The 57,671-nt window shown below is 37.1% G+C and carries 60 protein-coding genes and 1 riboswitch (2 of these 61 cut by a window edge); of the genes, 26 read left to right on the top strand and 34 right to left on the bottom strand.

Annotation, left to right across the window (positions count from 1 at the left end):
- Window positions 1-520: the end of a thiol reductant ABC exporter subunit CydC gene (gene cydC / locus J2Z82_RS08095; RefSeq protein ID WP_209480296.1), read on the top strand. The gene continues 1,199 nt to the left of window position 1, outside the view; 520 of the gene's 1,719 nt are visible here — the last part of the coding sequence; the start codon falls outside the window, past its left edge; the stop codon is at window positions 518-520.
- A gap of 500 nt (window positions 521-1,020) precedes the next feature.
- Here the strand turns inward: cydC and J2Z82_RS08090 are convergent, their stop codons facing one another.
- The 4 genes from J2Z82_RS08090 to J2Z82_RS08075 form a co-directional block, all read right to left on the bottom strand.
- Window positions 1,021-2,862, bottom strand: coding sequence for an ABC transporter ATP-binding protein (locus J2Z82_RS08090; protein WP_209480295.1), 1,842 nt, complete (start codon window positions 2,860-2,862; stop codon window positions 1,021-1,023).
- Window positions 2,863-2,877: 15 nt separating this feature from the next.
- Window positions 2,878-4,626 (bottom strand): ABC transporter ATP-binding protein, encoded by a 1,749-nt coding sequence (locus J2Z82_RS08085; protein WP_209480294.1) that lies wholly within the window; start codon window positions 4,624-4,626, stop codon window positions 2,878-2,880.
- 399 nt (window positions 4,627-5,025) lie between these two features.
- The gene (locus tag J2Z82_RS08080; RefSeq protein ID WP_209480293.1) at window positions 5,026-5,478 is read right to left on the bottom strand and encodes a TlpA family protein disulfide reductase; all 453 of its coding nucleotides are present in this window, start codon (window positions 5,476-5,478) and stop codon (window positions 5,026-5,028) included.
- Between the two features lie 198 nt (window positions 5,479-5,676).
- Entirely contained in the window at window positions 5,677-6,219 is a 543-nt protein-coding gene (locus J2Z82_RS08075; RefSeq protein ID WP_209480292.1) for a peroxiredoxin, read from the bottom strand.
- A gap of 251 nt (window positions 6,220-6,470) precedes the next feature.
- On the opposite strand from J2Z82_RS08075, the gene J2Z82_RS08070 reads away from it, so the two are divergent.
- Window positions 6,471-7,289 carry a mechanosensitive ion channel family protein gene (locus J2Z82_RS08070; RefSeq protein ID WP_209480291.1) on the top strand — a complete coding sequence of 273 codons (819 nt, stop codon included), beginning with the start codon at window positions 6,471-6,473 and terminating at the stop codon, window positions 7,287-7,289.
- Between the two features lie 117 nt (window positions 7,290-7,406).
- Here the strand turns inward: J2Z82_RS08070 and J2Z82_RS08065 are convergent, their stop codons facing one another.
- The 5 genes from J2Z82_RS08065 to cbpB all read right to left on the bottom strand — a co-directional run bounded on the left by J2Z82_RS08065 (window position 7,407) and on the right by cbpB (window position 11,671).
- Window positions 7,407-7,658, bottom strand: coding sequence for a YkuS family protein (locus J2Z82_RS08065; RefSeq protein WP_209480290.1), 252 nt, complete (start codon window positions 7,656-7,658; stop codon window positions 7,407-7,409).
- Window positions 7,659-7,729: 71 nt separating this feature from the next.
- Complete coding sequence (locus tag J2Z82_RS08060) at window positions 7,730-8,845, bottom strand: N-acetyldiaminopimelate deacetylase (RefSeq protein ID WP_209480289.1); 1,116 nt, start codon at window positions 8,843-8,845, stop codon at window positions 7,730-7,732.
- A gap of 14 nt (window positions 8,846-8,859) precedes the next feature.
- Window positions 8,860-9,579: a 2,3,4,5-tetrahydropyridine-2,6-dicarboxylate N-acetyltransferase gene (gene dapD / locus J2Z82_RS08055; protein WP_209480288.1), complete on the bottom strand. Its 720-nt coding sequence runs from the start codon at window positions 9,577-9,579 to the stop codon at window positions 8,860-8,862.
- Between the two features lie 68 nt (window positions 9,580-9,647).
- Window positions 9,648-11,138, bottom strand: coding sequence for an MDR family MFS transporter (locus tag J2Z82_RS08050; protein WP_209480287.1), 1,491 nt, complete (start codon window positions 11,136-11,138; stop codon window positions 9,648-9,650).
- Window positions 11,139-11,224: 86 nt separating this feature from the next.
- Complete coding sequence (gene cbpB / locus J2Z82_RS08045; RefSeq protein WP_209480286.1) at window positions 11,225-11,671, bottom strand: cyclic-di-AMP-binding protein CbpB; 447 nt, start codon at window positions 11,669-11,671, stop codon at window positions 11,225-11,227.
- A gap of 298 nt (window positions 11,672-11,969) precedes the next feature.
- On the opposite strand from cbpB, the gene trhA reads away from it, so the two are divergent.
- Window positions 11,970-12,605, top strand: a complete 636-nt coding sequence (gene trhA, locus J2Z82_RS08040; RefSeq protein WP_209480285.1) for a PAQR family membrane homeostasis protein TrhA — start codon at window positions 11,970-11,972, stop codon at window positions 12,603-12,605.
- Window positions 12,606-12,651: 46 nt separating this feature from the next.
- On the opposite strand, the gene fadH is transcribed toward trhA, so the two are convergent.
- Entirely contained in the window at window positions 12,652-13,419 is a 768-nt protein-coding gene (gene fadH, locus J2Z82_RS08035; RefSeq protein ID WP_209480284.1) for a 2,4-dienoyl-CoA reductase, read from the bottom strand.
- A gap of 476 nt (window positions 13,420-13,895) precedes the next feature.
- On the opposite strand from fadH, the gene J2Z82_RS08030 reads away from it, so the two are divergent.
- The 5 genes from J2Z82_RS08030 to ric all read left to right on the top strand — a co-directional run bounded on the left by J2Z82_RS08030 (window position 13,896) and on the right by ric (window position 18,517).
- Entirely contained in the window at window positions 13,896-14,744 is an 849-nt protein-coding gene (locus J2Z82_RS08030) for a metallophosphoesterase (protein ID WP_209480283.1), read from the top strand.
- Window positions 14,745-14,863: 119 nt separating this feature from the next.
- Window positions 14,864-15,439, top strand: a complete 576-nt coding sequence (locus tag J2Z82_RS08025; RefSeq protein ID WP_209480282.1) for an SCO family protein — start codon at window positions 14,864-14,866, stop codon at window positions 15,437-15,439.
- Window positions 15,440-15,885: 446 nt separating this feature from the next.
- Window positions 15,886-16,371 (top strand): YkyB family protein, encoded by a 486-nt coding sequence (locus tag J2Z82_RS08020; RefSeq protein ID WP_209480281.1) that lies wholly within the window; start codon window positions 15,886-15,888, stop codon window positions 16,369-16,371.
- Window positions 16,372-16,855: 484 nt separating this feature from the next.
- Window positions 16,856-17,746 (top strand): DMT family transporter, encoded by an 891-nt coding sequence (locus J2Z82_RS08015; protein WP_209480280.1) that lies wholly within the window; start codon window positions 16,856-16,858, stop codon window positions 17,744-17,746.
- Between the two features lie 78 nt (window positions 17,747-17,824).
- Window positions 17,825-18,517 carry an iron-sulfur cluster repair di-iron protein gene (gene ric, locus J2Z82_RS08010; RefSeq protein ID WP_209480279.1) on the top strand — a complete coding sequence of 231 codons (693 nt, stop codon included), beginning with the start codon at window positions 17,825-17,827 and terminating at the stop codon, window positions 18,515-18,517.
- A gap of 323 nt (window positions 18,518-18,840) precedes the next feature.
- On the opposite strand, the gene J2Z82_RS08005 is transcribed toward ric, so the two are convergent.
- On the bottom strand, window positions 18,841-19,005 hold the full coding sequence (locus tag J2Z82_RS08005) for an FbpB family small basic protein (protein ID WP_209480278.1): 165 nt from the start codon (window positions 19,003-19,005) through the stop codon (window positions 18,841-18,843).
- 111 nt (window positions 19,006-19,116) lie between these two features.
- Here J2Z82_RS08005 and J2Z82_RS08000 point away from each other — a divergent pair, with 111 nt between their 5' ends.
- Window positions 19,117-20,283, top strand: a complete 1,167-nt coding sequence (locus tag J2Z82_RS08000; protein ID WP_209480277.1) for an aminotransferase A — start codon at window positions 19,117-19,119, stop codon at window positions 20,281-20,283.
- A 12-nt stretch (window positions 20,284-20,295) separates the two neighbouring features.
- Here J2Z82_RS08000 and J2Z82_RS07995 read toward each other — a convergent pair whose 3' ends face one another.
- Entirely contained in the window at window positions 20,296-20,475 is a 180-nt protein-coding gene (locus J2Z82_RS07995) for an aspartyl-phosphate phosphatase Spo0E family protein (protein WP_209480276.1), read from the bottom strand.
- Window positions 20,476-20,630: 155 nt separating this feature from the next.
- Between J2Z82_RS07995 and J2Z82_RS07990 the strand changes: the two genes are divergently transcribed.
- From J2Z82_RS07990 to J2Z82_RS07970, 5 genes are all read left to right on the top strand, one after another.
- Window positions 20,631-20,984: a PilZ domain-containing protein gene (locus J2Z82_RS07990; protein WP_209480275.1), complete on the top strand. Its 354-nt coding sequence runs from the start codon at window positions 20,631-20,633 to the stop codon at window positions 20,982-20,984.
- A gap of 75 nt (window positions 20,985-21,059) precedes the next feature.
- On the top strand, window positions 21,060-21,584 hold the full coding sequence (lepB, locus tag J2Z82_RS07985; RefSeq protein ID WP_209480274.1) for a signal peptidase I: 525 nt from the start codon (window positions 21,060-21,062) through the stop codon (window positions 21,582-21,584).
- Window positions 21,585-21,864: 280 nt separating this feature from the next.
- On the top strand, window positions 21,865-23,046 hold the full coding sequence (locus J2Z82_RS07980) for a zinc ribbon domain-containing protein (protein ID WP_245251236.1): 1,182 nt from the start codon (window positions 21,865-21,867) through the stop codon (window positions 23,044-23,046).
- A 28-nt stretch (window positions 23,047-23,074) separates the two neighbouring features.
- Window positions 23,075-24,217 carry a S1C family serine protease gene (locus J2Z82_RS07975; RefSeq protein ID WP_209480273.1) on the top strand — a complete coding sequence of 381 codons (1,143 nt, stop codon included), beginning with the start codon at window positions 23,075-23,077 and terminating at the stop codon, window positions 24,215-24,217.
- Window positions 24,218-24,316: 99 nt separating this feature from the next.
- Window positions 24,317-24,418 (top strand): YjcZ family sporulation protein, encoded by a 102-nt coding sequence (locus J2Z82_RS07970; RefSeq protein ID WP_209480272.1) that lies wholly within the window; start codon window positions 24,317-24,319, stop codon window positions 24,416-24,418.
- A 45-nt stretch (window positions 24,419-24,463) separates the two neighbouring features.
- On the opposite strand, the gene J2Z82_RS07965 is transcribed toward J2Z82_RS07970, so the two are convergent.
- From J2Z82_RS07965 to J2Z82_RS07945, 5 genes are all read right to left on the bottom strand, one after another.
- A complete protein-coding gene (locus J2Z82_RS07965) occupies window positions 24,464-26,416 on the bottom strand; it encodes a sensor domain-containing protein (protein WP_209480270.1) in 1,953 nt (650 codons plus the stop codon).
- 30 nt (window positions 26,417-26,446) lie between these two features.
- Window positions 26,447-27,811, bottom strand: coding sequence for a TrkH family potassium uptake protein (locus J2Z82_RS07960; RefSeq protein ID WP_209480268.1), 1,365 nt, complete (start codon window positions 27,809-27,811; stop codon window positions 26,447-26,449).
- Between the two features lie 227 nt (window positions 27,812-28,038).
- Window positions 28,039-28,449 carry a YwpF-like family protein gene (locus tag J2Z82_RS07955; protein ID WP_209480266.1) on the bottom strand — a complete coding sequence of 137 codons (411 nt, stop codon included), beginning with the start codon at window positions 28,447-28,449 and terminating at the stop codon, window positions 28,039-28,041.
- 17 nt (window positions 28,450-28,466) lie between these two features.
- The gene (gene moaA, locus J2Z82_RS07950; protein WP_209480264.1) at window positions 28,467-29,489 is read right to left on the bottom strand and encodes a GTP 3',8-cyclase MoaA; all 1,023 of its coding nucleotides are present in this window, start codon (window positions 29,487-29,489) and stop codon (window positions 28,467-28,469) included.
- Window positions 29,490-29,511: 22 nt separating this feature from the next.
- Complete coding sequence (locus J2Z82_RS07945; RefSeq protein WP_209480262.1) at window positions 29,512-30,774, bottom strand: molybdopterin molybdotransferase MoeA; 1,263 nt, start codon at window positions 30,772-30,774, stop codon at window positions 29,512-29,514.
- A gap of 667 nt (window positions 30,775-31,441) precedes the next feature.
- Between J2Z82_RS07945 and J2Z82_RS07940 the strand changes: the two genes are divergently transcribed.
- The 3 genes from J2Z82_RS07940 (at window position 31,442) to nfsA (ending at window position 33,273) form a co-directional block, all read left to right on the top strand.
- A complete protein-coding gene (locus J2Z82_RS07940; protein ID WP_175476805.1) occupies window positions 31,442-31,594 on the top strand; it encodes a hypothetical protein in 153 nt (50 codons plus the stop codon).
- A gap of 193 nt (window positions 31,595-31,787) precedes the next feature.
- Entirely contained in the window at window positions 31,788-32,510 is a 723-nt protein-coding gene (locus J2Z82_RS07935) for a hypothetical protein (RefSeq protein ID WP_209480261.1), read from the top strand.
- 13 nt (window positions 32,511-32,523) lie between these two features.
- Complete coding sequence (gene nfsA / locus J2Z82_RS07930; RefSeq protein ID WP_209480259.1) at window positions 32,524-33,273, top strand: oxygen-insensitive NADPH nitroreductase; 750 nt, start codon at window positions 32,524-32,526, stop codon at window positions 33,271-33,273.
- 103 nt (window positions 33,274-33,376) lie between these two features.
- Here nfsA and J2Z82_RS07925 read toward each other — a convergent pair whose 3' ends face one another.
- Window positions 33,377-33,820, bottom strand: a complete 444-nt coding sequence (locus tag J2Z82_RS07925) for a hypothetical protein (protein ID WP_209480258.1) — start codon at window positions 33,818-33,820, stop codon at window positions 33,377-33,379.
- A 166-nt stretch (window positions 33,821-33,986) separates the two neighbouring features.
- On the opposite strand from J2Z82_RS07925, the gene J2Z82_RS07920 reads away from it, so the two are divergent.
- The 7 genes from J2Z82_RS07920 to J2Z82_RS07890 all read left to right on the top strand — a co-directional run bounded on the left by J2Z82_RS07920 (window position 33,987) and on the right by J2Z82_RS07890 (window position 37,663).
- The gene (locus tag J2Z82_RS07920) at window positions 33,987-34,193 is read left to right on the top strand and encodes a DUF1657 domain-containing protein (protein ID WP_092493144.1); all 207 of its coding nucleotides are present in this window, start codon (window positions 33,987-33,989) and stop codon (window positions 34,191-34,193) included.
- Between the two features lie 61 nt (window positions 34,194-34,254).
- Window positions 34,255-34,722 carry a YhcN/YlaJ family sporulation lipoprotein gene (locus J2Z82_RS07915; RefSeq protein ID WP_209480256.1) on the top strand — a complete coding sequence of 156 codons (468 nt, stop codon included), beginning with the start codon at window positions 34,255-34,257 and terminating at the stop codon, window positions 34,720-34,722.
- A 19-nt stretch (window positions 34,723-34,741) separates the two neighbouring features.
- The gene (gene spoVAC, locus J2Z82_RS07910) at window positions 34,742-35,221 is read left to right on the top strand and encodes a stage V sporulation protein AC (protein ID WP_209480254.1); all 480 of its coding nucleotides are present in this window, start codon (window positions 34,742-34,744) and stop codon (window positions 35,219-35,221) included.
- A complete protein-coding gene (gene spoVAD, locus J2Z82_RS07905) occupies window positions 35,221-36,237 on the top strand; it encodes a stage V sporulation protein AD (RefSeq protein ID WP_209480252.1) in 1,017 nt (338 codons plus the stop codon). The genes spoVAC and spoVAD overlap by 1 nt, the downstream gene beginning before the upstream one ends.
- Window positions 36,234-36,584 carry a stage V sporulation protein AE gene (spoVAE, locus tag J2Z82_RS07900; RefSeq protein WP_209480251.1) on the top strand — a complete coding sequence of 117 codons (351 nt, stop codon included), beginning with the start codon at window positions 36,234-36,236 and terminating at the stop codon, window positions 36,582-36,584. Before spoVAD ends, spoVAE begins: the two co-directional genes overlap by 4 nt.
- Before the next feature lie 8 nt (window positions 36,585-36,592).
- The gene (locus J2Z82_RS07895; protein ID WP_209480249.1) at window positions 36,593-36,796 is read left to right on the top strand and encodes a DUF1657 domain-containing protein; all 204 of its coding nucleotides are present in this window, start codon (window positions 36,593-36,595) and stop codon (window positions 36,794-36,796) included.
- A gap of 12 nt (window positions 36,797-36,808) precedes the next feature.
- Window positions 36,809-37,663, top strand: a complete 855-nt coding sequence (locus tag J2Z82_RS07890) for a DUF421 domain-containing protein (RefSeq protein ID WP_209480248.1) — start codon at window positions 36,809-36,811, stop codon at window positions 37,661-37,663.
- Between the two features lie 128 nt (window positions 37,664-37,791).
- Here J2Z82_RS07890 and J2Z82_RS07885 read toward each other — a convergent pair whose 3' ends face one another.
- The 15 genes from J2Z82_RS07885 to J2Z82_RS07820 all read right to left on the bottom strand — a co-directional run bounded on the left by J2Z82_RS07885 (window position 37,792) and on the right by J2Z82_RS07820 (window position 53,734).
- Window positions 37,792-38,775, bottom strand: coding sequence for a zinc-binding dehydrogenase (locus J2Z82_RS07885; RefSeq protein WP_209480246.1), 984 nt, complete (start codon window positions 38,773-38,775; stop codon window positions 37,792-37,794).
- Window positions 38,776-38,781: 6 nt separating this feature from the next.
- The gene (locus J2Z82_RS07880) at window positions 38,782-39,714 is read right to left on the bottom strand and encodes an ArsA family ATPase (protein WP_209480245.1); all 933 of its coding nucleotides are present in this window, start codon (window positions 39,712-39,714) and stop codon (window positions 38,782-38,784) included.
- 233 nt (window positions 39,715-39,947) lie between these two features.
- On the bottom strand, window positions 39,948-40,214 hold the full coding sequence (locus J2Z82_RS07875; RefSeq protein ID WP_483414665.1) for a cory-CC-star protein: 267 nt from the start codon (window positions 40,212-40,214) through the stop codon (window positions 39,948-39,950).
- A gap of 63 nt (window positions 40,215-40,277) precedes the next feature.
- Entirely contained in the window at window positions 40,278-42,026 is a 1,749-nt protein-coding gene (locus tag J2Z82_RS07870) for a carbon starvation CstA family protein (RefSeq protein ID WP_209480243.1), read from the bottom strand.
- A 237-nt stretch (window positions 42,027-42,263) separates the two neighbouring features.
- Window positions 42,264-42,731 carry a helical membrane plugin domain-containing protein gene (locus tag J2Z82_RS07865; RefSeq protein ID WP_209480241.1) on the bottom strand — a complete coding sequence of 156 codons (468 nt, stop codon included), beginning with the start codon at window positions 42,729-42,731 and terminating at the stop codon, window positions 42,264-42,266.
- Window positions 42,724-45,675, bottom strand: coding sequence for a formate dehydrogenase subunit alpha (gene fdhF, locus J2Z82_RS07860; RefSeq protein WP_209480239.1), 2,952 nt, complete (start codon window positions 45,673-45,675; stop codon window positions 42,724-42,726). Before fdhF ends, J2Z82_RS07865 begins: the two co-directional genes overlap by 8 nt.
- A 1-nt stretch (window position 45,676) precedes the next feature.
- The gene (fdhD, locus tag J2Z82_RS07855) at window positions 45,677-46,495 is read right to left on the bottom strand and encodes a formate dehydrogenase accessory sulfurtransferase FdhD (protein WP_209480238.1); all 819 of its coding nucleotides are present in this window, start codon (window positions 46,493-46,495) and stop codon (window positions 45,677-45,679) included.
- A gap of 466 nt (window positions 46,496-46,961) precedes the next feature.
- Window positions 46,962-48,341 carry a Glu/Leu/Phe/Val family dehydrogenase gene (locus J2Z82_RS07850; RefSeq protein ID WP_209480236.1) on the bottom strand — a complete coding sequence of 460 codons (1,380 nt, stop codon included), beginning with the start codon at window positions 48,339-48,341 and terminating at the stop codon, window positions 46,962-46,964.
- A gap of 129 nt (window positions 48,342-48,470) precedes the next feature.
- On the bottom strand, window positions 48,471-49,892 hold the full coding sequence (locus J2Z82_RS07845; protein ID WP_209480234.1) for a hypothetical protein: 1,422 nt from the start codon (window positions 49,890-49,892) through the stop codon (window positions 48,471-48,473).
- Between the two features lie 99 nt (window positions 49,893-49,991).
- Window positions 49,992-50,123 (bottom strand): hypothetical protein, encoded by a 132-nt coding sequence (locus J2Z82_RS19580; protein WP_280922981.1) that lies wholly within the window; start codon window positions 50,121-50,123, stop codon window positions 49,992-49,994.
- A gap of 75 nt (window positions 50,124-50,198) precedes the next feature.
- Window positions 50,199-50,777: an energy-coupled thiamine transporter ThiT gene (gene thiT, locus J2Z82_RS07840; RefSeq protein WP_209480233.1), complete on the bottom strand. Its 579-nt coding sequence runs from the start codon at window positions 50,775-50,777 to the stop codon at window positions 50,199-50,201.
- A 93-nt stretch (window positions 50,778-50,870) separates the two neighbouring features.
- Window positions 50,871-50,977, bottom strand: a riboswitch (TPP riboswitch).
- Between the two features lie 78 nt (window positions 50,978-51,055).
- The gene (locus J2Z82_RS07835; protein ID WP_209480231.1) at window positions 51,056-51,868 is read right to left on the bottom strand and encodes an N-acetylmuramoyl-L-alanine amidase family protein; all 813 of its coding nucleotides are present in this window, start codon (window positions 51,866-51,868) and stop codon (window positions 51,056-51,058) included.
- The gene (locus tag J2Z82_RS07830) at window positions 51,869-52,117 is read right to left on the bottom strand and encodes a phage holin (RefSeq protein WP_342453611.1); all 249 of its coding nucleotides are present in this window, start codon (window positions 52,115-52,117) and stop codon (window positions 51,869-51,871) included. It abuts the gene before it with no gap.
- A gap of 816 nt (window positions 52,118-52,933) precedes the next feature.
- Entirely contained in the window at window positions 52,934-53,257 is a 324-nt protein-coding gene (locus tag J2Z82_RS07825) for a hypothetical protein (protein WP_209480229.1), read from the bottom strand.
- 21 nt (window positions 53,258-53,278) lie between these two features.
- Window positions 53,279-53,734: a DUF6884 domain-containing protein gene (locus tag J2Z82_RS07820; protein ID WP_209480228.1), complete on the bottom strand. Its 456-nt coding sequence runs from the start codon at window positions 53,732-53,734 to the stop codon at window positions 53,279-53,281.
- Between the two features lie 190 nt (window positions 53,735-53,924).
- Here J2Z82_RS07820 and J2Z82_RS07815 point away from each other — a divergent pair, with 190 nt between their 5' ends.
- Both J2Z82_RS07815 and J2Z82_RS07810 read left to right on the top strand, forming a co-directional pair.
- Window positions 53,925-54,461 carry a YceI family protein gene (locus J2Z82_RS07815; protein WP_209480227.1) on the top strand — a complete coding sequence of 179 codons (537 nt, stop codon included), beginning with the start codon at window positions 53,925-53,927 and terminating at the stop codon, window positions 54,459-54,461.
- A 192-nt stretch (window positions 54,462-54,653) separates the two neighbouring features.
- Window positions 54,654-56,597, top strand: a complete 1,944-nt coding sequence (locus J2Z82_RS07810) for an aconitate hydratase (RefSeq protein WP_209480226.1) — start codon at window positions 54,654-54,656, stop codon at window positions 56,595-56,597.
- 80 nt (window positions 56,598-56,677) lie between these two features.
- Here the strand turns inward: J2Z82_RS07810 and J2Z82_RS07805 are convergent, their stop codons facing one another.
- A protein-coding gene (locus J2Z82_RS07805) for an iron ABC transporter permease (RefSeq protein WP_209480225.1) crosses the window boundary here: on the bottom strand, window positions 56,678-57,671 show its 3' end. 1,031 nt of this gene lie beyond the right edge of the window; 994 of the gene's 2,025 nt are visible here — the last part of the coding sequence; its start codon lies off the right edge, out of view — the gene reads right to left on this strand; the stop codon is at window positions 56,678-56,680.

Here is a 57,671-nt window from a genome sequence, read left to right as displayed (position 1 = left end):
TGTAGCAATAAATCAAATAAACCAAGAAGAAATTTGGAAAAATGCTAAAGTTGTTCTACAGGAAAACCATTTTTTCTTTGGTACAATACGTTCTAACTTGCGGCTTGCCAAAGATGGATTAACTGACACAGAAATGGAAGCTACCTTAGCAACTGTAATGCTTGATCACTTCTCCTTAGAAGACAAGGTAAATGAAAAGGGTGAAAATCTTTCTGGCGGAGAAAAGCAAAGACTTGCAATCGCCAGGGCAATGCTGAAAGAAGGGCATCTATGGTTACTGGATGAACCCACATCGTCTGTAGACGCAATAACAGAACAATCCATTTATGAAAATCTCTTCGAACAAGCTAAAAATGACACGCTTGTTCTTATCAGTCATCGCTTAACAAACTTGGAAAATATGGATCAAATTATTGTAATGGAACACGGGGCTATAATAGAATCCGGCACATTTAATGAATTAATGCAGCAAAAAGGCTACCTTTATAAAATGAAACAGATCGAGAAGGAATTACTTTAAATCAGGCACTTACCGTAAATTTTTTTGTGGTTTTTAAGCTTCACAGTTGATATAAAATGCGAACTAGGAGTTGTGTGCAGTAATACCGCTACGGAAATACACTTCGCTTTCCGGGGGCGGCTGTTGAGCCCTCTTCGTGCTGACGCACTCAGATGTCTCATCTAGGCCTATCCTCCCCCAGGAGTCTACGTGTATTTCCTGCGCTGGGATTTGCTCATTATAACTTGATAAAATAACAAAATATACATTGTGATGGATAGAGAGTAAAAATTTTTTAAACCATTTAAACCAGCAGCTGGAATATGCGAGACCCCGCAGGCGAGGTACGAGCTGAGGAGGCTCGGCACTTGCCCACGGAAAGGGAGCATATTCCAGCTGCGTGGTTAGAGAAACTTACAAATTTCACTAGTTCGCAGTATATATCCATTGTCACTGTCAACAACTCTTAGTAAAACAGCCGAAGTTAAAAAGCAACTTCTCAATTGAGAAGTTGCTTTTGTTTAGATTGCATCGAGCATTTGGAATTGTGACTTAACAAGATAGAAATATTCCCCTCGCTGTTCCATTAACTCATCATGACTGCCATTCTCAAGTACCTTTCCATTTTCCAGCACGAAAATGTTATCAGATTCTCTGATTGTCGATAAACGATGGGCAATAATGATTGCAGTTCTACCCTTCAATAATCGCTTGAGAGCTGCTTGAATTTTCATTTCTGTTTCAGTATCAATACTTGCTGTTGCTTCATCTAAAATTAATATTCTCGGATCAGCAAGAAGTGCCCTAGCAAATGACAACAATTGCCGCTCACCTGCTGATAATATATTTCCTCGCTCCTCTACTTCTGTTTCATATCCGTATGCAAGTCGCTGAATAAATTCATCAGCCCCAACAACCTTCGCAGCTTCGATCACCGCTTCATCTGTTGCATCAGGTTTACCAAACCTAATATTTTCCATAATCGTTCCTGAGAAGATGAAGGTATCCTGTAAGACTACACTGATTTGCTGGCGCAAGCTGTCTAGCTTCACGTCTCGTAAATCATGTCCATCAATTTTAACAGTTCCTTGCGTTGGGTCATAAAAACGGCTAATTAAATTGGATATAGTTGACTTACCGCTTCCAGTATGCCCCACTAGTGCAATATTTTGGCCCTGTTTAATATCTAATGAAATCTCATGCAGTGCGATACGGTCATTATCGTAAGAAAATTGAACCCGGTCAAATTCAATTCGGCCTTTCATATTCGTCAACTCAATACTATCTTCTTTTTCTTTAACATTCGGCTGTTCATCCAGAAATTCAAAGATACGTTCTGATGAAGACATAGCCATTAAAAGCTGATTATACATTTGACCTAATCTCGAGATTGGTTCCCAGAACATTCCTAAATAAAAGGCAAACGTTACAAATGTACCAATTTCAATTCCACCATTCGCTTCACCTAATAAGATTAGATGGGAACCGTAAGCAATTAGGATAATTGTTCCAACCGCATTGCTCATTTCAACAAAAGGGCGAAACATTGCACTCTTTTTCGTTGCCACACGCCAGCTCTCGAAGTTATCTGTATTTATACCTTCAAAGAATGCTTCATTTTCTTTTTCCTGTGAAAAAGATTGCGTAATACGAACACCTTGAATGCTTTCATTTAAGTGAGAATTTAATCGCGATTGCTGTATACGTACATCCTGCCACGAACGACGAATACTTCTCCTAAGTTTAGTCGAAATATAAAACATAATTGGCAAAATAATCATAACCGCAAGTGCCAGTTTAGGACTTAAAGCAACTAAGATTACAATCATACCTGTTAGTGTAACCACATCCATAAGCAGATTAATAATTCCATTTGTAAATAACTCCTGCAGCGAATTGATATCATTCATAATTCTAACTAATATCGAGCCTGCTGAGCGAGAATCGAAAAAACGGTGTGACAGCCGCTGAACGTGAGAGAATAAATGCTGTCGTATATCATAGATAACATTTTGCCCTAAAATATTAACCCACTTTATTCGATAAACATTTCCTACATAACTTATTAAATACAATATTCCAATACCTATAACAAGATAGGTGAGCATAGTTGGATCTTCATTGGCTATCGCTAAATCAATTGCAACCTTACCGATTAATATTGGTACTAGTAAGCGTACTGCGGTCGAAATCAGCATCGCTATCATAGCACCTGGTAAGTATGTTTTTGAATATGGTTTTAAATAAACAAGTAACCGCCACATTTGCTGCCAGTTAAACGGCTTCTCGACCGCCTGATCAACAGTATAATAAAATCGCTTCAAATGACGATTTTCTTTTGGTAAATTTTTTTCTTTTGCCATTTTATGTCCCCCCTTCTAGGTTACAGTATTCATTATTGCTTCACGATCCTGGTACTGAATATCATATACACGCTGGTATGGACCATGATTATTCACTAGTTTATCGTGAGTACCACGTTCAACTACTTCACCGTGCTCCAGAACTAGTATTTCATCAGAGTGTTTAAGAGACGAAATTCGATGTGCAATGATAAAGGTTGTTCTACCTTTCATAACTTCTTTAAGTGCTTTCTGTATTTTAAATTCAGTTTCCATATCTACAGCTGATGTTGCATCATCAAGAACAAGTATACTAGGGTTGATACAAATTGCCCGTGCAATTGCAATACGTTGTTTCTGACCACCTGATAAGCCCATGCCTCGTTCACCGAGCATCGTTTGATATCCTTTTGGCATTTCCATTATAAAATCATGTGCCTGTGCTCGTTTTGCTGCATCAATTACTTGTTCATCCGATACATCAGGTAAACCATAGGCAATATTCTCCCTAATCGAAGTTGAGAATAAAAAGGATTCTTGTAAAACGAATCCAATATGTTTTCGCAGCGTTTTTATCTTATATTTATCAACAGGCCGGTTATCTACAAGCACTTCACCTTTTTCTGGTTCATAAAAGCGTGTTATTAACTGTGTGATACTTGTTTTCCCTGATCCTGTTGAACCAACAAGGCCAACTACTTTTCCTGGAGGTGCATCAAACGTTATATTTTTGAGTGCTGTATCATCATCTTTTGTATATGTTAATGTAACATCATTAAATGTAACATGACCGCTGATTGGTGTATCTATCGCATCATCCTTCTCGACGATGTCTTCTTCTGCTTCTAATATCTCCAATAAACGTTCACCAGAAGCTTTAGCTTGAGAGAACTGATTAATGACAAATCCCAAGTTCATAAGTGGTCCTAGAATATACCAAACAAGGCTAAAAAATGCTACTAACTCTCCAAGTGCTAGTTGATTATTGATAACCAGATAACCACCAAAAGCTAACAATGCAACCGCACATACATTTCCAATGAATTCCATAAGCGGCATAAACTTTGCCCATATTTTTGCGGTAGTTAAAAAGTTCTGCTTATAGTTGTCATTACTGCTGGAAAATCTTCCTATTTCGAAGTTCTCCCTGGATAAAGATTTAACTGTATTCATACCACTAATATTTTCCTGGACGCGCGTATTCAAACGGCCGAACGATTTTCTAATACCCCTAAATGCCGGATGTACACGTTTATCAAATTGGAATACTACTATTGCCAAAAACGGCATAGCAGCCATCGTTACCAATGCAAGTGGAATAGAATAATAGAACATAACACTTAAACTGAACAGGATAAGCAATGTAATCCTAATTAATTCTGAAAAACCAAACGAAAGGAAAAAACGAAACATCTCAACATCTGCGGTTAACCGTGACATTAAGTCTCCTGTTTTTGCATTATCATAATATTTGAACGACAGTACCTGAAGCTTTTCATATAGTGCTTCCCTGATTACATAAACAGACCTGATACCAAAGAATTCTCCAAGATATTGATGATAGTAAGTTGAAAATCCTTTAAAAACCATTATTAGAAAAAATGCAACTGAAATATAAGGTATTAATGAATACCTGCCCGCTCTCATTACTTCATCAATCGTTATCTGCAATATTATTGGGTAAACAACAGTAATAGCAGCCACAAATAATAAGAAAATTAATGAAGTAAAGAAAAACTTTCTGTATGGCCAATAAAAATGCTTTAACTTTTTAAAAGTATCCAATATGTTCCCTCCCCCTGATGTTTATACGTAATATCTAATATAACGGGTTCCGAAATAAATTTCCACTCTTTTGTTTAATTTTTTTAACTTTTTTATTTATTACAAAGATAAGGTTTATTTAGATACGTTTGTTCTTACAAGTGTAAATAAAACAACCCCTACTTTAAAAAAGTAGGGGTTGTACATCTTAAAAACGGCTTATCGTTAAGCCTTATGGCGAAATCAGCATTGACCTTATTGTCCTGCCGATTCCTCATTCCGCTATCTCCAGTAAATTCCTGTTTTAGGGCTTAGTTAGGATCCTTGTTCCGTTATTCGTCATTTTAAACGTCATATTCCATCAAATCTGTGCTTTTGAACGGTACCAGGATCCTCTTCCACCCTCCTGGCTAACTAGATTTATTTGTCGGTTTTACCTAATACTCTATTCACACGCTTGCGAAGCATTTTCATCCCACTTCCACCAGCCTGGAAATGTCTTAACTTTCCATCAGAATCAAATACATAATAAGCAGGTACATATTTATTTTGAAAAGCATCTGTTAATGTATGATCGTTATCTACAAATATTGGCTGTGTAATATCATGTTCATTCGCAACCTTTTTAATCTGATCAAGATCCAAATCTTTTTCGGAACGTGGCATATGAACCGCAATTACGTTTAAATCACGTTTGTATTCGTCACGAAATTCATTTATTTTTGGCATTGCTTCTTTACAAGTTCCGCAGCTTACAGACCAGAAATGAATTAGTGTTGGTTTATTTCCGATTAAAGCTTCTTTTCGAATCGCTTTACTATTAAACCACTTTGTAGCACCTTCTAATTCGGGCATTTGATCTCTTAACCTCATAATGTCTACCTCCTGTTAATACGTTAGAAAACTTGGCTTATCGCCAAGCCCTAATGGCGAAAGCCTTAGTTGCACTTATGCAGTAAGAAAGGATTTATACTTTTTTAACTGCCAAAAAAGGCTGACTCCAATTTCCACATCGTATGCGATGAGCCAGCTCTAAAATATTATATACATTTATTATATATGATAATTTTTTTACAATGTTTCCTGGCCTGGTTTCCAGTTTGCCGGGCAAAGTCCACCTGTTTGAAGAGCTTGCAGAACACGCAGCGTTTCATCAACATCTCTGCCAATGTTATTGTGAAATACTGTCTGATATTGTAATTCACCTTCAGGATTAATGATAAATAGCCCGCGTAAAGCAACACCTTCTTCTTCAATTAATACCCCGTAATCCTTGGAAACAATATGATTTGTGTCTGCAGCTAATGGATAACCTAACTCTTCCAAACCATTATCATCACGGGACGTGTTAATCCAGGCTTTATGTGTATGAATTGTATCGGTTGATACCCCTATCACTTCTGCATCCAAATCTTCAAATTCATCATACCGATCTGACATTGCTGTTATTTCAGTTGGACATACGAATGTAAAGTCCATTGGATAGAAGAAAAGAACTGTCCACATATCATTTCTCATATTTTCTTCTAAACTCACTTTACCAAATTCCTTATCAGGCATTACAGCGTCCATTTCAAACCGTGGTGCCTGTTTTCCTACCATTCTTTCTGCCATATGTAATCCCTCCGATTAAATATTTTATCAATCTAATATTAATTATAGAATACTCTATAAACCAGTCAATATGGAACGCTAGTCTTTTTAAAATGTACATATAAAAGACATAATATGTTCTTATTATTGACAAAAACTTCTTCTGGTATAACCATTTTTATGTGTGTATATGGTTTATAAATAAATAAATTGTGGTAAATTAACAGAGTCTGTCGAGTTAGAGACACTAAAATACTGGAAGGAAGATACATATGGAGATTTTTGGAATCGAGGTAGATTTATCTAATCTGATAAATATTGGCTTAAAGATTGGTTTACTTATTTTAGCCTTTATTATTTTTATTCCAATTGGCAAAAAAATTATTGAGCGAACAATAAATAGAGCTGGCTCTAATCAAAAAATATCAGAGAGTCGTGTGAAGACGCTTGAAAAGTTATTAGTCAATCTGTTTTCTTACGTGATGATTTTTGTATTTATTGTTATGTTGTTTGCAATCTTTGCTATTCCAATTGGACCTCTACTTGCAGGTGCAGGAGTTGTTGGTTTAGCAATCGGGTTTGGTGCACAGGGACTTGTAAGTGATGTTGTTACAGGTTTTTTCCTATTACTTGAGCGGCAAGTAGAAGTTGACGATTATATAACAGCTGGTGGCTATGATGGGATTGTAGAGGAACTAGGTTTACGAACTACAAAAATCCGCAGTTTTAATGGAACATTAAATTTTATTCCGAACCGGGAAATCATTGGTGTTGCCAACCATTCACGTGGAAATATGCGTGCACTGGTTGATATCGGAATTAGCTATGATGAAAACATTGATGAAGCGATTAGTTTATTGGAAAAGGTCTGTGCTGAATTCCAGCAGGATGAACGTTTTAAGGATGGCCCTAATCCAATAGGTGTTCAAGGTTTGGGGTCTTCAGATGTTGTCCTACGTGTTGTGGGACAAACTGAAAATGGAGAACAGTTCGGATGCCAACGCGATATGCTTAAACGAATAAAAGAAGCATTTGATGAGGCAAATATTGAGATACCATTTCCACACCAGGTTAATATTCAAAAAGGTTAAATAAAATTAGGATACTTGGTATTCGTAGTTCCCGCTTATGCAGTAAGAAAGTATTTATACTTTCTTAACTGCCAAGCAAAAACCCCAGTTCAGCTAGATGAACTGGGGTTTTCCTATTTACTCGTTTTCACTTAATTTTTGATTTACCATCTGGCAGACATCTTCTGCACTATAACCTTCTGCATTTATAACAGGGCCAGCTATACTTGCAGTAGACATACCCATTACGTTTTTATCAAGTCCCGTAATTACACAGCAATCACAATATTCAGTGTCATCCTCGGAGTGCAGATCAACTACATCATGTCCCATTTCCATCAGACCATCCTTCACATCTGAAAGACTTTCTTCAACACCAATACGCGCCATTCATATACCTCCTCTAGATACAAAGCATTTACGCATCTAGTTTTTCCAGAAGATAAAATGATATACAGAAGTTAACGAGCAGATATTGCTTGTATTGTTTTTATAACAGCATTGACACCTGTCTCGAGTGCATCTTCATCGGGGGTTAGTTGAGAATTGTGTAAACCGAATGGAGAATCGACGCCAAGCCAGAACATGAATCCTGGAATATCTTTTAGCATATAGCCAAAGTCCTCTCCAGTCATAGCAGGGTTTGCCTCCTGGTAATTAATATTATTAGTTGTCATAGCTTCAGCAAATATATCAACATACTCCTGGTCATTGTATACCTGATAATAATTTGCACCATAGTCAATAGCAATCTTACATTCATGGGAAATTTCAAACCCTTGAATCAATCGTTCCAGCTTTTGCTTAATTACATTAATTGTAGCTGGTTCGAGTGTACGGATTGTCCCTTCCAACCTTGCTGATTCAGCAATTGCATTTTGCACAAACCCACTCTCCATCTTTCCTACTGTAACGACAGCACTTTCCAATGGATTAAGGTTTCTTGAGACAATTTGCTGTAGTTCCACAACAAATGAACTTGCTGCAACAGTCATATCCCTAGTTAAGTGCGGGTATGCAGCATGTCCCCCTTTGCCAGAAAAATCAAGGAACAATTCACTCGTATTTGCGAATAATAATCCTGGGCGACTGGATACTGTTCCAGTAGATAGCTCAGGAGCAATGTGCAAAGCAAAGATAACATCCGGCTTCCATTCCTTAAAGCTATCTGATTCCATCATTGGTAATGCTCCACCAGGTCCTTCTTCAGCTGGCTGAAAGAAGAACACAACATCATTTTCAATCGGATGATTAATAATGTGTTTTAGTGATCCTAACGCAATTGTCATGTGAAAGTCATGTCCACAAGCATGCATTCGACCTTCATGTGTGGATTGAAATGGATAATCTGTCTGTTCCGTAATCGGCAGACCATCCATATCGCAGCGAAATCCAATCGTTTTATTAGGGTTAGTTCCTGAAACACGGACGAGGATTCCAGTTCGCCACTTTTTCACTTCCACCCTATCCGTTTGCATTGCATTAATCTTATCCAGCAAATAACTTTGTGTTTTATATTCCTGAAAACCCAACTCGGGAATTTGGTGCAGTTCCCTTCTGATTTCTACTAAATTCATGCTAATCCCCTGCTTTAGTTATCTAATTTACGAAGCTCTTGTTTGATCTCTGTTTTTGATTTTGTACTATCATCGATTTCTTTTAATACTTTAGCAGGTGTTCCTGCAACCAATGTATTTGGTTCAACATCCTTCGTAACAATTGATCCGGCAGCTACAATTGACCCCTTGCCTACTGTTACTCCTTCCAGAATAACGGCATTGGCACCAATAACTACTTCATCTTCAATGACAACTGGTTTTGCAGAAGGCGGTTCGATAACACCTGCAAGCACTGTTCCAGCACCAATATGACAATTTTTACCAACGGTAGCACGACCGCCAAGAACTACATTCATATCAATCATGGTACCCTCACCAACAACTGAACCAATGTTAATGCTTGCGCCCATCATAATAACTGCTCCATCTCCAATCTCAACTTGGTCACGGATAATAGCTCCAGGCTCAATTCGTGCATTAACCTCTTTTAAATCAAGTAATGGAATGGCAGAATTCCTGCGATCATTTTCCACTGCATAATCTTCAATTTGCTCTTTATTATTTTCCAAAAAGGATTGAATGTCCTTCCATTGCCCAAATAAGACACCACTATTTTTCTCAACAAATGACTGAATTGACTCACCGTAGTTTAATTCATTCAGTTGTTCACCTTTAATAAATACTTTCACAGGTGTACTCTTTTTACTATTTGAAATAAAGCTGATAATCTCGTTTGCATCCATCATTTTCATTATTTGTTCCTCCAATTTTATGTATTTATTTTACTTTAGCAGACCACACAATCACTCGCAAGAACAAGCTATTCCTGTCCTTTTTTTGGCAAAAAATAAATTAGGAAACAACTTATTCCTGCCAAAACTAATAACCCCGTATAAACGAGATGTAATCCTGAAGTTAGACCTTCCTGCAATACAAATTTAACCTCCTGTGAGAGTGAAGCATTTTGCTGTGGATCCAATAAACTGTTTGTCATGTCGACAGAGACTTTATTTTCCAGTTCTTCATTCTGAATAAAGGCTTGGATTCTGCTATTTAGCAAACCTCCAAGTAATGCCGCGCCCAGAGCACTTCCGATCGAGCGCATGAACATGTTTGCAGCAGTTGCAATACCACGAGTTTCCCATCCAACAGCATTTTGTATTCCTACAATAAATGATGTATTTGTTAAACCCATACCTATTCCAACAAAGAACGATCCTGCAGCCGCCCATACCGGACCTTTATCAGGTGATAGCAGGAAAAACAATAGTGCTCCAATAATTAATGATGCACCACCAATGAATGAGGTTGCTCTATATCCTATTACCAGCAAAAGCCTGCCCCCGGCCATAGCTGCAATTGGCCAGCCAATAGACATTGTTGTTAACGTAAACCCTGCTACTGTTGCAGAATAACCCATAACACCTTGTACAAAAGCAGGCAGGTAACTGGATACACCAATTAGTATCATTCCAGTCGTCAGCGAAGTTAAATTTGCTATACTGATTATTCGATGTCTCCATATTTCAAATGGCATCATCGGGTCCACTGCACGCCGTTCCTGATTAATAAATAAAAGTAACCCCACTACAACCAAACAAATCAGACCATACATGGCAGTAGATTTCCACGGAATCCCTATACCACCTTCAACTAAAATGAATAGCAATGATGTAATAGCCATTGCAATCCACACCGATCCGAGGTAGTCAACAGAACGCTTTTGCTTTTCCATATTTTCATGGAAAAAGAAAAATATCCCTAGCATAGCAAGTATACCTAATGGAATATTCATCCAAAAAACATAACGCCAACTTAAGATATCAACAAAAAAACCACCAAGTAACGGTCCCGTAACAGCAGATATACCCCATACACTAGACAATTGTCCTTGGATTTTGGCCCGCTCTTCTTTACTGTATATATCACCGATTATCGTAGTTGCGATGGGCATCAAAGCACCTGCGCCAACACCTTGTATAAACCGTGAAATGATCAGCATTGTCATGGATCCACTAAGACCAGAAAGCGTAGAACCTGTTAGGAAAATGGAAATACCAATCATAAAAATAGGCTTTCTTCCGAAAATATCAGAAAGCTTGCCAAATATTAACACAGTAGCGGCATTAGTTAATAAATACGCAGAAAAAACCCAACTGTAAAGTGAAAACCCGCCAAGATCTGCTACAATACTAGGCATTGCTGTTGCAACAATTGTCGCCTCTATTGCAGCTAAAAACATGCCAAGCATAACGGCTGCTAATACAAATGGGCGTTTCATCGTTTTTATTTTTTTAAGATTGGTTACCATAGGTTATCACAGCTTCTTCTTAAAATAAAAAACACCCTACGCATTTATATTTTCTGCAAGGGTGCAACAATAACTCAACTTCATGATTAATCATTTCTGTTTGTATAAAAGTCTCGTTTCATTTGTTTTAGAATAGCACGTCTGGTTACAATTCCATCAAAATAACCCTCTTCATCAGAAACACATACAAATGTATTATTAATAACCGCTTTTAACCCATTCATAAACGAATCATCTTTTGATAATGATGGTATATCTGTATTCATTACTTCATGGACACGCATGTCAGAAAGTTTCTCGATTTCAAATCGTTCTAAACCTAGAATCTCGTTTAAAATGATTGTCTTACCTATCGTTCCTACTAACTTATAAGATGCATCCAATACAGGGACAGCAGAATAACCGGATTTCACCAATACTAATAGTGCGTGTTCCAATGGATTATTCAGCTGAACATGGGCAACTTTTTCAGATGATATCATTATATCTTCCACTACAATATCTGTTAATTGCTTATCTTGTATCGTACTCATACTAAATCGCTCCTTTTAGATACTGGCAGCAACCATCATTTTTTTAGACTTGAAAAAGGAGTTGTAAACCTACATCCACATCCTTAGTTTACCATAGTTAATGTTCGAGAAACATATATAGTTCCTACATATTAAAAATACTTTCGTATAATTTAATGTCAAAATTTTTAATAAAAATTTATGAGAAATTATCAAAAAACGCTCTATATTAGAGCAGGAATTGTTATGACTTTTGTAACTAGTTTTATGCAAATTTCAGTGTACAATAATAATATGTCGAATAGAAAGAGGCTTTTAAATGGAAATACACACTTTTACAAAGAAAGAAGAAATTGTTCATGCTATTACACATGGGATTGGTGCATTATTAAGTATTGCTGGTCTTGTGTTATTAATTATATTTGCTTCTCTTAATGGGAGCCCATGGCAAATTGTGTCCGTTACCATATTTGGAACAACGATGCTAATTATGTATTTATCATCAACAATTGTTCATAGCCTGCCTGAAGGAAAATGGAAGGATATTTTCCAAATCTTTGATCATTCCTCTATTTATTTGTTTATCGCAGGAACATACACCCCATTCCTGCTCGTTTATTTACGCGATGAATTGGGGTGGATATTGTTTGGTACTGTATGGGGGATTGCATTAATTGGTGTTGTCTTCAAAATATTTTTCGTAAAAAAATTCCTTGTTCTGTCAACATTATTTTATGTTTTAATGGGTTGGTTAATTACCCTGGTATGGAATCCACTTACAGCAATTATGGATGGAACAGGTATGCTTTTATTAATGATTGGTGGAATGTTTTACACGCTAGGGGCTATCTTTTATATATGGCGCGGGTTTATTTATCACCATGCTGTATGGCATTTATTCGTCCTGGCAGGTTCCATTTTTCATTTCTTCACTGTATTTTATTATGTTATTTAAACAGTTGAGCTGGCGTGCTATCCCAATGGATAGCACGCTTTAATGTTTAAAACGGGAACTTATTAAGCCATTGTCCTCCATCCATTGTTACAACCTCCCCATTAATGTATGCAGCTTTATCGGAGAGTAAAAAGTGAGCAAGATCAGCAATTTCCTCTGGCTTACCCAATCGTTGTAACGGTACTGAATTAATTGTACGCTTCGCAGCTTTTTCTGATTCAAATAGTTTTTCTGCTCCACCAGTACGCTCAATCGGTCCCGGGGCAATTGCGTTTACACGGATACCATACTTTGTTCCCCACTCTACAGCTAAAGTGCGTGTCAGATTAAGTACCCCTGCCTTTGCAGCAGAGGAATGGGCAACACCTGCTCCAGCGTTCCATGCATATGTAGCAACCATATTAATGATTGATCCTTTTATTTCATTCTCAATCCAATACTTCCCTACCTCTTGGCTGCAATAAAATGTGCCATTTAACACGATATCAATTACAGAATTCCAGCCATTAACTGTAAGATCTTCCGCAGCAGCAATAAAATTGCCAGCTGCATTGTTCACGAGATGATCAATTGAACCAAATTTTTCGACTGTCTTTTCGACCAGCCGTTCCACATCTTCAGGTTTTCTTACATCCATCGAAATTATATATAATTCACCTGTTGCGTTTTTTTCCAACTCTTCTTTTGTCGCTTGCAATCGTTCTTCATTTCTACCTGTAAGAACAACATTCGCACCTTCTACAGCGAACTTTTCAGCCATATACTTTCCCATTCCACTAGAACTTCCTGTTACAATAACTGTTTTATTATTCATATAATCCCCCTTATTCCATTTAGGCTCTTTTCGTAAGTTTTGTTGCTCCTTAACTCCAGAAATACACTACTCGTATCTCAGGAATTCCGCTTCCACCTTTGCAGAACAATCATTGCAGGAACTCATCATCTTCAATTTCACGCATAAATCTTCGTATAGTCCCTTCGCTAACAGCAAATCATTTAGAAAACAACCTTCGTCTATATGTATTATCATATTTATAACAATCACAAAAGTCAAAAAAATAACTGTAAATATGATACAAAGTTCTATCAAAATCTTATTTAATCTCATATTAAAATAAGGTATGATGAATATCATACGAGAAAATAATTAAAAGCTGTTTTGATAGCACGTAATTCATTATTCAGCATTATGTCGCAGTCTATATTAACTGCGAAAATTAAGAGGCAACAACTTAGCCTACAAAGATCCTCATTAACAGAATTCTGAAACCCTTGAAAGGTTTGACATATATGAACAGACGCACTTTCTTAAAAAAATCTATTGGTAGTCTGCTAGCTTTGGTTGGCTTAAGCGGGGGTACTTATTATTATGCACGAGAAATTGAGCCAACAATGCTTGACATCAACCAGCAAATTCTATCGTCGTCCAAGATTCCCAAATCCTTTAACAACTTTAAAATCGTACAATTTTCAGATACACATATTGGTTATCATTACTCACTTGAACAATTTGCTGAGCTTGTAACAACAATAAATGCCCAGAATCCGGATATAATCGTGTTTACTGGAGACCTTGTCGATAAACCGCACATGTATAACTGGAACAACGAACTTATTAAAACACTACGAAAGCTCAAAGCAAATCATGGGAAATACTGGGTTTACGGCAACCATGACCATGGTGGATATGGAACTGACATTGTAAAGGATGTCATGGACAAAGCTGAATTTCATCTGCTAAAGAACAGCTATACATCAATTCCAATAAATAACGAAAAAATTGCCCTAGCTGGTATCGATGATGTAATGCTTGGCAGACCGGATTTAGAAAAAACATTAACAAATGCAGATCCAAACGTTTTTACAATGTTACTTGCTCACGAGCCTGATTTTGCTGACACGACGGTTCATTTTCCAGTAGATATTCAACTCTCAGGACATAGTCATGGCGGACAAGTTCGGTTTCCTTTTATCGGACACTTATATACTCCAATGTATGCAGAGAAATATGTACAAGGAAAACACACATTACAAAACGAGAAATTAACATTATACGTAAACAGGGGCTTAGGTACTACCCGTCTACCGTATAGGTTCTTATGCAAACCAGAGATCCATACCTTCACCCTAAAAAGCTAAGTTATTTCATCGCTAAACTGGCTATTGTGTTTCAGCCCCGAATCGTAACAGTTTGTTCATAGTTTTTTTACTGGAAACATGCTACACTAGTTACGATTTCATTTAGGAGGAAAACACATATGTCAAAATTTAAAATTATAATTCCTTTATTATTGATTGTTATACTAAGTGCATGTGGTGAAAAATATGAAGGTGACTATTCTTACGAAGTAAAGGATTTTACGTTTACAAATCAGGATGGCGAACAGGTCAGTAAAAGTGATATGGAAGGTAAGTTTTGGGTAGTAGATTTCATCTTTACAAATTGTACTACTGTTTGCCCACCGATGACTTCGAATATGGCAGACTTGCAAAAACAATTAAAAGAGGCTGGACTTGAAGAAGAAGTTCAACTCGTTTCATTTAGTGTCGACCCTAAAAAAGATACTCCAAAAATTCTTAAAGATTATGCCAAGGCTCGTGGCGGTACATTTGACAATTGGCATCTGCTTACAGGCTATGAATTTGAAACAGTTAAAGAATTGTCTATTAAATCCTTTAAAGCAGCAGTCGAGAAGATTGCAGATTCAAACCAGGTGATGCATTCAACCAGATTTTTTATTGTGACGCCAGAAGGAAATGCTATCAAAGGATATGACGGCAGAGATCAGGCAAATATGGAGAAAATCGTTCAGGATATTGAGGATATGAGTTAAAAAGCTGAAACAGGCCCCCCTGTTTCTTTTTTTAGCAGATAAGAAACAACCATGGATGCTGAATGCGCAGCCTCCATCTACCATGAAAATTATTTTTCATATAGGAAATTTGAGGTTAGCTGATACCAAGGATCTTATTTCACACAAATACAGTTAAATAACCATGATATATGTATAATAACGGCTTCTGTGTCCGGATAACTTCGAGAAAGTTGCTTTTATATAGAAATAGCGTCTCCTGTTTCCGCTAAAATCAAGTTTTAGAGGTATTTTCATACAAAAGTATAAATCCTTTCTTACTGCATAAGTGCACCTAAGGCTTATCTATATTAAGGCATGGCGATAAGCCGAGTTTACTAAGAAGTTTTCTAAAATATTGCAATAGGACAAGCTTTACGATACGATATAGGGAAGTAGTTATATTAATATAGAGAGGAGAGAATCCTATGAACGGGAAACAATCGATTCCTTTAAGCGAAATTGCCAAAGCACTCTTTACCATTAACCGTCATGCCAAAACCGCACCAGAACCAAAGCATCTATATTTTATAAAGAAAGAAGCAATAAACAGGTTGTTAAATGAAAGACGTGCGCAGAAAGTTGGTTTACACTTCTCAAACCATCCAAAGTTTAGCAATCAGCATTCTACACTTCTAGTAAAAGTGGACGACTATTTTTTTCATATTCCCCCAACAAAAGATGACTTCAAAAAACTTGAACATTTAGGTGAACTTGATTCAAGCTACCGAAATCCTCAAACAAAGATGTCACTTTCACATGCGAAAAAAATCGTCTATAACTATATTAATTGGCACCCAGCAGCAGACAAACAGCATCGTGTTTCACAGAAAAGATACACATCTTCTTATTTCACCCCTTCTTCTCTTGGGAAAATGGAATGGCCTCCTACCAAAACACGCCGCAATTATTAGAAATCAAAGTGCCTGTGCACCAGGCGCTTTTTTATATGCTTTTATTTTTTCTAAATAGATGCTGGAGTGCATGAATAATAATAAGACATCCTCCAAAGATGGCAAGACACTGCAGGGTCATGGCAAACAATCTTAAATTTAGAACTGTAGTTAAAATAATACCTAACAGAAATAACACTAGAAAGGCTAAACTACTCGTGACATACGCCAATAATTTAGTCGATTGCATCGAAACCACCCAGTTTACAAGTGGATGCACCATTAAATAGATTATAATAATTCCAATAAATATATATACATACTCTACTCTTACTCCTGTTGGTAACAAATAATTTATATTGGCTGCAATTAAACTTCCAATCATTTGATTCAACTACTTTCTACAAGTTTTATTATCCAATATAAACAATTCGCTTTATGAATATACACAATATGTTTATCTGATATAATTGCAATTATTGAATGCTAAAGGAGGGGAACTACCGTGAACAAAGCTTTCGTCTATATTATTTTGGGTGCTGCCCTCTGGGGTACAATTGGCTGGTATGTTAAAAACCTATATTCATACGGATTCACACCTATGGAAGTTGTTACACTTCGGGCATGGTCTGCTGCTAGTATACTAGTTATATATTTAATTATTTCCTCACCAAAAGAGCTAAAACTGAAATCCATCCGTGACATAAAATATTTTATTGGTACCGGTATTTTTAGCATTATTTTTTTCAATTACTGTATGTTTACTGCTATTGAATTATCAACAATTCCTGTTGCAACAGCATTGCTTTATACAGCTCCAGCGTTCGTAACTCTTTTATCATTTTTTCTTTTCAAGGAACCTCTAACTAGACTGAAGATTATCGCACTCCTAATTACACTGCTGGGAACAGCGCTGGTTGTTGGTTTAATTCCTTTAAACCTAAAAGCCTTCCAACTAACTAGTATTCTATTTGGACTAGGATCAGGTATTGGGTATGCCCTATATAGCATTTTCAGTAAATTTGCACTTAAAAAATACTCAAGTCTTAGTATTACGACCTATACATTTATCGTTGCTGCTGTCACATTATTGCCATTTTTCCCTTATCAGGAAAAGTTCCATATGCTACTGAATCCAACAGTATTGTTTTATGCGTTTGGATTGGGCTTTCTGCCAACAGCATTTGCATACATTATTTACACATATGGGTTAAACAAAACAGATGCTTCCAAAGCGTCTATACTAACGACAATCGAACCTGTTGTTGCAACATTAATTGGCGTATTTATTTTTCATGAAGCCTTCTCCTTTATACAAATGATCGGAATGGCGTGTATTATCGGTGCGGTAATTTTAATTCAGGCATATTCCAGTCCTAAATTAAAAAGTTCCTAAGTAAGTGATATCAATCACGACACGCAAACAACAAATCGACTATTATCTAAGTAAGTTAACTAATAGGAGGTAATAGTCATGAGTCAATTTACTACTGAACATACACCGGCTGAAATTGTAAAGGCATTTCCAAAAGCGAGTGATTTGTTCAAAGAACGCCGAATCGATTTTTGCTGTGGTGGGGAACGTCCACTTGGAGATGTTTTTAAGGAAGGAAAGATAGATGAAACCGTTGTACTAGGAGAACTTAATCGTGCATTTGATAGCTGGAAACAAGAAGATCATGAAATAGTTGATTGGGATGCCATCCCGCCTACTGAATTAATTGATCACGTTGTTCATACACATCATGCTTATCTTAATGAAGAGCTCCCTGCTTTAGGACAATTTGTTACTAAGATCCTTCGTGTGCATGGTGCAAATCACCCACATTTAAAAGAGTTGCATCGTTTATATAACGAATTTAAAGTAGATATGGAAGAACATATGATTAAAGAAGAAGGTGAAGTATTTCCTTTAATTAAAGAATATGAAAAAAATCCGAGTGAAAAACTTTTAAATCATATCCATGAAGCTAATGGAGGGCTTGAAGACGAACATGAAGCATCAGGAAATATTCTAAAACGTATGCGAGAAATTACCAACGGATTTGAACCTCCAGCAGATGCGTGCAGCTCATACCGAATAACGTATGCCCGATTGGCTGAAATGGAAGCAGACACATTCCAGCACGTTCACTTAGAAAACAATATACTTTTCAAGAAATTATAATTTGAAAAGTGACATTCATTTAAGGGATTCTTAAGAAAGCATATTTTGCTTTCTTAAGAATCCCTTATACTTTGGAATACAAGCTATTTTGGTGAATGGAATAGTTGCACTTATGCAGTAAGAAAGGATTTATACTTTCTTACTGCAAAAAAAATCCGAACTAATTCCAATTCTGTTTCAAGAATTTTGAATCATAGTTCGGATTGTAAATTGACTAAAACGCTTTTGTTCCAGCCTCTGTTTTTTTGAGGTTTTAAAGATAGTTTCTGCTTAACAACCTATGTTATGATTATCAATAGAAAAAGTGACTTATAAATGAGTAATCATTGATAATAGGAAGAAAAGTGTTCTGGATTATTAGATTGTTTATCTGATTGCTTTTTTTCCAGACGAATTTCAATTTGTTCTAACTCATTTTCGTCTCTTAATAGTTCTTGCTTGTTTTGCTGTACAAGGTCTTCAAAATTTTGGTATTTTATTGGGCGCATAATTTCACACTCCTTTATAACTGCTCATTATCTATTATACCCTTTATGTTGTATAACAAATCAAAATTATTTGAACATTTTATGAATATTTTTAAACTGGAGGTTAAACTGATGCGACCAAACCTAAATAGTTCTGTTAAAGATATTGAAATATCGGGGATTCGGAAGTTTTTCAATATGGTGTCTGATGAACAGAATGTGACGTCTCTAACAATAGGACAGCCCGATTTTCATACACCGGATCACGTAAAAGATGCTGCAAAAATTGCACTAGATTATAATAAAACTATGTATACACACAATGCAGGGATAATTGAACTGCGAACTGCTATCTCAAGATTTTACGAACACAATTATGGCGTTAGCTATGACCCAAAATCGGAAATTATTGTTACATCAGGCGCATCACAAGCTATCGATATAACGTTTCGCACCATTTTGTCACAAGGGGATGAAGTAATTCTTCCTGCACCAATTTATCCCGGATATGAACCGCTTATAAAATTGGCTGGAGCGGATGCTGTTTATGCAGATACAACTAATGATGATTTTAAACTTACAAAAGAAAACCTGGATAAACATATTACAAGTAAGACAAAATGTGTCGTTCTCCCCTACCCTTCCAATCCAACAGGGGCTTCATTCACTAAGAATGAGTTACAAGAACTGGTTTCAATTTTGCAGCATAAAAATATATTTATTTTAGCAGATGAAATATACAGTGAGCTTGTTTATGATTGGAAACATACGTCAATTGCAGAGTTTAACGAGGTTAAGGAAAGAACGATAGTCATTAATGGTGTTTCTAAATCACATGCTATGACTGGGTTTCGAATTGGATATACTCTAGCACCTGAATGGTTAACAAAACACATGCTTAAGGTTCACCAGTACAATGTGTCTTGCGCAACATCCATCAGCCAATATGCCGCATTAGAGGCGTTAACGAACGGGTTGAACGACCCCGTTAAAATGCGTAATGAATATAAGAAAAGACGTGATTATGTATATAATCGTTTAATAGACATGGGGCTTGATGTCAATAAACCAGATGGAGCATTCTATTTTTTCGCAAAGTTTCCTATAAAAGATAAAATATCCTCATTTCAGTTGGGAATTAATTTAGTTCGGGACGGTAAAATAGCATTAGTTCCGGGGAATTCCTTTTCTTCCTTAGGTGAAGGTTATATGCGTCTGTCATACGCGTATGACATGGAAACAATCAAGCTTGGACTCGATCGCCTTGAGGCATTTTTACAGAGGGAAAAATTAATTTAATATAGCTGTACTTTAATCGATGCTTTTCTGATGTTTAGTCTGTTTTACGTCATCGAAAAGATTTAAAAGCCTATCTAATTCTTGACTGATAGTAATTGATTCAATACTTGTAAATCCTTTTTCAAGAGCAACATCAGTCATTTTATTGCGTAAGAATTCTATTCTTTCCAGTAGCTTTTCTGTAGTGCACATATTAATGTATATAGTACCTCCTTTTTTTGCTTACTTAACTTTAGCACAGGTTCACAAATAAAGACAAGTTTCTGCTTAAGTAACCAAAAGCCTATTTCAACTGTACTGAAAGTGATATTTTAGAAATGTGGATTTTAAACTATAGGAGGGTTTCGATGTATTACAAAAGAAATGAAGCTTATCGCTTCGTGTTTAATCAGCCAGTTGAGGGAAAAATGACTAAAAGAGAAGAAAACAGTACAGTAACAACCAAAGTTCATATTCTTGATGTAAGTAATCAAGGGGCAAAGATTAATTGTAAAAATGTTGTTGATTTGAAAGAGAATACGAAAATAAACCTTTCCTTTAGCTTAAAGTCTCATTCTTTTCATGCATCAGGTAAAATAATATGGATCAAAAACTTCCACCATTCTTCTGAAGTAGGCTTACAGTTAAATACGGATGCCGAATATAAGAACAATATGATAAAGGAACTCAAAGAAATTGCCAAACAGAACAAAAAAAAATAAAATAATGTTTTTCTTGAAATAATTACTTTCCTAATTATATTTTCGTCTGAACGGTATTGAGAAAGGATGTCTTCTTTGACTAAAACAAAAAAGAAAAATGAATGGCTGGAATGGTTGAAAGCTATATTAATAGCAATCGTACTCGCTTTCTTTCTAAGATCATTCGTATTTGCAACATCGATTGTTGATGGTGAGAGTATGGAACCCACTCTTGAAGATGGAGAAACAGTACTTTTCAATAAGTTCACGTACTTAATGGGTACACCTCAACGCGGTGACATTGTGATTATAGAAAGACCCCTAAAAAATTATGTTAAGCGAATTATTGCGATACCTGGCGAGACCATAAAAGTAGAAGATCACATACTGTACATTAATGGTGAAAAATATGGGCAGCCATTTATAAATAAAGATGCAAAAAGCAATACCGGAGAATTTGGTCCTATTAAGGTACCAGAGAACAGTTATTTTGTTATGGGTGATAACCGAATATTAAGCAAAGATAGCAGAAATGGTCTGGGGTTTGTTAGTGAAGAAAATATCATTGGAAAATCGGAGCTGATTATTTTTCCATTTGACCAATGGGCTATGACGAAATGAAGAAAAGGGTCAGGCATCAATTGTCCGACCCTTTTTATATTTGAATTTTATTATTCATTATCAAAAATGCAGTAGCCTATATTTAATGCAAGTAATCCAAAACAAATGATCCCAAAAGCGGTTTCCCAAAGTTCCATATGCTTGTACCTCCTCTATTAAATTTATGTACAATCGTAACATTTAAAGTATCTTTCTTCCTTCTCCTATCATATCAATTTCCTTTTCCTAAATAAAGCAAAAATATGATAAAATAGAAAAGAAATCAGAATAGGCTTAGTCAATGAAAGTAGGTTTTATTATGCACCACTGTCCTTATTGTGGCACAAAAGTAGAAGAAAATGAGTTATATTGTATAAAATGCGGCAAACAACTGCCAGAAGACGCAGCCGAGCGACTCAAAAACCATAAATCGTTTAATAAATATTGGTACCTCCCCATTTCAATATTAGCTTTAGTTATTTTATCTGCAGGTATCTACTATATATTTATGCAAAATCAAACGGCCGAAGCAAGTGACTTATACAATAAAGCCGAAGAAAGCGTTATGGAAGGCCAGTATGGAGAAGCGAAAGAATTACTTCAATCTGCTCTTGAAAATAGTAAAGAATTTAAGCAAGCAGATATTGCCTTAACTTATGTACAAGAAGCTTTAAAAATAGAAAACAGCATTGAAAAAGCAAATAACTTTTTAAAGAAACAGGAATACCAAAAAGCACTATCTCTAATCAATGATGCTGAGAACTCATTAAGTAACTATAATGGCAATGCAGTTACCCAATTAATAAATAAACTTACATCAAAACGCAATTTAATAAAGATAGAAGAGCTTAAACATAAATTAGATCAAAAACCAAGTATTAATGACATGAAAACCTTGCTGTGGGAAGCAGAGTCGATCAAGCATGATGAAGCAGCTGAAATTACTACTGACATTCGAAATCAAATTGTTGATTATACCTTTTCAAAAGCAAGCGAAAATCTTAATGATAAACAGTTTTCAGATGCGCTAGTAATAGTTGAAGACGGCTTAAAGTATGCCCCAAACTCAGGAAAGCTGCAAAGCCTGAAAACCACTATTGATAAAGAAAAAACAGCATTTGAAACAGCACAACGTCAACGAATTGAGCAGGCAATAAGTTCTGCAGAAGAAGAACGGAAATTAAATGAAAATGATGCGATTGAACTTGTTTCAGTCAATGTTGAAAATAATGAACAGGATAAATTAGTTGTAAAGGGTAAAGTAAAAAGTGTTGCAACAATTCCTATAAATACAATATTGGTGGAATATACATTATCATCCAAGTCAGGAAGTGAATTTTTATCAAATGAAGTATATGTATATCCAGAGACACTGTACCCTGATGAAGTTGGTGAATTTGAGTTCACCCATTTTGATATAGATCAAGAGGGTAAAAACATTAATATCAAAGTGGATAAAATAAAATGGTATACCAATCAATAATATCTAATGTTCTTAATGAGGTGAACACATGAGTAAAATGCAGACGAAACCTATTATAGTATCAGCGCTTGTTATTATTATAGGGGCGTTCCTATTATTTTCAATCAATGACTATTGGGCTTCCAAAAATGTCTCTGTAAATAATCCGGTGATAAGTAAAGTAGAATCTAGTTCCAATAGTATTGACCTTAAGACAATTATTCATGAATCTGAAAAAAATGTTGTACAGATAGAAGGGCAAAATGAATTCAATACAATCACCGGCTCAGGATTCTTATATAATAATAAAGGTGATATTATTACCAATGCACATGTTGTTAGAGATGCTGATGTAATCTATGTTAGAACCGCGAACGCGCGTATATACCCTGCAGCAGTAATTGGTATGGGAAAAGAAACGGACATTGCCGTTATCCGTGTGCCACAGCTTGCTGGTCAAAACTCCTTATCAATTGAAAAAGATATACAAGCTGAAATGGGAGATGAAGTCATTGCACTCGGGAGCCCGCATGGATTTCAGAATACAGTAACTTTAGGAATTATATCTGGTACTGAACGAAATTTTTCAGTTGATGGATTTAATTATGAAAATGTCTATCAAATATCAGCGCAAATAACGCATGGTAATAGTGGTGGCCCTCTAATCAACAGAGAAACTGGGAATGTTATTGGGATTAATTCTGTAGGTACCGAAGATGGAACAATTGGATTTAGTATTCCGATAAGCGAAGTTATTGAAAAAATTACAACATGGTCGAATGAGGCGCAGAATGAACAGTTGGATTTTGCTAATACTTCCGAAATTGGCAGTACTACAAAACCGGAAGAACTCAAGGAAAACGCTGAATACATAATTGACTACTTTTTTGAAAGTTTTATTATAAGAGATTATGTAGGTGCTTATACATTGTTAGGCAGTTCAATGCAATCAGAAAACTCTTACTCGGATTTCCGAGAACGATATATTCATATTATTGATTTAGAGTACTCTGATTTTTCCAGCAAGATTAAAAAGGACAACCAAGTAGAAACAACCGTAGATGTAACTGTGGAAACTAATTTGCAGAATAAAGAAGAAACAAAAAAAGAAACATTTAAATATGTACTTACAATCGGAAATGAAAATGACCAATTAAAAATTTTAAATTTATCTAAGACCCTGATTGAATAGTTCTAACAAACATTCTTATTAAATTATTTAGTCAAACGTCCATACGTTTTGTTGCGTTTATCATATAGTATAAGTGTAACACGTAGGAGGTGATAATGAATGGGTGGTTATGGTGGTTACCAAGGATACGGAAACAACTTTGCGTTAATCGTTGTACTGTTTATCCTGCTTATTATCGTAGGTGCAACTTTTTACTATTAAATAAAGCTTGTGCTACTCTTAGCACAAGCTTTTTTTTACATATCTTTAACCTACTGTCTTAAATAATTTTGTTAACTTATCAGGCGGCAATGGCTTGCTAAAATAAAAACCTTGCATCTCATCACACTTCTCACCTTCCAGAAAGTTAAGCTGATCAACTGTTTCTACACCTTCTGCAATAACCTTCATATCCAGGGAATGTGACATATGAATAATTGATTTTACTATTGCCTGATTTTGTTTCTGATTTTCATTCATAAACATTTTATCAATTTTTAGTTTGGTAATTGGAAATAAGCTTAAATATTTTAGTGATGAATATCCCGTACCAAAATCATCAATTGAAACTAATACTCCAAGGGCACGCAATTGCTGAATTGTTTCCAGCATATACTCTTCATTTGTCATTGCCATACTTTCCGTTATCTCAAGTTCCAAATAAGAAGGGTCCAGACCAGTATCGTGTAGAATATTTTTTATCTTTTCTACTAATCCCTTCTGATGAAATTGCTTTGCTGATAAATTAACGCTTACGATAACTGGGTAGTATCCGTTGTCTTGCCATAACTTGTTCTGTTTACATGCTTCTTTTAGGACCCAATCACCAATATCAATAATAAGTCCAGTTTTTTCTGCGAGTGAAATAAAGTCATCAGGTGGAATATATGCTTTAACAGGATGATTCCAGCGAAGTAATGCCTCCAGACCAATAATTTTTCCAGTATTAAGGTTCTTTTGAGGTTGATAATGCAGCTCGAAATGACCTTCTTTTAGCGCTTGCCTTAATTCACTTTCCATAGTCAGCATTGCTTTGAAATTCTCTGAAATAGATGATTCAAAAACATTATAATTATTATGGTGTTGTTCCTTAATAACATACATCGCTGAATCAGCATGTTTAATTAAATCATTCGGTGTTTGTCCATTCTCTGGATACATACTAATTCCGATACTAATGGATAGGAACATTTCATAATCGTCAATTTTAATGGGCTTTTCAAACTCAGATATCAGACTCTCTGCTAATTCAATTGCAGAACCTTTATTTGTAGTACGCCTTTGCAGAATCAGAAATTCATCACCACCCATTCTAGCGATAAATGTATCTGTGTGTAAAAATGCTTTAAACCGATTACTACACGCCTTTAATAATTGATCACCAAAAGAGTATCCTAATGTATCATTAATTTCTTTGAAGTAATTCACGTCAATAAAGTATACAGCCAGCATTTCATCATTTAAATGTGCTTCTTTAATAGCTTCACCAAGGACTTTATGGAAAAAATTTCTATTTGGTAAATCAGTAAGTTCGTCGTAGTATGCCATGAATTCAATTCGTTTTTCATTTTCTACTTTATCTGTAATATCTTTAATGATTGCAACACGGGCAATGTTACCCAGGTTATTATACGGATGCTCCATAAACTCCATGTAAAATGATGTGCCATCTTTTCTGATACCAGTTAATTCATAGGGTTTATCAGGGTCATTATGGATAATTTCAGCTAGTTTATAGGTGCTGTTAGCATCCATTAATTGTGATATTTTCATGTCTTTGATTTCACTTTCTGAATATCCAAACATATCCGCAAATGTTTGGTCACAATCAATTATGATTTCATTATCATACATTACCATTCCCTCAGAACTAGCATGAATTAAATGATTAATATATTTCTTTACTTCATCCGTTTTATCATGGATGGGTAAATCACTCATTATAAGACAATAAACATTATCTTCAACACGTATGGATTTAATTTCAATAAGCTTTCCATTATTATTCTTTTGTTCCATTAAGAGATGATTTTCATCATTTTCTGTTAGCAGACTAAACTCCAAATAATCGGAAATAGATGTATACTCCTCCATCTTTAATAAGGAATGAGCAGCGTTATTACCTTTTATAATTTCTCCGTTTTTTCGGACAAAAAGAATAGCCTCTTTTAAACTTTCAAAAACTTGATTATGTATTGGTAACACATCTTCCTTTGACATGGACATCCACTCCCAGCAGCCTCTGCATATTTATCCAATTATCATTTTTTCCTTTGGATAATGAAACTTTCCACTCTTTTTACTATTTTTGAACATGAATAAAAAGGTAATAATTCCTACTCTTCCAATAAACATTAAAATCATCACTACAACTTTACTAAACGTTGACAGTTCACTTGTAATTCCAAGCGATAAGCCAACTGTACCGAAGGCAGATGTAATTTCAAATAAAATTTCTGATAATCGGAATGGCTCAACAATTGATACTACTAATACAGATGTAAATACAAAGATTCCAGCCATAAGTGTCACTGTTACTGCTTTAAGCAAATCATCCTCATAAACCTCTCGCCTGAAGATTCGGATGCTCCCTCCACCTCTAGCATACGTAATCATAAATATGATAACTAGCGCGAAGGTCGTTGTGCGAATCCCCCCACCAGCACTACTCGGAGACGCACCTATGAACATAAGAAATGACATAAAAAAGTGGTTAGATTCAGTTAATTGACTAACATCCATTGTCGAAAGTCCACCGCTTCGAGTTGTGATTGATTGAAATAAAGAGTAAAATAAAATTTCATGCCAAGATTTATCCGAGAAAAAGCCCCCGATATCCAAAAGCATAATAAAAACAGTTCCAACAACAATCAGCACCAAAAAGGTCATGGTTGTTACTTTCGTAAATAATGTAAATCGTAAATGTTTGCGTTTTTCTGAACCAGCAAACATATATTCTTTTACTTCAATTAAAACAGGGTAACCAATTGCCCCAAAGATAATCAATAGCATATTAATAAATTGAACAAAGTAATCATTCTTAAAGGGAATTAATGACTGGCCTGTTATATCAAACCCGCCATTTGTTGTTGCACTTATTGCCCCAAAAAAGCCTTGCATATATGCTTCTGATGCTGTTGGAAAGTATTGTAAGAAATGAGTTCCCAGTATTATAAAACCAATGAATTCAATCGTAAGAATTACAAGTACAATCTGCTTTATTAAACGTACGAGACCACCAAATGTTGTTTGATTCTGGTCTGTCATTATTAAACGTCTTTCTCGAAGTCCAATTTTTTTCCCAATCAATAACCAAATAAATGTTCCAACTGCCATTACTCCTACGCCACCAAGCTGAAGAATTAGAGCAAGGAGAAAAAAGCCAGTTGTACTAAAAGTATCTGCAATCGTTATTGTGCTTAGGCCTGTTACACTGATGGCACTAACTGCTGTAAATAGTATATCTATAAATGGTATATCCGCCCCATCTTGATGTGCAACCGGCAACGCTAACATAGCAGTAGAAATGATAACAGCAATTAAATAAAATAATAGTATCAGCTGTACTGGTGATAGCTTATTTATCCAGCGAAAAATTGAATTATTGTAAAACATAGCGTTGCTCCTTAATTGCCTACATTAATTATATCGGTTAATAAATAAGAATATTAATAACATTATAGCAGTAGACAGCATTATTTGCCTTCATTTTTGACATTTTTCGTCTAAATCAATCTAATTTTGTATAATTGTAATAGTGATCAAGAAGTCAGGAAATTCTGGTTTGAACCTAGTAAGACTGTATAACAAAGGGAAAAGGCTAGATTTGACAACCCAGCCTTTTAGATATGCTCCTTAAATTTTATCAGTAATTCTTCACCACTGTAACCCTCATCAATTAAAGATTTCAACTTATCCTCAACGATACTTTTTCGTTGATCCACAATCGTCCCTTTAAATAGGACATTCATATGTGCTCCAATTTCATTAATTCCGATAAGACTTGTAATAAATGTTGCAGGCTCATTACTCTCTTTTGAAATTTTCACCTGAATTAATACTTCTTCCTGCTTTTCCTTTAATTTTTGAAAAAAATTATAATATTTGTGCAGAAGATATGCCTCGATTACCCAGCGGTTCTGTTCATCCTCTCGGTTAATAACCAATCCATCCAATAACGGAAAAGACTGCTGAACCATATTTGATTCCTGGCTATCAAGGATTTCCAGTGATGCAAGCTTGAATGTTTTCATATATCCGCTTCCTCTCTTCATCCACCAATATAAGACATTTCAATTTTTTTACGATTATTATTTTTCTGTTCAGACCGTTCCTCAGAATAACGATCCTTTCGATTCCCCCATAAACTTGTCACTTCTTCTTCAAGCTGTTCGTCAGTCAATTCACCGCGTATTTTTTCACGAATATCGAAACCACTCGATGCAAACAAACACGTATATAGCTTTCCATCTGCCGACAAACGAATCCGGGTACATGTTCCGCAAAATGAATCGGAAACAGAAGAAATAACTCCTATCTCTCCCCCGCCATCCTTATAGCGGTATCTTGAGGCTACCTCTCCGTAATAATTCTCTTCTGCAGGCTCTAGTGGCATTTCCTTATCAATCATATCAATAATTTGCTTTTTGGTAATGACATTATTCAAATCCCATCCATTATGATTACCAACATCCATAAATTCAATATAACGTAGGATAACATTTGTTCCTTTAAAATATCGTGCCATCGGAAGAACCTGACTTTCATTCATTCCTTTTTTGGCCACCATATTAATCTTTACTTCCAGACCAGCTTCCTGCGCTGCCTCAATTCCTTTTAGCACAGGCCGGGCTACGACACCTTTACCGTTGATTTGCTTGAAAACCTCGTCTTCGATAGCGTCAAGACTAATATTCACACGTTTTAGTCCAGCAGCTTTTAATTTTGCAGCTGTTTTTGGTAAGAAAACTGCATTTGTTGTCAGCGCGATATCTTTTATTCCAGGAATTACTGTTAACTGTGCAATTAATTCATCCAGATTCCTTCGCATAAGTGGTTCGCCACCTGTTATGCGAATTTTTTCTACCCCTAATTTCGCAAATGTTTTAGCCAATCGAACAATTTCATCAAAGCTTAGTAACTCACTCTCTGATAAAAATACATGATCCTTACCAAATATTTCTTTTGGCATACAATATGTGCAACGAAAATTACATTTATCGATAACAGAAATACGAAGGTCTTTCAATGATCTGCCAAAGTGATCCTTTATTGGTGATCCTTCATTTTGCACTGTAACAACTCCTTTTTAATAACTAAAATTCCAGTTGACCCTCACTACTATTTATCAGCAACACTTCTACTTCATCACCTGATTTAAAACCACGTGTACCACCGGGCAATATCATTAACCCTGTTGTGTGTGCTAAAGATGTAACAACATTTGACTTATCTACACCTGCCAGTCTGGCATATATTTTTCCATTTTCATAAGTTATATAATTTCGGACAAATCGGGTAAATGGATTGGGCTTTGGAAAATCATCTGCTAATGTAGCCTTTATCCTTTTTAAATATGGTGTCTTGCTAAATAAGCTATGATTTAATATAGGTCTGACGAATAACTCAAAACCTACATAACATGCAGAAGGATTTCCAGATAAACCAAATAGTAATTTATTTCCGTTAGACGCAACAGTCGTAACACTTCCAGGCCGCATCGCTACTTTGTTGAAAAGTATACTTGCTCCAAGTTTCTCGTAAATAGCCGGCATCAAATCAAAATCACCAACTGATACGCCTCCTGTAGTAATTAAAACATCTACTTCTTCCAGAGCCTGCTTGATTGTTTGATAACTTGGTTCAAAATCATCTGCAAGCTTTCCGAAATATTTATATTCAGCTCCTGCTCTATGTATCTGTGATTCAATCATATATGCATTGGAATTACGAATTTTCCCTGGCTGTAATGCTTCATTAACATCCAGTAATTCGGTACCTGTTGCAATCACCCCTACTACAGGCTTCTTTGCAACTTTCACTCTACTATATCCAAAGGTGGCCAATAATGCTTTAACACCAGGGTTGATTAGTGTTCCCTGATCAATAAGCTTTTCACCTTCAGACACCTCAGATCCTTCTTCAATTATATTTTGACCAGCCTTCATTGTTCGTTTAATCGACATACAGGGCTTATTATTTTTCTCATAAGACTTACAAACTTCAAACATAGCAACACAATCTGCGCCCTCCGGAATTTTTGCACCTGTCATAATTCGTGTTGCCTGGCCTTGCTTCAGTCGAATTGTTGGTACTTGCCCGGCACCAATATGTTCCACAACATCGAATTCAACAGGGTTATTTAAACCAGCTTGTAAGGTGTCTTCAGAGTTGAAGGCAAAACCGTCATATGGCGATTTATTAAACGGTGGCACCGCATGACTAGCCACGATATTTTCTCCAAGTCTTCTATTATCACAATCATTTATAGAAATATATTCCGTGCACCCTTGATGTCGTTGATTCCAGACATGTTCAATTGCTTCCTGCACGGGGATTGGTTTTCGTATTTCTACCATTTGGATCAAACCTTCCATTACTAATCATTACCATCAGTGTAACAAATATGGCTCAAAATTGATATTTACGCACATACAATATTAAAAATAGGCTGTTTAATAAAATATTATTACTTTATCAAAGTAATGAAATCATAACGTAGTTGATATTAACTGCGAACTAGTTGGGTGCAATAAAACCGATACGGAAATACACTTCGCGCACCTAGGGCGGCTGATGAGCCTCCTTGCTCCTACGTCGCTGCGTAGTCTCATCTAGGCCTAAGCTCCCACAGGAGTCTACGTGTATTTCCTCCGCTGAATCGCTATAGAATAAATTTGTGACAGCACTACAGTAGTCCGGGTGAGCGGAGGGCGGTGACTCCTGCGGGAATAGCACGTTCCGAAGACCCGCAGAGTGGTCTTCTCGAGGAGGCTGAGGTCGTGCCCTAAGGTGCGCATCCGCCCGCAGCGAAACCCCGGACGGAGGGACGAGAGTTTATAGATTTAATTCCTGCAGTTACTTCGCAGTATATATCAATTGCTAAGATTAAAAAGCAACAGAACTTGCGAAAAGCGCCAAGGAATAAGAAATGTTTTAGCATTCTGCCTACTGGGTATTTGATTACTAACACCCTAGAAACAATCATAACGATTTCTAAATTGTTGTTTAAAAGGAGTGGTAAGTGTGGATGAACATAAAGATGTGGAAGTAGAACGTGTAGAAAAAAAGTCCGACTCAAGTAAAGTTGGAGTCGCTGTAATCAAATATGTAACATATTTAATCATATTCTTTGGGATTTTATGGTTCCTAATCAATTATGTATTTCAATTATTCTAAAACAGACATGACACTAAAAAACATCACTTACGAGTGGTGTTTTTTTATATAATAAAGTGAATCTAGTCGAGTATACTTACACAAGAATTGCTTTAAGAAAAAAAGACAGGTTTTCTAATAAAGTTTTTGACCTAGTAAAAGGTTTTCTTTAATGTATAATTAGATGTGTGCAGAATGTTGGGGGGTGTTTATAATGTATAAGTGGTTATTATGTATAAGTGCACTTATACTATTAGTTGCTTGTAGTGAAGAGCCAGTAATTATACAAAAGGATACGAAACAAGTTGATCCTAACCAAGATCCTGAATTTGTAGAAGAACAAACTGAAGATGAAGAAGTTGATCAGTTTATCGAGTTCACCCTTCCAGATGAAGAAGTTAAAATCAACTTGGAAATGGTTCCGATTTTAAATGCTTATTTACAAGGTATTCAAAATCGCCAACAAGCACTAGAAAAAATGAATATGTTCCGTGTAAGTGCTACAGATAAAAATCTGTACTTACTTGAATTCTCCTGTCAGGATGAATTATGCTCATACTTATTACTTGACCAAACAGAGGATAATCAGGCATATTTAATTGCTGATTTAGCCAAGTACATTCAGGCAAAGGCTTCACCAGATAACACAAGAATATTACTACGTTTTCATAGGAAACTCACATCTCCTGCCCCATACTCCAACATTGCTGTTATTGACTTAGAAGAATGGAGATTAATTCCACTCGCAAACGAAATGAACGACAAAGATGTTCTGAACTACAAATGGCCAATCTTAACTGCCGATTGGGTGGATAATGACACAATCACAATATCACATCCAGATATAACTGAGGCATCACCTGAAAATATTAAACAGTGGCAGGAAAGCAAAAAAACAACGGTGAGTGTTGAACTAACACTAAACACAAATGATTAAAGGAGTTCCAATCATGAATAATACTATAAATATAATAAGTAATCATCGCTCAATACGAAAATTTAAAAGTGAAAAGTTAACGACTGAACAAATACATAAAATTATCGGTGCCGCTCAACAAGCATCCACGTCAAGTTATGTTATGGCATACACCGTTATCGGTATTACAGATGAAACTGTAAAGGAAAAGTTAAAAGAAGTTTCTGGACAGGATTACGTAAAAGAAAATGGACATTTCTTTGTTTTTTGTGCTGATTTAAATCGTATCTATCAACAAGCTACTGCGGAAGAACAAAAGGAAATGCAGAAGAGTTTAGAAAGTACTGAACAGTTCCTTGTTTCAACAGTAGACACAGCATTAGTCGCTCAAAACACTGCAGTCGCCGCAGAATCAATGGGGTTAGGAACATGCTTTATAGGTAGTCTCCGAAATAATATTAACCGAGTTAATGATATCTTGGAGCTTCCAGATTACGTTGTTCCATTGTTTGGGATGGCTGTGGGCTATCCTGATGAAAATCCAGATAAAAAGCCGCGTCTTCCTATAGATGCCATATATCACGAGAATAAATATAATACAGACTATCAATTTCAGCAGGAATTAATAGATAACTTTAATGCAGAACTCAAAACATATTACCAGACGAGATCAAATAATACGCGTACAGACACATGGTCAGAGCAAATGGTTCGGAAATACAAAAATGCAATTCGAATGGACGTTACCCCATTTATTAGAAGTAAAAACTTAAATAAACGATAAAATTTAGAAAGCTTGACATTCGTTAAAAGGATTCTTTTGAATTCGTACTTTGCTTTCTAAACTGCTAAAAAACAGCATCCGTATTTATTCGGCATGCTGTTTCTTAATTAAACATTAGATTTTCTTGATAATTTATCCTTACTTCTTCGCCATCCACTTTAAACCTTGACTCACAGAACAATGTATATTCCCCTCTGTCTGGTGATTCAAACGTTTTAGAACCTTGAGGATGATAACTATTTCCTGAAGTCAGCACTCTAGTAACATTACTTCCAGTATAATCATGATTTTTATGTTTCATCGAGACAGATATAAGCGGAGTTTGATGTGATATTTCCACCTGTTCCTCCCCTATGTACTGGATTGATCGGAAAACTTGAAATCCTTCAGCCATTTTCTCCACACGGATATGTAAAATAAATTCATCTTGTTGTATTTCTTTGCTTTGGTTAACTGTCAGTTCTGCCTCAGCCTGCTCGTAAAACCAATAAAATGAGATCAAGAGACAAACCGACAAAATTGACAGTACAAGTACCCCTTTTTTCATTTTTCACTCCCCTATCATATATATAAGACGTATTAACCTTCCAAAAAGTTTCCATTTATTTAATTTTATATTAATTAAGTATAAATAATAGGTAAAAAATAGAACGTATAAATAACTGCATTTTATAAGATTATATATAGTGAAGCGCAAATAAAGGAGGATATATATGACAGTCTCAAGCCAAGTTAAGCAAACATTAGCAGGACTTAAAAGTGCACAAGCTAGTTTTGAACAGTTTGCATTAGAAACAGAAAATAAACAAGCGAAACAGCTTTATGAGAATGCAGCCCAGCAAACAGAGTCAATCTTACAGAGCGTTGAACCAAGAGTATCACAAATTGAGCAGGAAGAACCACAATATAAAGGACTGTAAATACATTACTTCATGAGGTTGGTTTTCTATCACCAACCTCTATCATCGGGAGGGTTATTTTATGAATAGTTATAAAATCTTGTTTATACTTGGTATAATATTTTTCCTCATTAGTTGCAATCCAAATACAGATAGTGATCCCTCCCAAAACGGTCAGATTGATGGAGTTAATTTTACCAACATTTCTACTGAAGCATCAATTGATCAATCCGTTTCGAATAATGCTAAACAAAGTCTCAGTCAGCATAAAGAGATAACTAACATTAATGCTGTAAACACAGAAAAGGATCTGGTTATTGCGATTGAAGTACATCATAATGAACGCTTTAAATTAGCAAAAATCCGAAAAAAATTGCATAAAAAAATGGAAAAGGTTTTTCGTGATCATAAAGTTCAACTATCAACTGATCAAAAAATAGTAATTGAAACAAAACAGCTGGAAAAACAAATACAAAATAGAAACGTTTCAAAGAAGAAGCTTGAAAAGGAAGTAAAACATTTAATCAAACTTATGAATGAACAAACATAAGGAAAAGAGTGAGCAATTCATGGCAGATAATAAAAAGAAAAACCTACCACCTAATGCTCAAAAATATCAGGCATTTCAACAAGATAGAGAAATTAAAAGACCCCTTTTAAAGAACTGTATCAAAGCTTTTTTTGTAGGTGGATTCATTTGTTTTATCGGCCAGATAATTTCAACAATCTATATTTATTTTTTTGACTTTACAGAGCAGACTGTCGGGAACCCAACTGTTGCTACTTTGATATTTATTACAATGCTTTTAACAGGCTTTGGAATTTATGATCGAATCGGACAATTTGCTGGTGCCGGTTCTGCTGTCCCAGTTACCGGTTTTGGAAATGCAGTTATATCTGCTGCTATCGAACACCGTACCGAAGGATTTGTTTTAGGAGTCGGTGGAAATATGTTTAAATTGGCGGGATCTGTCATTCTGTTTGGTGTTTTTTCCGCTTTTGTTATTGCATTAATTAAGACAATACTCATTCAGTGGGGTGGATTATAATGCTAACTGGGCATCGGACGTGGATTTTTAAAAATAAACCCGCTATTATTTCAACTGGTACTGTAGGTGGTCCTTTTGAAGCAAACGGGAATATACCTAATGACTTTGACCTTTTACATGATGATATGTGGCTAAAGCAATCCACATTTGAAAAAGCTCAGCAAACAATGATGGAAGAAGCAACACAAATTGCCATTAAAAACAGTTTAATTGAAAAGGAACAGGTCAATTTTTTTATTAGTGGTGATTTAATCAATCAAATTACACCCACAAGTTTTACAGCGAAAACACTGGATATACCATATTTCGGCTTATTCAGTGCCTGCGCAACCTCTATGGAAAGTTTGGCACTTTCAGCATTTCTTGTGAATAGTAATGGTGCTGACTATATTTTAAGCGGCTCTTCCAGCCATAATGCCGCCACTGAAAAACAATTCAGATACCCTACTGAATATGGTGGTCAAAAACCACCTACCGCCCAATGGACTGTAACTGGTGCCGGATGTGCATTAGTTGCTAAAGAAGGCGATGGACCAAGAATCACATCAGCAACCATTGGTAAGATTGTTGATATGGGAATGACTGATCCTTTTAACATGGGAGGGGCAATGGCTCCAGCGGCTGTTGACACGATTGAGACGCATCTGCGAGAACGCGATGTTGATCCATCCTATTACGATTTAATTATTACAGGGGACCTTGGTCATATAGGGCGGGAAGTAACGATTGACCTATTACAGAAAAGAAATGTTGCTGTTACAGAAGAAAACGTTAAAGATTGCGGATTAACTATTTACCGTGAGGGTCAGCCTGTTCTAGCCGGTGCAAGTGGTGCTGCTTGTTCAGCTGTTGTAGTATATGGACACTTTTTAAATCTAATGAAACAGCAAAAGCTGAATCGAATCCTTGTAGTTGCAACCGGTGCACTACATTCGCCTCTTAGTATGCAGCAAAGTGATTCTATCCCTTGTATTGCACATGCTGTTTCTATCGAGTCTGGAAGTGATTTACAATGATCTTCTTCTGGGCATTTGTTGTTGGAGGGCTTATTTGTGTCATCGGACAGATTATGTTTGATGTATTTAAATTTAATCCTGGACTAACTTTAAGTATTCTCGTTGTCGCAGGTGCAGTATTAGACGGGTTTGGTCTATATGAACCGTTAATTGACTTCGCAGGTGCTGGTGCAACAGTACCTATTACCAGCTTTGGCAATTCACTTGTCCACGGTGCTATGGCAGAGGCCGAAAAACACGGACTTGTCGGTGTTGTTACAGGGATGTTTGAAGTGACCAGTGCTGGTATTTCAGCTGCGATTATTTTTGGAATGATTGGTGCAATTATTTTTAAACCGAAAGGATAGATTAAAATATGACTGTAGGCTCACAAGTTAAAGGTTGCTTTTCGTCTGTTAAAAGTGTTGAAGCAACACTTCTATCATTAGAAAATAAAACGCAAAATCCAGAAGCGCGAGAATGCTTCCATGAAGTTCAAAGTATCATTTCTGATATCAAGACTGATTTAGAGAAACAAGTAATATATTTATCACAGCAGGAACCACAATATAAGAACTAAAGGAGAGGTACAATGCCAGGCTGGGTTGAAATCCTAATACGATCATTAAGTTTATTGATTGCTCTGTTTTTTATTACCAAAATGCTTGGTAAAAAACAAATGTCCCAACTTGATATCTTTCAATACATAACCGGAATTGTTATTGGAAGTATTGTGGCAACACATGTTACAGATTTGACAACCCAATTTGAATATTCACTTATTGCACTCTCAGTGTGGTTCCTAGTACCACTAGGCTTAGAGTATATAGCGTTAAAAAGTAAACGAGTACGTGACTTCACCCAAGGAAAAGGCACCGTATTTATTCAAAATGGTAAAATAATGGAAGAAAATTTAAAAAAAGAACGTTACACTACTGATGATTTGCTTGAAGAATTGCGTAACAACAACATCTATCAAGCTGCAGATGTCGAGTTTGCTGTTTTAGAGCCAACAGGAAAGGTTAATGTATTACCTAAAAAGGAAAATCAGCCATTAACAGTGAAGGATATTGGCTTAAAACCAGCTCCAGAAAAAGAACCTCAAACAGTTGTTATGGACGGAAATCCATTACTCGAGCCTTTATCAAATGCTTCACTAAACATAAATTGGCTTGAAACTGAGTTGGACAAAATGGATATCAGTATTGAAAATGTTTTTTTAGGTCAAGTAGACAGCGATGGCCAATTAACATTAGATTTGTATGATGACAAAATTGCTGTACCTGGCCCAAGTGAAAAACCACTGCTTCTTGCTACGATGAAAAAAAGCCAGGCCGACCTTGAATTATTTGCACTGGCTTCCGAGAATCAGGAAACGAAAAATATGTATGAGAAAAATAGCCAGAAAATGCAGGAAGCAATTGACAAAGTTTCTCCATACCTTTAATATCAGAAAACTTGGCATTCGCCAAGCTTTAATAGCGAGTGCCTTAGTTGCACTTATGCAGTTAGAAAGCAGTTATACTTATTATCTGTAAAAAAGACTCTCTTATTATAAAAGAGAGCCCTTACTGTCTATTCACTTACTACAATTGCAACATTCCCAAACTGTTTACCTTGTTCAAGGTAGTTCATCGCGTCTTTTGCATTGTCCAGTAAAAATGTACGGTCAACAACTGGATGTGTTTTAAAGTTCTCAATATGTTTCAGCATTGCACGAAGCTCTTGCCTGCTTCCCATCGTTGAACCGAATAATTGATATTGTCCATAGAAAAACTTCCGTAAATTCAAATCAATTGTATCCTCAGTCGTAGCACCAAACGCTACAATACGTCCACCCTTTTTCAGTACTTCCAATGAGCGATTAAAGGTAGCTCGTCCCACACTTTCAATTACCAAATCAATGGTTTCATTCTCAAGCTCTGCTGTCCAATCACTGTTGGTATCCAGAACAATATCAGCGCCTAATTCTTTAGCCTGCTGACGTTTATCTGCACTGCGGGAAGTTACAATCACTTTCGCCCCAACGTTTTTAGCAAATTGAATAAGATATGTCGCTACACCACTTCCGGCACCAGGAATAAACAATGTATCCCCTTCTTTAAGCCCACCTTTTGTGAACAATGCACGATAACCGGTTAAAGCAGGTAATGCTAGAACTCCTGCCTCTTCCCATGTGAGATGCTCTGGCTTTGCTTCCACCTGTTCAGCAGGCAGCACAATTTTCTCCGTAAATGTTCCATTATCAGGCATTCCAAGAATGTCAAAGCCCTTTGGAGGTGCATCACTATTTTCATACCATTGAAGTGATGGATTAATCATTACTTCATCTCCAATTGAAAAATCTGTAACGCCTTCCCCTACTGATTCAATTATACCTGCACCGTCAGACCCAAGAATCAATGCAGCTGCCTCATCACCTCTACGTTTTGGAATAGAGATATCACGTCGATTTAATCCTGCAGTTCGAATTGACACTGTAACCTGTCCGTGATCTGCAAACGGATCCGGCATATCTTTAAGCTTCATTTCTCCAAACTCATGTACAAATGCTTTCATATCCAGTCACCTCTTCACAAAATATTTACTGAAATCCTTAAGTTGTTGCTTGTCCATTATATCGCGTGAAAATAATGGTACATAAATCAATTGCTGCTTCGTAAAAGTTTCTTTAATAGTGTCCATATATTGCTGTTCATGCCCTTTACGCTGCAGTAAAAAATCACCATCCACATCATCTGGCAAGACTTTATTTACGATTAATGTTTTCACATGAAGATGATATTTATCAAGCAATTCAATCGCTTTTTCAGTTTCCAGAATTGGCAAACGCTCAGGATTCATTACAAAGACAAACCCAGTAACTTTTCCATCCAATAAAACTTCTCTTGCCTTAGAAAACCTTTCCTGGCGCGTTTTAAGTACATCATAAATTGGGTCTTCAATTGGTTCTCCATCATTTAATAATTGTGTATAGTTTTCATTTGTCTTTTGCCGTTTCTGTAACATTCCTTCAATCCATACTCCCATTAGCTCTGGCAATGAAAGCAGGCGAATCGTGTGCCCTGTTGGAGCTGTATCAAAGATAAGTTTATCATAATGCTCGCTTTCTTCTAAAATGATTGAGATTAGTTTATCAAACAACGCAGCTTCATCTGCACCTGGAGAAGCCTTTGCAGTATCCAACTGGCGGTAGACCTCTTCCATCATACCAGAATGAACTACACCTTTAATGTTTTCTTTTACCCCTTTAATATAATTATTAGTCTCTATTTCCGGATCAATCTCAAGAGCCGAAAGATTCTGTGAAACCTTAGTTGTCTTTCCTCCAATTGATTGATTAAAAATATCTCCTAAATTGTGCGCAGGGTCTGTCGATATAAGCAATGTATTATGGCCTTCCTCTGCTGACTTCCAAGCAATTGCTGCAGCTGAAGTAGACTTACCCACACCGCCTTTTCCGCCAACAAAAATAATTTTTTTCTCTAGAACTTGCATTTTCAGGCTCCTTTTCAATGGGTATCTAAAAATCATAATTTAGTACCTATTCAATTTTATCACATGTAGCCGCGTTCAGTTATTACGCTTCTAGTGGAATCGAATGTCCGTTTACTCAGTGTCCTCTTTATCTCAGGGAAAAAGTAATCAACTAAGACCATCTAGCACCATTATTCCACCCGCAGCACTGAGAACAGTTTATACATTGCTAATCAGGCTCTTACGCTCTTTATTTAGCAACAACGGATTCCCGTCATTGGTGACTTTTCCATTCCCATGCGTAAATGCCAATCGTGGAAACGCTCAATCATATATGGATATAGTTCGAGTGTATAATAATAGACAGGATTTGGAATACCGATCATTTCAGAATACAATAGAAGCAAAAACAAGTCATCTTGATCTCTTAATTCCCTTGCGATTTCTTGACGATGCGGCATATTTAATACTTCTTCATAATATTCGATGAGCATCTTGATTTTATCTAACACGTTTCTCACCTCTTCTTCAATAATCAGAAAAGGGATCACTTTTAAAAATGATCCCCCCTCTATTATAATTTTCTACTTAATCATCTTATCATCAGTATCAATATCCTGATCCATTTTACCCGTTAATGCTGTAAATGCGGTCAAGATAATCCATACCGCAAACACAAATATGATTGCCCCGAAGACAAAGAGTAATGTGCTCGAGCTTGATCCAAACCATGACCATTGAAATACAACCTGCTGGAACATTGCCCACAGTGTCATAAACATCAGGAATACCATCGGGATGAAGGTTATCATATAGTTTCTGCCTTGTCGTTTAAGCCAAATGGAAATCAGCAATAAACTAATCCCTGCAAGTAACTGGTTAGATGTCCCAAATAATGGCCAAAGCAGATATCCACCTGAACCAAAGCCTTTTGGACCTTCTGGCAGTAGTACTAACGCCGCACTCGAGACAACAGCAATTGAAGTTGCAACATGTGTTTTTGTAAGTCCCGGCATTTTATATTCAACACCAAGTTCAGCTATAATATAGCGCATTAGACGAACCGATGTATCTAGTGTTGTTGCAGCGAAACTCACTACGATTACAGATACAATTGTAGCTGCAATATCTGGAGGAATCATTAATCCTGTAGCTAGTTGACCAGCACCCTGAACAAATACATTAAGTCCTGCGCCGCCCGCTGCCGCAAAGCTGCTATATGTTGCTAGGAATTCATCAGTACTAGAGAAGAATGTAACAACAGCAATGATTGCTATCAATGCTAATGCCCCTTCACCAACAGCACCTAAATACCCAACAAATCGTGCTTCAGTCTCGTTATTTAATTGTTTACTCGAAGTACCGCTCGATACTAAACCATGGAATCCTGATATGGCTCCACATGCAATCGTGATAAATAATAGCGGAAACCATGATACATCAGTATTCGTATGGGTTAATGGCGCTGTGATTTCTGGATTGGTTAATAATAGTCCCAAATATAAAATCGCAAGACCAACAATTAGCTGATGAGAATTAATGAAGTCACGTGGCTGCAGTAACTTCCAAACAGGTAATGTAGAAGCGATATATACATATATCATCAGTATAATGATCCAGATAAAAAATGCAGTTGAAACAGCTCCAAGTCCAAATAGACCTGTAGCACCTTCACCGCCCATATACTGGACTAAATCTATTTGCAGAAAATCGACCCTACTTGCAATAACTGCAGTTATATACATAACTGCCAAAGCCAGCAGTGATGGCACAAGCATTTTTTGCTTACGCTTATATACTGCAACACCTATCCATATTGCTAAAGGAATTTGGATAAACACCGGAATAACACTAGCCGGGAATGAAATAAACAGATTCGCAATTACCCATGCAAATACTGCATTAACCATTAAAACTAGAATAAGAATGATGAATAAAAATAGGACCTTTGCTCGTTGTCCGATAAGTTTATTTGCTAGCGTTCCAATCGATTGACCCTTATTTCGAACAGATAATACAAGTGTTCCAAAGTCGTGCACACCTGCAGCAAACACTGTCCCAAGGATTACCCATAGAAATGCTGGGAGCCAACCCCAATAAACTGCTATGGCCGGTCCAACAATTGGTGCTGCCCCTGCAACTGATGTGAAATGATGTCCCCACAAAACAAATTTATTCGTAGGTACAAAATCCACACCATCTTTATAACGATGTGCAGGTGTAACATAGTTAGGATCTAACTTGAAAATCTTTTCTGCGACAAACTTAGAATAATAGCGATAACCTAATGCGAAAACAAGCATCCCGATTATCGCAACCAAAATACTACTCACCTTCTCAACCTCCCCCAAGTTTTTTGGTTTGTCTCCTAAGAATCGTGAGACATACCTAGTAAAATCTATGTGAAAACAATAATAAATAGTACAACTCCATCATACTGAATAAATATTCATTAATGCAAATATTTTGAATTAAAAAAGGTTTTTTAATTTTAATTTTTTGTTTATTAGTAAAATATCTTTTAAAATTGCCTCAAAAGTTGCATATACAACCTTTGAGGCTCGCGTTTTTTAATCTCTTCCCATTCCGCGTAAAAACTGCAGCAGCATTGTAACACTTCGATTAATTTCTGGATCCTTTAATGCTTTCAAAAGATCCATATATGATGTCTTATCAGAACCCTCAAATGTACTTGCTACTTCCATACCACTATTAAGCCTATCGGCAAAATATTGAATTTCATCCACTTTGAGGTCACCAATAAACAGAAATAATTTGCTCATGTTTTCCAGCGTACCTGAATATTGGGGTTTATTTAACTCACCCATCACATTTTCCAAAGCATCCTCTTTATGTTTTACCAAGGCATTCACCGTATCCAACGAGCCACTTTTATTAAGATTCGCCAACAAATCAATACCTTTTAGAATTGCATCTTTGTTTTCGCTGACGGCCCGAGAGACTTCGTCAATATTCCGCTCTTTCGTAGTTTCCTCTGGAATTTCCATCCGCTTAATATTTGTTATCGGATTAGACATCATGCTTCACCTGGCTTCCTGGGAAAATATAGTCATCACGATCCCATTTATCCTCTACCTTTACACTAATCTGCGGTTGTGGATTTCCTCGCCGGTAGTTATTTGGTGGCAAGGGACTTTTTCCTTTCTTCTTAATAACATCCATTTTTACTGCAATCTCCTTGTAAGAAGGAGTGTTCGTATCCTTATCCACATTATTATCAGTTAAATAATTGACTGCTAATTTTCCATTATCATTCAATGGAAGATACAATTCTTTACCGCGTACACGATCTGTAATGTGAGCAATCCCGGTGGCTTCCCCGGATTCCGACGTTAGTTTAACTTCAGCGCCCTCTTTAATTCCGCGTTCTTCAGCTAATTCAGGTGAAACTTCAATAAACGCATTTGGCATTTTACTTGTAATTCCTATTGATTTATACGTCATATTACCCTCATGAAAATGTTCCAGTACTCTGCCATTATTCACATGCAAATCATATTTTTCATTTGTATCATATTTTAATTCATATTCGAGCGAGTACAATCTTGCTTTATGATCATCAAACGGGAAACCGTCAGTATATAGCAGTGGTGTATCTGTCCCATCCGCATTAACAGGCCATTGCAGGCTATTATAATCTGCTAATCTATCATAACTTACCCCAGCAAATAATGGAGCAAGTGATGCAGCCTCATCCATAATTTCCGATGGATTAGAGTAACCCCAGTCATACCCGAACTTGTTTGCAATGTCCATAATAATTTGCCAATCCGGACGAGAGTCGCCCACAGGATCTAGCGCTTTGTACAAGCGCTGGATACGTCTTTCTGTGTTCGTGAATGTTCCTTCTTTTTCAAGACTCGGAACAGCTGGTAAAATAACATCAGCATACTCTGCTGTCTTCGTTAAAAATAAATCCTGAATAACGAAGAAATCGAGTTTTTCAAATGCAGCAGTAACATAATTAATATTCGCATCAACTATTCCCGTATCCTCTCCCAGCACGTATAAAGCATTCAAACTCCCTTCATGAATCGCCTTAATCATTTCATGGTTATCCTTTCCGGGTTCACTTGGAATTTCTGTACCCCAGGCATCTTCATAGCGCCCACGAACATCATTATCTGCAACCTGTTCATATCCAGGGAAGAAGTTCGGCATACTGCCAAAATCACTGCATCCTTGGACATTGTTATGCCCTCGTAATGGATATGCACCTGTCCCGTTTCGCATATAGTTTCCAGTAATTAATAATAGATTTGAGATTGCTGTACTCGTATCACTGCCAAGCTGATGCTGGGTTACTCCCATTGCCCAGCAAATTGCAAGTTTATCAACACTGACAATCTGTTCCGCAATTTCAATTAATTCCTTTTTGGATATACCTGTTAATTGTTCAGCATATTCCAGAGTGAACTTTTGCAAAGATTCCTTATACTCCTCAAATCCATTCACCCATTTATCAATAAACGTACGATTTTCTAGGCCTTGATCTATAATATATTTTGTTACTGCAGACAGCCAAACTAGGTCTGTTCCACTTTTAGGCTGGAAAAACCTATCAGCTCGCTGTCCCATTTCATGTTTTCGTAAATCAAATACATACAGCTTCTGGCCAAATAACTTTTGCGAACGCTTAATGCGCGAACCAAGCACGGGATGTGATTCGGTTGTATTAGAACCTATCGTTATAACCATTTCCGCCTCACCAATATCATCAATTGAGCCAGAATCCCCTCCATGGCCAACTGTTCGAAAAAGTCCTTTTGTAGCCGGTGCCTGACAATAGCGTGAGCAGTTATCGATATTGTTTGTTCCAATCACCTGCCGAGCCAGTTTTTGCATCACATAGGATTCTTCGTTTGTAGCTTTGGAAGACGAAATAAATCCAAGTGCATCGGCACCATTTCCTTTCTTAATCTCTGAAAAACGCTTCACAACATAATCTAGTGCTTCATCCCATTCAACTTCCACAAAAGATTCACCATCACGAATTAACGGCTTGGTTAACCGTTCATCAGAGTTTACATAGTCCCAGCCGAATTTTCCTTTAATACATGTAGAAATCCCGTTTGCAGGAGATTCTTGCTGTGGTTCTACTTTCAATATTTTACGGTCCTTTGTCCATACATCAAATGTGCAGCCGACACCACAGTATGTACAAACAGTCTTAGTTTTTTCGATTCTCTCTTCTCGCATCGACGCTTCCGTGTCAGATACCGCAAATAGTGGACCATACCCTGGTTCTGCCTTTTTTGTCAAATCAATCATAGACCGTAATAATCCTGGACTGTGATCAGTCATATACCCTGCTTCACCAACCATCGATGTTTCCATTAAGGCATTACATGGACATACGGTGACACATTGTCCACATCCCACACAAGATGATTCATCAATAGGTACGTCGTTATCCCATACTACTCGAGGTTTTTCTCTCTTCCAGTCAATTAAGAGCGTCTCATTTACCTGGACATCCTGGCATACTTCTACACAGCGACCGCACAATATACACTGGTCTGGATCATAACGATAGAATGGACTTGAGTTATCAATCTCATATGGTTTTGGCTCAAAGGGCCTCGATTGGTGCTCCAACCCAAATTCTGCAACCGTATTATGAATCTCGCATGTGCCGTTGTTATAGTCACAGACGGTGCAATATAATTCATGCTTTTCTAGTATTCTATCCAGGGCTTCTTTTTGAGCTGTATTCACTGGCTCGATTGTTGTATTTACTTCCATACCAGGTGCAACTGTTGTTCCACATGCACGAACAATTTGACCGTCAACCTTTACCATACAGGTATCACATGTTTGTACAGGCCCTAGTGACTCGTTGTAACAAATTTGTGGCACAAATTCGCCAGTTGTGTTAATCAAATCCAATAGATTTTGGTTATTTTCTGCTAAGTATTCTTCACCATTTATCGTAACAACGATATGTTCTTGGTCTTGCACATTATCTCCTCCCTAAAAAATGTATGTTTTGGTTCGTGTCACCATATACTCTGTTCTCATGAGTATAAACATTCAGGTTACTATCGCGGGCAAATCCGACAGCGGTTATTTGCAAATCATCAGCCAGTTTTAAAGCGAGATCTGTTGGTGCCGACTTGGCTACCAATAATCCGGCGCCAATCTTGGAAACTTTCAATACAACCTCAGACGAAATTCTACCGCTAAACAAAACACATTTATTTTTTAAGGTAATGCGATTCTGTAGTATATACCCATACAGTTTATCAAGCGCATTATGACGACCTATATCAATATAAGAAGCTATAACCTTATCACTGGATGCCAATGCAGCTTGGTGAACACCTCCTGTTCTATTGAATATTTCTGCCCTGGAGTCAAATTCCATCATTAATTGATTAATTTGCTTAGTTGAAATATTAGCTTGTGACATTATTGTTTTAGCAGTATTCACGTCCTGTCTTAGATAGAATTCCCGGCTCTTTCCACAGCAAGAACCAATCCATCTCTCGGAACGTTCGGGGAATGATACAGGAATTGATAAATCTGCATATGCAAAGCCTTTTGCTTCATCAATCGATAGATTTTCCACCTGATTAACTGAACGAATAAGTCCTTCAGAAGCCAGATAACCAAGCGTCAGTTCATACACATCATTAGGCGTGCAAACGATTGTGGCATACTGATCTCCATTAACAGTAATTGTTATAGCAGTTTCTCTAGCTATTTCTTCCTCTTCTGTTGCTTTCAAATGGTGGTGATACTTCGTTGTCTTCCATAACGACAGGCTTTTATCACTCACTTTTAATATCCCCTCCTTTAAAGCGTTTACATTTTATTCAATACATGAATACCCAATTAAAGTTGTACTTAAAACGTTATCTTTATTTATTGAATATTATAACACATCCATAGATTAGTAAACTTGCCAATCGATAAATGGATGCTTATGAAATTTTTTATACTTTAGAGTTTTTAGCTTTCCTTAATGGCTAATGCCTTTGTTACACTTATACAATAAGAGGATGAAGTATTGCCACTCGGAAATGAGGATCGGACAAACAATCGAAGTGGATCCTCATTCCCCTAAATAGCAGAAAAGGTGCTCTCGGAAGGGTGAGACGGATCCTCGTTCCGTTAATAGCAGAAAATCAGCCGAATTTGAGGCAAAAATGAAAAATAACGGAATGAGGATCCGCCAAATCAGTAGACCGGATCCTCATTCCGCTAAAAAATGGATTCTTCAACAATACGGGCGAAATGTCTTTTTAATATAGTTTTCCTTGCTTATATAAGATGGTCGATATCTTCATTACAGCGTGAATATAACAGTTCTGCCGCAATGGAAATGGGTCTCCAAAAAATTGTGGAAAAATCGTATCAAATGTTTCCTTCATTTTATCAAATAAACGCTTAAAAACTTCTTCCTCACTGAAAAATTGCGTTTCCCGACCTTGCAGCCATTCAAAATAAGAAACAATTACACCGCCAGCATTTGCCAAAATATCTGGAACAATAATGACACCTTTTTCACTTAAATATTTATCTGCTCCACTCGTAACTGGTGCGTTCGCTCCTTCGACTATAATACTAGCCTTAACTTCTTTCATGTTTTCCTGGTACACTTGATTTTCAAGTGCAACTAAAAATAACACATCAACATTTAAACTCAACACGTCATCTCTGTCCTTAATGGTAGCTTTTACATCTGCTTCTTTTAATTGCTCTTCATCAACTGGAAGATCCCCACCACTATTGGAAGTGAATTTCACAAGACCAGGAATATCTAATCCATCGGAATTATAAAGCGTTACATTGCGATCACTAACCGCCACAATTTTATTGTTCAGGTGATTACACTGGAATGCTTCAAGTGCCGCTACAGATCCCACATTACCAAACCCCTGGAACGCTAATGACAACGTTTTATCAATATGGTCCAAAGCAGTTCCAGCAAAAATATTCTTACGTTCAGAGAGCCACTTTTTCTGATCTTTAACAAAGTTATGAAGCATATAGCGAAATGTGAAATAAACACCTTTACCCGTCGCTTCTCTTCGCCCTAATGATCCACCATTTTCAACACTTTTACCGGTAAAACTGCCACGATATGGACGCCCAGGTTGAATACTCTTATATTCTCCCATCATCCAGTCCATTTCACGATCACCTGTACCGACATCGGGCGCTGGAATATCTTTGTCAGGTCCGAGTATTTCATTGAAATACTGCACATACTTTTTGCAAATCATATATAATTCTTTAACACTATAATCTCTGGGGTTGATCACTACTCCGCCCTTTCCACCGCCAAATGGTACTTCGTGGAGAGCATTTTTCAGTGTCATAAGTGATGCAAGGTTTGCCACTTCATCTTCATTCACTGATTCATGAAAACGAATTCCTCCCTTATAGGGTCCGAGAATATTATTATGCTGAACACGAAATGAAGGAACACGTGTTACCTTGCCATTTTCAAGTGCAATTCGTAGATAAGATTTATTGACATGATTAGGAGTAGATAAGATAGATACAAGTGACGTAAATGCCTTCTCACGTGTTTCGTCCGTCAGTTCTGGTAAAAAAGATTCATCATCCAACAGAGCTTCTAACGATTCTTGAACAATTTTTGAAGTACTATTTGCCATATTGAAAACCTCCATCTGTAGTAAAATTTTCCTAATTTCATTAAAGTATATCATAAGGATTTGCTATATAAACTTTTATTAGTGTTCTACTTGGAGGATTCACATGTTTAAATACAATTATTCAAGTCTTTATAAAATTAAAACAGCAAAAACGGTTGAAATGATTAACCCTAGTATTACCGGAATAAAGTTTTTCCGAACTAAATCCATGACTGAAACTCCACAAAATCCAGCAATCGCAATCATAGAGGACCATGCAACAATTGTTCCTCCACCAGTCCAAATCGAGCCCATTTGACCAATAGCTGCAAGTGTTCCAGAATCAATCGAGGCACTTTCCAAAGAGGCAGCAAGGGCTCCGGTCAAAGGCAGTCCGGAAAATCCAGACCCATCCAAACCAGTAATAATCCCAATAATTAATACACTAAAAGCTGCGAATAAGGCACTTTGTGGAAGAAAGGCCTGTGAGGATTGAACAAGGTCAAACAGTAAGCCGGGTGCCTTTTTATCCACACCTAGAATACCACCGGAAAAATCTGCACTGCCAAGGAAGAAGAACCCCGCAATCGGAATAACCGGACCCATTGCTTTAAAAGCAAATACGAAGCCATCTGTAATATGGTTACTAATATAATCAAGTGCATGTTGTCGACCAAATGCAACCGTCGATAATAAAAGCAGGATAACAGCAACTCCACCAATAAATGCTGCGCCGTCTCCACCTTCGAATCCACTCATTCGCCCTGACAGAAGTTTTGTATACATCATGTAGATTACTACTGCCAAAAGAGCTACAGGAACAAGCACTGCAAAAACCTTACTCCACATATTTAAATGTGTCGAATGCGCTTTATTTGTTGACTCTTGCGTTGATTGTAGAGCCTGAAGCTCTTTTTCATTAAGCTCACTATTTTTTGCACGGATTGTTTTTCGATAAAAGAGATATGCTAATCCTATTGCAGTCACACCTGTAATGATGGAGAGAATTAATGCTTTATCAGCGACAAGACCTACATCAATGCCAGCTGATTTTGCTGACAAGCTTGGAGCCACCTGAACAATATAATCAGATGACAGCGCCATTCCTTGCCCAGCCAGTGCAACAGCAACTGCTGCAGTTAGCGCTGGAAGACCTGAGCGAATCGCAGCAGGTACTAGTAATGCGCAAATAAGCGGTACCGCCGGAGTCGGCCAGAAGAACAATGAAATCACATACGTAACACCAATCAATACAAAAAACGAGACATGACCATTTATCATTACTTTTTGGATTGGCTGGATCATCCTTCGATCGGCACCTAAATCACGCAATGAGTGGAGTAGAGCCATCATGAAGGTAATAATCAGAAATATACTGAATAGTTCTTTTGCTGCAACAAGGTTCGCATTAAATATTGCGGTAAAACCATCGATTAAGCTTCCATTATAAACCCAGGCAATCACAAACGTCCCAAGCAACGAAGGAAGTACAACACCTTTTCTGAATATCATCGTAAAAATAATTATTAGTGTAAATAAACCATATAACCAATGAGAAATCGTTAGCTCCACCGATAACACTTCCTTTCTTAAGTGTGCTATAGCCTATGCACAATGAAAGGAAGCGGTGAGAACTTTGTTGAAATGTTAAATTCATAAAACTAAAATTCTCTAATTTGATTCTTTATCTTTAGCACATTCATTGCAAAGTAACTTTCCATTTTTTTGAACACCGTCAAAAAAGCCATCTTCACAATAAACGTTTTGTCCACATGACTGACACTGTCCGATTAATTCTTTCATCCTAATCACCCCTACCATAATTATAGAAAAATAGCCCTTATAATACAAAGGACTATTTTCTGTGAGCGGATTAATTTATGAAGCGGTTCGCAGTAATGTTCTAGGCTGTTTGTAGAACAAAAGAAATACAATAACTGTACAGATGATAAAGGATGGCAGCATGTAAGATCCACTATACAGTAACGAATATAACCAGACCGGCTGGCCATCAGGTGCATATTGTCCAAAGAATACGATACCGGCTGTAAAATGCGCCAAAAATCGTAGTGCTGAGCCAATAAACACGCCAAACATAATTAGTAAGAAGCTTAACTTCGCTTTTCCTTCTTTGACAGCGTGTTGAACAGGTTTAACAAGTATACCTGCCATTCCTATTAAAGTGAAAGCAACAATATAATCAAGAAAACCCTGCACAGGTGTTAAAATTATCGGTCCGGACATTACGACCTGCATGGCTCCTAATAAAAACCCGGCCACCAAACCGCCTTTCAACCCCCAGCGGAAAGCTATAATGAATATTGGGATCATAGCAAAAGAAACAGATCCACCTTGTGGCCAAATAGAAAACTTTAAAAAAGGTATTATATCTAACAGTAAAGCCATGGCAGCAAATATTGCCACCTCTATCATAAACAACGTACGCTTCGAACTCATTCTAAATTACCTCCCCTTTTAGTAAATACAAAAAAAGCAATGCCAAGGGGAAGCTTCCTGATGGGGAATCCGCTCACAACATTGCCTTTTATTCCATCAAAAAAGCCACCATCCCTACGCTAGTACTAACTAACAGGTTTTAAGGGTCAGAACAATAAATCACGTTCACTCTCAGCCAAGTGGCTCCCCCTGTGGGCTTCTATTAATCTGCTTTTTTCTTATATGCATTCTAACGTATCAATTTGAAATTGACAACGGTTTCTTATGGTGAGAGAAACTTATTTTGTTAAAACTGTAGCTCCTGTTTTCGGATGACCGTAGATTTGAACCTTGCCAAAATCCCTGGTTTGTATTAAATAGACATGTGCTTGCGGCATACCCAAAATCTGATACGTTAATCCTCCAAATTTTTCAGGGCGTAAAAAACCTTTTTCATTCCCTTTAACAGGTGTTGCATTTAGTGGATAAATTCGCCAAGTTGAAGCCTCTGGCGGCAATCTCAAGTATTCTTTAAGTGTTATGCCAGTCCTAATACTCTCATAAGGAAATTCACAAAACGAGCAAAAAGCCTTTACAACAGATTCAGCTAACTCCTGCCAATGATCCTTTATCTTCCGTATATCGTCACCCCTTGAATCGGCAAAGCCATACTCAATTATATTTGTCACAACTTTTCCCGTATCACGGTTCATATAATAAAAATCGCGTGCACGATCATTTGGCAGTGTCCTTGTAAAAATCCTGCGTATATTTTGACCTGCATGCTGTAATTCAAAAGCTATCTCTTCTGCCATATCCTCTCCACCATAGATAGAATGAATAACCTCACCACCATCCCCTCCGCCAGCATTGATGTGATTAGAATGACAATACCTTGCACCACTATCCCGTACAATCTTCGTTCTTTCTGCTGGTGATAAAGTGACATCCTTTAGCCGCGTAATAGCAACTGGAATTCCTAACTGTTGATAGCGTTGATACTGATAGAGTGAGATAGATAGATTCATATCTTTCTCAACCCAATATTGATTGGATCCACCACCTGGGTCTTTTCCTCCATGACCTGGATCAATTATTAAGACTGGCTTCATTTAATTACCTCCATTTTTGCCTATTAAGCCTTTTTCCTGTATTACTTCCTTTTGCTTCATTCCTGTTTTTGTTACATAGTTATTTTTATACCAAGCAGATATTGATGTAACAACCAGGAACAAAAACGACATTACTTGTTCCAACATTTCACTATCAATTGGTAACGGAGATTTTCCAAACATAACTAGACATTGGTTCACTAGCGCCAAAAGAAGTGCAGCCGTTCTTATTACAGTACCTTTATCCACCATGTCACTTCCTAACATAACTTTTTGTATTATTATATTTTTAACTTATCGTATATTGGAACGGCTGATGTAAGGGACAATTCAAAATCATCTGTTCTACACCTATAATCGAACTTCAAACCAAAAAGGTGGCATCAATGAGGAAAAAAACGAGGCTGGGACATAACTAAAAATCTCTACTTTAAAGACGAATAATAACAGGATAGGTTATGTAGAACGTTCATTATCAATGGTTGAATCTAATACGTAATTGAAATAAACTGCAAACTACTGCTAAAAATAATCTCTATAAACTCTAGTCCCACCGTCCGGGGTCGCTACGGGCGGATGCGCACCTTAGGGCACGGCCTCAGCCTCCTTGCCCCGGCAAGGGGTATGCCGACGTTGTCCGCAAAGGACGGTTTTAGTCGGCCTTCATTTAGTTGCTCTGCGGGGTCTTCGGACACGTGTTATTCCCGCCGGAGTCACCGCCCTCCGCTCACCCGAACTAGTGTAGTGCTGTCACACTTTTATTCTATAGCGATTCCTACTCGAGTCAACAGCGGAGGAAATACACGTAGACTCCTGTGGGAGCTGAGGCCTAGATGAGACTACGCAGCGACTTAGGAGCAAGGAGGCTCATCAGCCGCCCACGGAAAGCGAAGTGTATTTCCGGAGCGGTGTCATAGTACTCAGCAATTTTTTAAGTTAGTTTGCAGTTTAAATCTAATCAGAAACAAAAAATCCGAACTAGATTCAAATTCTATTTCAAGAATTTTGAATCATAGTTCGGATTTTACTTTGACTAAATACTTTTGTCCCAGCCACGTTTATTTTTTATTTTCTTTTCCGTTGGATTGGTAATATACCATTTGTTATTTTATAAGCAATTGCACTAAAAGTAAGTACGCTAACGACCAATACAACTAAGGCAATGATAAATTGAATAATCATACTAAAAATATCATTAGACACTGCTGCATCGAAATAACGAACACTATTAAAAAGGATATAACACCCGATTCCAACTACACCAAGGAATGAAATTGCTACCCCCAACTGCTGTGGGAAGGACAACTTCTTCATTGTCTCCTTATGCTTAATTGTGATGTATACCATATATATTATTAAAACAATTGCTATCAAAACTACACGATTCATTATGTCTATTCTCCTATCTAATTAGTGAATTGGTGTGTCTTTTTCCAGAGATATCTTTAATGCCTGCAGAATATAACCAATTCCTTTATATTGCGCAAGAGGAAATGTCCTTGAGAGATCATCATCAAAACAACCATTAATAACCGGTTTATATTTTTTTCCTGTTAGAACAATTAATTGATCGAACATATCCAGCTTTTTATCCCGAACTTGTTCTCTCAATCTATCAAATGTGATAATCTGATCACTTTTTTGATTAAATGTCACATCATACTGACCATCAACAATATCATCTGCGAACAGAAAACCGTGCTTAGCAGAGAGAATCACCCATTTGTCAGTAAACTGTGCAGCATAATTTCTGCAAAGCTTATGTAATGTGCCAATATACGCTTCTTTTGCTGGAACAGCGCCTATACTTGGATTTTTATCCCATATTTTTTTCCTTCCACATGGGATTATACTTAATTGACTCATTATCCACAACCTCTTAATCTATGACTTCTACTGTTTATTATAGCACGGTTTTATTGTTTATTTACATGAAAAAACGGGTAAACATATTTTGAAATCAAAATTTTTCTTATAAATTACTTGACAATACCTATTTATCATTCTATACTAGGTTACATAAAGTAACTATTGAAAAATTTATGGAGGGATTTACATGACAAGAACAACATGGAATGTAGACACAGTACACAGTGAATTAGGATTTTCAGTAAAGCATATGATGATTTCAAAAGCGAAAGGTAGCTTTGATGATTTTGATGCTGTTATAGAAGCTGATGTAGATAATTTAACAGATTCAAAAGTTGAAGTAACAATTGATGCAAGCAGCATTAATACTCGTAATAAAGATCGTGACGACCATTTACGTTCAGGAGATTTCTTTGATGTTGAGAACCATCCAAAGATCACGTTTGTGGCAACAGACATCAAGAAAAAATCGGATAACAACTATGATGTTACCGGCGATCTTACCATTCGCGGAACAACGAATCCTGTTACAGCTGATGTAGTATTCGAAGGACAAAGTAAAGATCCAATGAGCGGTAATACAGTTGCTGGCTTTAGTGGTGAAACTAAAATTAACCGTAAAGATTTTGGTCTAACTTGGAACGCTGCAGTAGAAACTGGTGGCGTACTAATTGGAGACGAAATTAAAATTAACTTCGAAATCGAAGCACATAAAGAAGCGTAAACAAAACAGACTGGATGTCACCAAAAAGGTGGCATCCTTTTTTGGTGTGGTGCCTGTCACTCCCCGAATTTTAGCGAACATATCACTCCAACATTAGTCAAATTCCAAACCTCCCCTGTTTTATTTTCCGTCTTTTGAGGTAAACACATCTATGGATACAATTTACTGGAAACTTTCAAAGGAGGGCTAATAGTGGCTTTAAATGTAGCTCAAAAATTAATAAAAAGCCATCTTAAATCAGGGAAGATGGAACCAGGAGCGGAAATTAGTCTTGACATAGATCAGACATTAACACAGGACGCGACTGGAACAATGGTCATGCTTGAACTTGAAGCAATGGGATTGGACTATGCCAAGACAGAAGCATCAGCACAATACGTTGATCATAACCTTATCCAGGTTGATAATAAAAACCCGGACGACCATTTATTTTTAGAAAGTGCAGCACAACGGTTTGGTCTTTACTATAGCCGGCCGGGAAACGGAGTAAGTCACCCTGTTCATATGCAGCGACTTGCTGTACCAGGTAAAACACTCCTTGGCTCAGATAGTCACACATGCGCAAACGGCTGTATGGGAATGCTGGCAATGGGCGCTGGCGGAATTGACGTTGCCATGGCTATAACTGGTGAACCGTTTTATATTAAAATGCCAGAAGTAATGGGTGTGAAATTGACTGGGGACTTACCAGATTGGGTCAGTGCAAAGGACGTAATATTAGAAATGCTCAGACGTTACGATGTTAAGGGCGGTGTCGGTAAAATAATTGAGTATTATGGGCCAGGCCTCGATAATTTATCTGCCATGGACCGTCATGTCATCGCAAACATGGGAGCAGAATTAGGTGCTACTGCAACAGTATTTCCGTCAGACAATGAGGTGAAACGATTCTTAGCCCAGCAAGACCGCCAAGATGATTGGGTAGAACTGGTTGCTGATAACGATGCCACCTACGATAGTTATGATGAAATCAATTTATCAGAACTGGTACCATTGATTGCAAAACCTTCCAGCCCAGGGAATGTTGTACCAGTTAGTGATATTGCTGGAACCCCAATCTATCAATCATATATAGGTTCATCAGCAAACCCAGGCTATCGTGATTTTGCTGTTGTGGCTGAAATTGTAAAAGGGCGGCGCATTGCGGATGGAATGTCCTTCGATATCAATCCAACATCAAGACAAATGCTGACAAATCTGGTAAAAGAATTTCATATTGCCAGTCTATTGCAGGCAGGTGCCAGATTACATCAGGCAGGCTGTAACGGATGTATTGGCATGGGTCAAGCTCCTGCTTCAGGCAGAAACAGCCTGCGGACAACACCTCGGAATTTCCCTGGCAGATCAGGGACAAGTGAGGATAGTGTATTTTTATGTGGCCCAGAGACTGCTGCTGTATCAGCGCTGACAGGTGAAATAACCGACCCAAGAACGATGGATTTTGCCTATCCGAAAGTAGGTGAACCAAGTGATCCGAACGTTGAGGATCTATTAGACAGACCACTTCCACCTGAACAAGCAAAAGAAGTAGATTTAGTAAAAGGATCAAACATCGTTTCCATTCCTGAAATGGGGGATCTGCCGGATAAGCTGGAAGTTCCAGTCCTTCTTAAAGTTGGTGATAATATATCTACTGATGAAATACTTGCTGGTGGTGCACGCGTTCTTCCATACCGCAGCAACCTGCCTGAGATTAGTAATTTTACATTTGAAGCTGTTGATTCAACCTATGTTAATCGGGGCATTGAAAGTAAAAATGCCGGCGGTCATGCGATAGTTGGCGGTTATAACTATGGTCAGGGTTCCAGTCGTGAACACGCTGCATTAGCACCCCGTTATCTTGGATTACGAGTTGCCATTGTAAAAGACTATGCTCGAATCCATTGGCAGAACCTTATAAACTTCGGTATTCTTCCATTGAAATTTACCAATGATGAAGATTACGATAAGCTTGCCCAAGGGGAAATACTGAACTTTTCAAATCTGCGCCAGCAATTTATGGAAGGTGATAAATTGACTGCCACGCTCGCCGATAAAGGTGAAGAAATTACAGTTGAACATAACTTAACACCACGCCAAAAGGATATTATCCTGCATGGTGGGCTGATAAATTGGATCAAAGAAAAGCAGCTTTAGTTCCCCAATAGTATTAAAAGAGTGTGCTCCCAATTTCGGAGCACACTCTTTTGCATTTTCATATGTTTAACTGCCTTCCATCACGCACGTTTCTTCATTAACCACAGGAAGTATGGTGCACCAATTATCGCAACAAGTATCCCGGATGGTATCTCATTTGGAGCTAATAACGTACGGCTAAATAAATCGGCTATCACTAGCAGCGCACCACCGACTAATATTGTAACTGGCAGCAAGCGCTGATTTGACGGCCCCACAAGTAAACGAGCCGCATGTGGTGCAATCAGGCCAACAAATCCTATTGCCCCTACTGCAGCCACACTGAATGCAGCCAATAATGTTGCTATTAGAGCCAGCTGAAACCGTGCAGACATTATATTTAATCCTAATCCTTTAGCAGTGTCATCACCTAACGACAATGTATCGAGCACACGAATTCGTATTAACAATAACGGGAACAGAATCATTACAGGCAAAATCAGGAAATCCAGTAGTTCCGACCACCCTTTGGCATAAGTTGTCCCTGATAGCCACGTAAGCGCAGAAGCTACACCCATATCAGCCTGTACGACTAAAATTTGGATAATAGCTGAACCAAACGCAGAAACACCTATCCCAAGCAAAGCCAAAATGGTAGGCTGAAATTGTGCGCGAATCGCCAAAATCATAACGAATACAAAAAATACAAATGAACCAACCATTGCTCCAATCGGAACCCAAACAGCAGACACTCCAAACACATACATTGTTAGCAATGCCCCAACGCCAGCTCCTGAAGTAATTCCAATAACGGACGGATCTGCTAATGGATTTCGTAATACACCTTGAAAGATTAAACCGCTAACAGCCAGCACCATTCCACTAAGCAGCGCCACGAGTGCCCTAGGTAAACGTAAATCTAATATCAGACCAAGCATGAAATCATTCGATTCACCAAAAAACGTATTCCATAGCAATACCGGTTCAAAACCATAATTTCCTGATGCCAAACTTACGATCATAGTAAGGATAATAATACTAATTAATAAAGGGATAACAACCTTCAGCGACATACTCATAGTTGCTTTTCCAGCC

Origin of the sequence: Virgibacillus litoralis (genome assembly GCF_017873675.1) — a bacterium.
Lineage (GTDB): Bacteria > Bacillota > Bacilli > Bacillales > Amphibacillaceae > Lentibacillus > Lentibacillus litoralis.
The sequence above is the reverse complement of the archived record's forward strand: the minus strand, read 5'-3'. Positions and strand labels throughout refer to the sequence as shown.

Coding starts and splice junctions, on each gene's coding strand:
- J2Z82_RS08075 (WP_209480292.1), bottom strand. CDS start 6,219: ATGGCAGAAAGAATGGTAGGAAAACAGGCACCACGGTTTGAAATGGAC.
- J2Z82_RS07915 (WP_209480256.1), top strand. CDS start 34,255: ATGAATAGTTATAAAATCTTGTTTATACTTGGTATAATATTTTTCCTC.
- fadH (WP_209480284.1), bottom strand. CDS start 13,419: ATGAATAATAAAACAGTTATTGTAACAGGAAGTTCTAGTGGAATGGGA.
- J2Z82_RS07925 (WP_209480258.1), bottom strand. CDS start 33,820: ATGAAAAAAGGGGTACTTGTACTGTCAATTTTGTCGGTTTGTCTCTTG.
- J2Z82_RS08000 (WP_209480277.1), top strand. CDS start 19,117: ATGCGACCAAACCTAAATAGTTCTGTTAAAGATATTGAAATATCGGGG.
- J2Z82_RS07960 (WP_209480268.1), bottom strand. CDS start 27,811: ATGTTTTACAATAATTCAATTTTTCGCTGGATAAATAAGCTATCACCA.
- J2Z82_RS07995 (WP_209480276.1), bottom strand. CDS start 20,475: ATGTGCACTACAGAAAAGCTACTGGAAAGAATAGAATTCTTACGCAAT.
- J2Z82_RS07980 (WP_245251236.1), top strand. CDS start 21,865: ATGAAAGTAGGTTTTATTATGCACCACTGTCCTTATTGTGGCACAAAA.
- J2Z82_RS08025 (WP_209480282.1), top strand. CDS start 14,864: ATGTCAAAATTTAAAATTATAATTCCTTTATTATTGATTGTTATACTA.
- J2Z82_RS07815 (WP_209480227.1), top strand. CDS start 53,925: ATGACAAGAACAACATGGAATGTAGACACAGTACACAGTGAATTAGGA.
- J2Z82_RS07935 (WP_209480261.1), top strand. CDS start 31,788: ATGTATAAGTGGTTATTATGTATAAGTGCACTTATACTATTAGTTGCT.
- J2Z82_RS08090 (WP_209480295.1), bottom strand. CDS start 2,862: ATGGCAAAAGAAAAAAATTTACCAAAAGAAAATCGTCATTTGAAGCGA.
- dapD (WP_209480288.1), bottom strand. CDS start 9,579: ATGAAAATGATGGATGCAAACGAGATTATCAGCTTTATTTCAAATAGT.
- J2Z82_RS07965 (WP_209480270.1), bottom strand. CDS start 26,416: ATGTCAAAGGAAGATGTGTTACCAATACATAATCAAGTTTTTGAAAGT.
- J2Z82_RS08065 (WP_209480290.1), bottom strand. CDS start 7,658: ATGGCGCGTATTGGTGTTGAAGAAAGTCTTTCAGATGTGAAGGATGGT.
- J2Z82_RS08060 (WP_209480289.1), bottom strand. CDS start 8,845: ATGAATTTAGTAGAAATCAGAAGGGAACTGCACCAAATTCCCGAGTTG.
- J2Z82_RS08050 (WP_209480287.1), bottom strand. CDS start 11,138: ATGGTAACCAATCTTAAAAAAATAAAAACGATGAAACGCCCATTTGTA.
- J2Z82_RS07955 (WP_209480266.1), bottom strand. CDS start 28,449: ATGAAAACATTCAAGCTTGCATCACTGGAAATCCTTGATAGCCAGGAA.
- nfsA (WP_209480259.1), top strand. CDS start 32,524: ATGAATAATACTATAAATATAATAAGTAATCATCGCTCAATACGAAAA.
- trhA (WP_209480285.1), top strand. CDS start 11,970: ATGGAAATACACACTTTTACAAAGAAAGAAGAAATTGTTCATGCTATT.
- J2Z82_RS07990 (WP_209480275.1), top strand. CDS start 20,631: ATGTATTACAAAAGAAATGAAGCTTATCGCTTCGTGTTTAATCAGCCA.
- J2Z82_RS07970 (WP_209480272.1), top strand. CDS start 24,317: ATGGGTGGTTATGGTGGTTACCAAGGATACGGAAACAACTTTGCGTTA.
- J2Z82_RS08020 (WP_209480281.1), top strand. CDS start 15,886: ATGAACGGGAAACAATCGATTCCTTTAAGCGAAATTGCCAAAGCACTC.
- ric (WP_209480279.1), top strand. CDS start 17,825: ATGAGTCAATTTACTACTGAACATACACCGGCTGAAATTGTAAAGGCA.
- J2Z82_RS07880 (WP_209480245.1), bottom strand. CDS start 39,714: ATGCAAGTTCTAGAGAAAAAAATTATTTTTGTTGGCGGAAAAGGCGGT.
- J2Z82_RS07820 (WP_209480228.1), bottom strand. CDS start 53,734: ATGAGTCAATTAAGTATAATCCCATGTGGAAGGAAAAAAATATGGGAT.
- cbpB (WP_209480286.1), bottom strand. CDS start 11,671: ATGAGTACGATACAAGATAAGCAATTAACAGATATTGTAGTGGAAGAT.
- J2Z82_RS08080 (WP_209480293.1), bottom strand. CDS start 5,478: ATGAGGTTAAGAGATCAAATGCCCGAATTAGAAGGTGCTACAAAGTGG.
- J2Z82_RS07825 (WP_209480229.1), bottom strand. CDS start 53,257: ATGAATCGTGTAGTTTTGATAGCAATTGTTTTAATAATATATATGGTA.
- spoVAC (WP_209480254.1), top strand. CDS start 34,742: ATGGCAGATAATAAAAAGAAAAACCTACCACCTAATGCTCAAAAATAT.
- J2Z82_RS07885 (WP_209480246.1), bottom strand. CDS start 38,775: ATGAAAGCATTTGTACATGAGTTTGGAGAAATGAAGCTTAAAGATATG.
- J2Z82_RS07835 (WP_209480231.1), bottom strand. CDS start 51,868: ATGAAGCCAGTCTTAATAATTGATCCAGGTCATGGAGGAAAAGACCCA.
- J2Z82_RS07975 (WP_209480273.1), top strand. CDS start 23,075: ATGAGTAAAATGCAGACGAAACCTATTATAGTATCAGCGCTTGTTATT.
- J2Z82_RS07850 (WP_209480236.1), bottom strand. CDS start 48,341: ATGGCAAATAGTACTTCAAAAATTGTTCAAGAATCGTTAGAAGCTCTG.
- J2Z82_RS07920 (WP_092493144.1), top strand. CDS start 33,987: ATGACAGTCTCAAGCCAAGTTAAGCAAACATTAGCAGGACTTAAAAGT.
- J2Z82_RS08070 (WP_209480291.1), top strand. CDS start 6,471: ATGGAGATTTTTGGAATCGAGGTAGATTTATCTAATCTGATAAATATT.
- J2Z82_RS07890 (WP_209480248.1), top strand. CDS start 36,809: ATGCCAGGCTGGGTTGAAATCCTAATACGATCATTAAGTTTATTGATT.
- J2Z82_RS07865 (WP_209480241.1), bottom strand. CDS start 42,731: ATGTCTAATCCGATAACAAATATTAAGCGGATGGAAATTCCAGAGGAA.
- J2Z82_RS08030 (WP_209480283.1), top strand. CDS start 13,896: ATGAACAGACGCACTTTCTTAAAAAAATCTATTGGTAGTCTGCTAGCT.
- J2Z82_RS19580 (WP_280922981.1), bottom strand. CDS start 50,123: ATGAAAGAATTAATCGGACAGTGTCAGTCATGTGGACAAAACGTTTAT.
- spoVAD (WP_209480252.1), top strand. CDS start 35,221: ATGCTAACTGGGCATCGGACGTGGATTTTTAAAAATAAACCCGCTATT.
- J2Z82_RS07945 (WP_209480262.1), bottom strand. CDS start 30,774: ATGGTAGAAATACGAAAACCAATCCCCGTGCAGGAAGCAATTGAACAT.
- thiT (WP_209480233.1), bottom strand. CDS start 50,777: ATGAGTTCGAAGCGTACGTTGTTTATGATAGAGGTGGCAATATTTGCT.
- J2Z82_RS07895 (WP_209480249.1), top strand. CDS start 36,593: ATGACTGTAGGCTCACAAGTTAAAGGTTGCTTTTCGTCTGTTAAAAGT.
- J2Z82_RS08005 (WP_209480278.1), bottom strand. CDS start 19,005: ATGCGCCCAATAAAATACCAAAATTTTGAAGACCTTGTACAGCAAAAC.
- spoVAE (WP_209480251.1), top strand. CDS start 36,234: ATGATCTTCTTCTGGGCATTTGTTGTTGGAGGGCTTATTTGTGTCATC.